A 56316-nucleotide genomic window follows, 5' to 3' on the forward strand; every position below is an offset into this window, starting at 1 on the left:
ATGAAACCACGCTGTGGAAGACGTGCTCCTGAGCTTGGCTGTACCGAGTCAATAGGCTGATCGCGATCAGCAGCAAGATCAGCGCAAGAAATCCGGGAACGGTTTCTCGAAGATCCTCGTTGCGGACGGCATCGACGTCGAGCGGCGTCCGACAACAACGAGAGTGGAAACGATCCCATGAGCAAGCTCTTTCGGAGCACGGTGACGGCGGCGGCCCTGGTGATCGGCGCAGCGAGCGCGTTCGCGCAGGGCGGGCCGGGCGGCGGCGCTGGTGGCGGGGCAGGCGGTGCCGGGGGCGGCGCAGGCGGTGCCGGGGGTGGCGGCGCCGGCATGGGCGCGGGCGGCGGTGCCGGTGGCGCGGGTCCGGGTGCGGGTGGTGCCGGCGGAATGCGCGGTGGCGCCGGTGGCGGTGCGGGCGGTGGCGCCGGCATGCGGGGCGGCGAAGCCGGCGGTGCGGAGACCGGGGCCGGTCCGGCCGGTGGGGCCCAGCGCGGCGAGGCCGGTGGCCGTGGCGCCGAGGGTGGCGCAGGGCGGCAGGACGGTCGTCCGGGTCAGGCGGCCGGAGAGCGCGGCGGCCGCGAAGACGGTGGCGCCGCGGCACGAGACGGCCGGGGCGACCGGGACGGCAAGGGAGATCGCGACGGCAAGGCGGACCGCGACGGCAAGGGCGATCGGGGCGGCAAGGCTGATCGCGACGGCCGCGAGGAGCGCGGTGGACGGGCCGACCGCGATGAGCGCGGCGGTCGCGACGGCCGCGTCGAGCGCGAGGGCCGGGGTGGTCGCGGCGACCGTGGCGATCGCGGCGCCGTCCGCGGCGCCTATGGCCGCCTGGGGGCGCCGCAGCGCACCGAGTTCCGCCAGAGCGTGTTCCGCCGGGGCATCCCACGCCTCGCCGCCGGCGCCTTCGCGCTCACCGTCGGCACGGCTATCGCCCGCAGCTACACCCTCTACGACCTGCCGCCGGACATCGTCCGGATCGCGCCGGAATACGAGGATTACCGCTACGTGCTGGTGGACGACGACATCGTCATCGTCGATCCCGACACCTATGAGATCGTCGACGTGATCCGCGGCTGACCCGAGCGATCGGAACCGCGTCGGGGGCGGGGCTTCAGGCTCCGCCCCTTCGCGTTTTCCGCTCAGCGCTTGCGGTCGAGGAGGCCGGAGACCACCCGTGCGGTGTAGTCGACCATCGGCACGATGCGGGCATAGTTCAGGCGCGTCGGGCCGATGACCCCCACCACGCCGACGATCTTCTGCGACCCGTCGCGGAACGGAGCCGCGATCATCGAGGAGCCTGAGAGCGAGAAGAGCTTGTTCTCCGAGCCGATGAAGATGCGCACGCCCTCGCCGCCCTCGGCCCGGGACAGGAGTTCGATCACGTCCTTCTGGGTCTCGAGGTCGTTGAACAGCAGGCGGATGCGGTCGAGATCCTCGGCGGCCCGCAGGTCGTCCAGGAGATTGGCCTGACCGCGCACGATGAGCTGCCGGGCATCCGAGGGGCCGACGCTGACGGCGAGGCCGGCATCCACGAGGCGCTCGGTGATCACGTCAAGTTCGCGCTTCATCGCTTGCCGGCCCGACTCGATCTCGGCGCGGAGCGTCCCCAGGGTCCGGCCCTGGAGCCGGGCGTTCAGGTAGTTCGAGGCCTCCTGGAGAGCCCCCGCCGGCAGGCCCGCCGGCAGGTCGAGGAGGCGGTTCTCCACCGAGCCGTCGTCGGAGACCAGGACGACCAGCGCCCGGGTCGGATCGAGGCGGACGAACTCGATATGCTTCAGGTGGACGTTGGTCTTGGTGGTGAGCACCACGCCGGCCCCACGGGAGATCCCTGAGAGCAGCATCGAGGCCTCGGCCAGGGCGGAATCGAAGGTATGGCCCGAGGCGGCCGCGCGCATCTGCGCCTCGATCCGCTCCTGCTCTTCACGCCCGACATCGCCGAGCTCCAGCATCGCATCGACGAAGAAGCGCAGGCCCTGCTCCGTGGGCAGACGGCCGGCCGAGGCGTGGGGTGCGAAGATCAGCCCGGAATGCTCGAGATCCGCCATGACGTTCCGGATCGAAGCCGGCGACAGGGCCATGGGCAGGATGCGCGCGAGGTTACGCGAGCCGACCGGCTCGCCGGTCGTCAGATAGCTCTCGACGATCTGCCGGAAGATTTCACGCGAGCGTTCGTTCAGCGCGCTGAGAACCTGCATCTGCTGCGATGTGGAGAAGGGGCGGGCGGGCTCGGTCACATTCCATTCCTGAGGCGGAGAGTGTGACGGTCTCCCGTGCTTTACACAATGCCGTCCACCGTCGCCCCTGGCGGACGCAGGGAGAATACGAGAAACCGCTTGGCCGCGGTAGGCGTTCCGCACCTCGGGCTCACAGGCGGCGCCGGCAATCCGCCCGACCTCGCTTGCCGGGCGGGGGCCGGAACCGTAAAGCCGCACTCCATCGACACCGGTAAGGAGAGCGGCATGCGGCCCTCGAAGCGCGCGAACGACGAACTGCGCACGGTCACCCTGGAGCGCGCCGTCTCCCGCCATGCCGAGGGGTCCTGCCTCGTCAGCTTCGGCGACACCAAGGTGCTCTGCACGGCCTCGCTGGAGGAGCGCGGCCCCGGCTGGCTGCGGGGCTCCGGCAAGGGCTGGGTGACGGCCGAATACGCCATGCTGCCGCGCGCCACCCACGAGCGCACCCGGCGCGAGGTCAATTCGGGCAAGCCCTCCGGCCGGACCCAGGAGATCCAGCGCCTGATCGGCCGGTCGCTCCGCGCCGTCACCAACCTGCCGGCGATCGGCGAGCGCCAGATCACCGTCGATTGCGACGTGATCCAGGCCGACGGCGGCACCCGCACCGCGGCGATCACCGGGGCCTGGATCGCCCTGCACGACTGCTTCACCTGGATGCGCGGCCGCTCGATCATCTCGGTCGACCCCCTGCGCGACCACGTGGCGGCGGTCTCCTGCGGCATCTACAAGGGCAAGCCCGTCCTCGACCTCGACTACGCCGAGGATTCGGGCGCCGAGACCGACGCCAATTTCGTCATCACGGGCACCGGCGGCCTCGTCGAGGTGCAGGGCACCGCCGAGGGCAAGCCGTTCTCCGAGGAGGAACTGTTCGAGCTGATGCGCCTCGCCAAGGGCGGCATCCAGTCCCTCGTCGCCCTCCAGAAGCAGGCCATCGCGCCGGGAGCCGCCGCATGAGCGGGCATCGCATCCTCACGGGCCGCGTCGTCATCGCGACCCACAATGCCGGCAAGCTCGTGGAGATGCGCGAATTGCTGGCGCCCTTCGGGGTCGAGGCGGTCTCGGCCGGCGAACTCGGCCTGCCGGAACCCGACGAGACCGGCACGATGTTCGCCGAGAACGCCGCCATCAAGGCGCTGGCCGCCGCGACGGCCTCGGGGCTGCCGGCCTTCGCCGATGATTCCGGGCTCTGCGTCAACGCGCTCGATGGAGCACCGGGACTGTTCTCGGCGCGCTGGGCCGGTCCGTCGAAGGATTTTTCGGCCGCCATGGCCCGCATCGCAGCCGAACTCGACAAGCGCGGCGCCACCACCCGGCGGGCGCACTTCGTCTCCGCCCTGGTGATCGCCTGGCCGGACGGCCACACCGAGACCTTCGAGGGCCGGGTCTTCGGCGAACTCGTGCCGCCGCGCGGCGCGAGCGGGTTCGGCTACGACCCGATGTTCCAGCCCGACGGCGACCACCGCACCTTCGGGGAGATCTCCTCCGCGGAGAAGCACGGCGTCGACTGGCAGACCGGCAACGCCCTGTCGCATCGCGCCCGCGCCTTCGTGCTCCTGGCCCAGACCTGCCTGCGGCGTCCGTAAACTGCCTGCGGCGCCCTTGAGACCGGCCGCGGGATTGCCAAACGGCGGTCCCGCGCGCACATCCGCGTCATGACCGAACCGACAGGCCCGGACCACCCGACCCGCGATGCGGGGTTCGGGGTCTATGTCCACTGGCCCTTCTGCGCCGCGAAGTGCCCGTATTGCGACTTCAACAGCCACGTGCGCCACGCGCCCGTGGACGAGGGCCGCTTCCTGGATGCCTTCCGGGCCGAGATCGCCCATGTGGCGGCGCGCACGCCCGGACGGACGGTGTCGAGCGTCTTCCTCGGCGGCGGCACGCCCTCCCTGATGCAGCCCGCCACCGTGGCGGGCCTGCTCGACGCCATCGGCGGCGCCTGGACCGTGACGCCCGACGTCGAGATCACCCTGGAAGCCAATCCCACCAGCGTCGAAGCGGAGCGCTTCCGCGGCTACCGCACCGCCGGGGTCAACCGCGTCTCCCTCGGCGTCCAGGCCATGGACGACGCCGCCCTGAAGCAACTCGGCCGCCTGCACAGCGCAGCCGAGGCCATGGCGGCGGTGCGGGTCGCGGCGGCGCATTTCGAGCGCTACTCCTTCGACCTGATCTATGCCCGGCCCGACCAGGGCCCGGCCGCGTGGCGGGCCGAACTCGAAGGTGCCATCGCCCGGGCGGCGGAGCACCTGTCGCTCTACCAGCTCACCATCGAACCGGGCACGCCGTTCTACGGCCTCGCCGCCGCCGGCAAGCTGGTGCCGCCGGACGACGATGCCGCGCGTGCCCTCTACGACGTGACCCAGGAGGTCTGCGACCGGGCCGGCTTGCCGGCCTACGAGATCTCCAACCACGCCCGGCCCGGCGCGGAATCCCGGCACAACCTCCTGTACTGGCGCTACGGCGAATATGCGGGCATCGGCCCCGGCGCCCACGGACGCCTCGTCGAAGCGGCAGGCCGGATCGGCACCGTCACCGAGCGGGCGCCGGAAGCGTGGCTCGCCCGGGTGGAGGGGCAGGGTCACGGCATCGTCGAGACCGAGACGCTGGCCGCCTCGGACCAGGGCGACGAGTTCCTGATGATGGGTCTGCGCCTGCGCGAAGGCATCGACCCCGCGCGCTACGCCGCCCTGAAGGGGAGGGCCCTCGACCCGGGGCGGATCGACGGCCTCGTCGCCGAGGGGCTGATCGCCCGACATGCGGGTGGCCGCATCGCCGCGACGCCCGCCGGCGCGCCGGTGCTCAACGCGCTGGTGGCCGCGCTCGCCGCCTGATCAGGTGCCCGACGGGCCGAGGGTGCGCGGCGCCGGGCTGACGATGGCCGGCGCACCCGAACGGATCTCGTAGACCGCCAGGGCGCGGTCGCTCGGGCCGTCCGGCCGGAACCGGAAGGTCCCGTCGACGCCGGAGAAGCCGGACGGGTTGGTGAGCGTGGTGTCGGCGAAACGCTGCGAGCCGAACTGGCGCGACAGGGCCGCCATCAGCGAGACCGCGTCGTAGGCCAGGGTGGCGACGCGCGGCGGCACCGAGCCGAACCGCGCCTGGTAGCGCTGCGAGAAGCCGGTGAAGCCGGCTGCGTCCGGGGCCGCGAACCAGCCGCCCTGGAGGGCGGGCAGGGCGAAGATCCGGGGATCGTTCCAGACGGCGGTGCCGATCGGCCGGACCCGGCCGGGGGCGAACCCGGCCTTGGTCAGGGCCGGGGCGACGGTGGCGAGGCCATCCGGCGTATCCGGCAGGAACAACGCGTCGGCCTGGGCCGCCGGCCCGGTGATCAGCCCGCCGAGGCGCCCGATGGCGGGGGCCGGATTGCCGACGGGATAGCGCTCGATCGCCACGAGGCGCGCGCCCTTGCGGGCTACCGCCTCGCGGAACTGCGCCTCCACGGCGTTTCCGTAGCTCGAATCCGGGATCATCGCCGCGAAGGATTTGCGGCCGGACGCGACGGATTCGTCGACGACCCGGTCGACCTCGGCCTGGGGCAGGAAGCTCAGGAGGTAGTTGCCGCGGGCCGCGACCCCGGCATCGGTCGAGAAGGCGATGAGGGGCTTGCCCGCCGCGCGTACCACGCCGGCCGCCGCCTGGACGTTGGCGGCGAAGAGCGGGCCGAGGACGACCTCGGCCCCATCCGCCACGGCGGCTTGGGCCGCCTCGCGGGCGCCGTCCGGCGCGCCGCGGTCGTCCTTCACCAGGATCTGCAGGTCGGACTTCTGGAAATCCTCGACGGCGAGTTCGGCCGCGTTGCGCATCGCCGTGCCCACCGCCGAGCCCGGTCCGGTGAGCGGCACCACCAGGGCGACCTTCACCGATCCGGTGCCGATCCGCCCCCCCGCGGCGGCGATCGGCGCGACGGGCCCCGGGCCTTCCGCCTGGGGTGGCGGGACCCGGTTCGAGACGCGGCCGCCGCCGTCCGGCACTCCGACGCAGGCCGCGAGCAGGAGCAGGGTCGAGATCCCGACCAGCCCGAATTTCAGCCTGTTGGCGTGCGTCATCGGTGGCCCCCCTGTCGCCGGCTGACGACCCAGGCTTGCAGCCTAGGGGCCAAAAGTAAATGTGAACCGACGCGCCGCCGAGCATTCCGCAGGGAGCCCCGATCGTGGCAAGGTCGCGGCCATGACCCAGAAGATCGACACGCGGACCCGGCGGCGGCGCGACCCGGCCGCGACGGGGCCCGGCGCCCGCCCACCCGCAACCTTCACGGCCTTCGGGCTCGCCGCCGAGGCCGAGGCGATCGAGCCCGGTCTCCACGTGGTGGCGACCCCGATCGGAAACCTGAAGGACGTCTCGTTCCGCGCCCTGGCGACGCTCGCCGCCGCCGATGCGGTGCTGGCCGAGGACACCCGCGTCACCCGCACGCTGCTGATGCATTACGGGATCACCACGCCCCTGGTGGCCTATCACGAGCATTCCAACGCGGCGGTGCGCGAGCGGATGATCGCCCGGATGCAGGCCGGCGAGGCCCTGGCCCTGGTCTCCGACGCGGGCACGCCCCTCGTGTCGGATCCGGGTTTCAAGCTCGTGCAGGCGGCGATCGAGGCCGGCCTCAGCGTCACGCCCATTCCGGGCCCCTCGGCGGTGATGACCGCCATCGTGGCCGCCGGCCTGCCCACCGACCGGTTCTTCTTCGAGGGCTTCCTGCCCGCCAGGTCCGGCGCGCGGCGCAGCCGCCTGGAGGCGCTCGGGCGCATCCCCGGCACCCTGGTGTTGTTCGAATCGCCCCATCGCCTGCCCGAGATGCTGGTCGACGCCGTGGAGGTCCTCGGGCCTACGCGCCCGGCAGCGGTCGCCCGCGAGCTGACCAAGCTCTACGAAACGATCCGGCGCGGCAGCCTCGGCGATCTCGCCGCGCTCTACGCGGAGGAGGGCGCGCCGAAGGGCGAGGTGGTGGTGATCATCGGCACGCAGGACGAGGTGCCCGACGCCGCCGAGACGGATGCGGGCCTCGATGCGGCCCTGACGGCGGCGCTCGCCCGGCACTCGATCAAGGACGCCGCGACCCTGGTGGCGGAGGAGACCGGCCAGCCCCGCCGGGTCGTCTATGCCCGTGCCCTGGCCCTGGCCCGGCGATGAGACCTGAGGGCTCTGCGGCCGAGCGCCGGCGCGCCACCGAGCTGCGCGGCCGGACGGCCGAGACCCTCGCGCTCCTCGCCCTGATGCTGAAGGGGTACCGTCCGCTCGGGTCGCGCTTTCGCGCGGCGGGGGGCGAGATCGACCTGATCGTCCGGCGCGGGGCGACGATCGCGTTCGTGGAGGTGAAGGCGCGCAGCACGCTGGAGGCGGCGCAAGGCGCCATCGACGCCCGCAAGGTCGCCCGATTCTCGCGGGCTGTCCGGGCCTGGATCAGTCGGCACCCGAACACCGACGCGGCGACGTTTCGGGCGGACGCGGTGTTCGTCTCGCCCTGGGCCTGGCCCCGGCACGTGGCCGACGCCTTTCCGATCCGATGATCTCAGGCGCGCGCGGCCGCCACGGCTGCGATCAGCGTCCGCTTGAGGTCGGCCTGGCTGAACGGCTTCTGCACGACCGGACGATCGCGGAACGGCTCACGGATGCCGGCGCCGCCGTAGCCCGTCGAGAATACGATGGGCAGGTCGCGCTTCACGATGGCTTCGGCCACCGGATAGATCGGCTCGCCCGCCACGTTGACGTCGAGGATGGCGACCTCGAAACTCTCGTTCTCCGCCATCTCGAGGGCGGTCGACAGACGCGCGGCGGGGCCGACGACGGTGCAACCGAAATCGAGCAGCATGTCTTCGAGCAGCATCGAGATCGCGGCTTCGTCCTCGACGACAAGCACGCGAGCCCCATTGAGAAGGTCTTCGTCCACTTGAGCACTCACGCCGGGGCTTCTTCCCTTCGATCGACTTGGAAATCCGGAACGCCTTCCGCGGAAGGTGTTCAGGGGTTCGCTCCCACCGTGTGCAATCAGGCTCGCAACATGCGAATGATGCAGGGCTTAAGCGAGCCGGCAAGGCCCTTTGAACAGCCCGGCACAGAGCGAGCCGTCGCCCGTTCCGTGGGGCGTGTCAAGCACCTGAACCTCGTCAAAGGCCGTCTGCGGGGCAGCAATGTTACGGTCTGAAACATTTCTGCGCCACCGACTCCTACCGGTAGGCAGCCCCCCCTGGAATGCCAACAACCTATGTTAACGGGACGGTCCGGGGTGCGAGACTGGACGCGACGGTCCGCGATGGCCTGGCTCGCGCTCTCCGGCGTGCGGGCTCCCGGCTCGGCCACGGCCGGGTCTCCCCTCGTGGTCGCCTCGAAGAGCGATACCGAGGGCGCGCTGACCGGCGCCATGATCGCCCAGGTTCTGGAAAAACTGAACTTGCCCGTCCTGCGCAAGCTCGGACTCGGGCCGACCCTGATCGTTCGCAACAGCCTCCTGTCCGGCGAGATCTCGATCTATCCTGAATACACCGGCAACGGCGCCTTCTTCACCGGCACGGAGACCGATCCGATCTGGAAGTCGCCGCAGGGCGCGTACGACACGATCCGGCGGCGCGACGCCGAGCGCGGCCTCGCCTGGCTGACCCGGGCACCGGCCAACAACACGTGGCTGATCGCCGTCAACGGGGACCTGGCACGGCGCGAGCGCCTGACCACGATGACCGACTTCGCCGGAGCGGTCCGCCGCGGCCTCATTCGGCTCGCCGCCTCCACCGAGTTCGTGGAGAGTCCGGCGGCCCTGCCGGCCTTCGAGGCGGCCTATGGCTTCGCCCTGCCCTTGAATCGCATCATCAGCCTGCCCGGCGGTGACACGTCCGTCACGGCGCGAGCGGCCGCGCAGGGGATCAGCGGCGTGAATGCCGGGATGGTCTACGGGACCGACGGGGCCCTCGCGGCGCTCGACCTCGTCGTCATGAGCGATCCCCTGGATGCCCAGATCGTCTACGAGGTGGCCCCGGTGATCCGGCAGGCCGACCTCGCCCGCCACCCCGAGATCGCGCCCGCCCTGGCGCGCGTGTTCACCCGCCTCGACGCCGAGACCCTGCGGCGGCTGAACGCGCGCATCACCGTGGACGGCGACGTGGCCGAAGCGGTGGCAGCCCGTTACCTGTCCGAGAACGGGCTGCTGCCGTGACGGCGGGGACATCGGAAAGCGCGCTGCGGACGGTCGGGATCGGGCGCGTCCTCGCGTTGCTCGTCGGCACCGCCTGGCTCGGTGCCCTGGCGCTCGCCCTGACTTGGCTGCCGGTGCTCACCATCGCGCGGAACCGGCTCGCGCTCGGGGATCCACGGACCGGCTCGGAGGCGCTCGGCGCAACCGGTGCCCTGGTTCTCGCAATGAGCGCCCTCGCCATCGCCCTCGTGGTCTCGCGAAAGCGAGCGGCGGCGGCGCTCGCCACGCTTCTGCTTCTCCTGGCCATCCTGGCCTTCGGACAGGGCCTCGGCGCCGGCGCTGCCCGGTCCCTCGCCGGACTCCCGCCGGCCGCGCGGGCCAGTCTCGGATCGGGATCCTGGCTCGGCCTGTTCCTCCTCGCTGGCGCCCTCGGCCTCGCGGTTCGGCGGTCTCGCAAACCGGGTTTCGGCCTCGCCATCGGCCTCGGCTTGGGCCTGGCGCTCGTCGTCCTCGGGTGGTCGGGCGCCTTCGATGCCCTCTCGCTCGCGGTCGAGTACGCGGCGCGGCGCGAGACGGTGAACGCGGCGCTCGCGGAGCATCTCGCCCTCGCGGGCGCGTCCCTCATTCTCGCGGGTCTCCTCGCGGTCGGGCTGTCGCTGCTCCCGCAGGGGCTGGTGGCCCTGGTCCTCGGCGGAATTCAAGTCGTGCCCGCCGTGGCCCTCCTCGGGGGAATGGTCGCCGTGATGTCGGGCCTCCTCCGCGCCGTTCCGATCTTGCGGGACCTTGGTCTCTCGGCGCTGGGCCCCGTCCCCGCCATCGTCGCCATCGCCGCCTATCTGGCCCTGCCCCTCTGGCGCGGGCTGACTCTGGCCCTGCGGGCGCCGGACGACGACACCCTGCAGGCTGCCGAGGCCCTCGGCCTCTCGCGGGGACAGGTGCTGGCGCGGGTCCGTCTGCCGATCGGTGCGCCGATCCTCGTCGGGGCCGTGCGGGTGGCGGCCGTGCAGGGCCTCGGCCTCGCCACCCTCGGCGCCCTTGTCGGGGCCGGCGGCCTCGGCCGCATCGTCTTCGACGGGATGGCGCAGTTCGCGCCCGACCTGATCCTCCTCGGGGCGATCCCGGTCGTGGTGCTCTCGTTGCTGACCGAGCGCGGTCTCAGCCGAGTTGAGGCCGCCGCGCGGCGGCGGTGGCACGCATGAGCCGGTCGCGACGAACCGCGGCCCTCGGCTTCGCCCTCATGGGCCTCGGCCTCGCCGTGGCCAGTCATCCCAGGGTGGCGAGCTGGATCACCGAGGCCCTGGGGGAGCCGGCGCGGCGTCCCCTGTCGGTGGAGCGCCTCCTCGACCTGGCATGGAAGCACCTCGCCCTGGCCGGAACCGGCCTCACCCTCGTGGCCGTCCTGGGGATCGGCCTCGGCATCCTGATCACGCGCCGCTTCGCAGAACCCTGGCGGCCGATGATCGATGGACTCGCGGCGGCCGCGCAGGCGGTGCCCCCGGTGGTCGTGGTCGCGCTCGCCCTGCCGATCCTCGGCTTCGGAGGTCCCCCGACGCTGCTCGCCCTCGTCGCCTACGGAATCATGCCGGTCCTGCGGGGGACGGCGGGCGCCGTCGCGGGGGTGGCACCGGAGGTCCGCGAGGCCGGACGGGCGATCGGCCTGACCCGGCTCCAGATCCTAGTACGGATCGAACTGCCCCTGGCCGCCCCCGATATCGTCGAGACCCTGCGCACCGCACTGGTGCTCGCCATCGCCACCGCCGCCGTCGGCGCCCTGGCGGGGGCCTCGACCCTCGGCACGCCCATCGTGTCGGGCCTGCAGAATCAGAACACCGTGGCGATGCTCCAGGGCACCGCCGCCACGGCCGCCCTGGCGTTCCTGGCCGACGCCGCGCTGCTGGTCGGCGTCGGCGGGTGGCGCGCTATTCGTCCTTGAACACCACCTGCGCGCCGCGGCCGACGCGGTTGGCGAGGTCGCGCGCATCCCAGTTCGTCAGGCGGATGCAGCCGTGGGATTCGGTCTTGCCCACCTTCTCCGGCTCCGGTGTGCCGTGGATGCCGTAGGAGGGGATCGAGAGGTCGATCCAGACCACGCCGACCGGATTGTTGGGGCCGGGCGGGATGGTGAACTTGGTCTTCGCCTTCACGCCGGCGAACTGGTACTTCGGATTGTAGGTGTAGGTCGGCGCGTAGGCGACGCCTTCGACCTTCGCCTCGCCGGACGGGGCCGGCTTCTCCTCGCTGCCGATCGAGGCCGGATAGAACGCGACGAGTTTGCCGTCCCGGTCGAAGGCCCGCACGGCGCGGCTCTCCTTGTCGACCTCGATGCGGGTTACGTCCTTCGCGTCGCGCGCCTCGGGATCGACCGCCTGGGCGTTCGAGCCCTTCGTGTCCGTCGCCTTGCCGGTATCCTTGTTGGACTCCCTCTCGCTGGAATCTCTCTTGCCGGATTCCGTCTTGCCGGATTCCGTCTTGCCGGCCTCCTGCGCCTGCTTCTTCGCGGCCTTCTCCTCCGTCGTCGCCTTGCCGGTCTCCAGCGGCTTCACCGCGGCGACCACGATCACCGTACCGGCCTTGCCGAAATCCGCGTCGGGGTTGAGCGCGCCGAGGAGATCCGGGGCCATGTGGAAGCGCTCGGCCAGCATCTCGCGGGGGCTTGTATAGCCCAGCGCGTCGAGATCGGCCTGCTCCTCCATCTTCGCCGGCATCTTCTCGACGAAGGGCCCCGCCGCATCGGCCTCCGTGACGGTATACTCGGTGAGCACCGGATCACGGCTCGTCGCCTGAAGCGTGTCGGCGAGGTCGGGCGCGATCTCCGTTTGGGCCTTCAGGCCGTTGGCGGAGGCGAAGGCCGCCAAGGCGCCGCGCAGGTTGTCGCCGTCCCGGCCGTCGATGGCGCCGGGCGAGAAATGGGCCCGGTCGAGGAGGATCTGCGCCTTCACGAGCGCCGGCTCCGGGCGCTTCGCCCCGCTGCGCTTGGCCGCCTCGCCCTTCGACTCGGCCCTGTCCGTCCTCTTCGCCGCGCCCGTCTTCGGTTCGCCGCCCTGGGCGTCGGCCTTCGCGGCGTCCCCGGTCGGCGCCAGGGCTGCGGATTCCACCGCCTCGCGCGTCAGCGCCGGTCCCTCCGCCTTGTCCTTCGTCTCGGCCTGCGCGCCGCCCGCCAGGGCGACCAGAGCGAGGGCGGCGAGACCGCCGCCGATGCGTGTCGAAGGATACCTGATCACCGAAGAACTCCCGCGCTATCCGCCTGATGGCGCGGGAGTAAGCGCGCGGGGCCGTCCGGCGTTCCGCCCTTCACTGACAGAGGCGGTGGCCGGCATTCCGCTGCCGCTCGTCGAGATGGAGGTGGTTGGCGTGGGCCGCATCCGAGCCCGGGCCGAGGACCGTGCGGAAGAACGCGCAGGCCCGGCCGCGTACGGCGGACAGGAAGGTCGCCTCCGGCGTTCCCTCCGGCGCGGCCAGCACCGAGAGGGCCGGGCGGTTGGCGAAGGTGAAGCCCATCACGTCGATGCCGTTGGCGAAGCTGTGTTCGCTGAGCTTGGCATCGGGATCGTGGTTCTGGCCCCGGCATTCGTAGGAGGTGCCGATCGTCAGCCCTTTCAGCGGCTGGCCGAGGTCGCGCTCGGCGGCCGCCTGCGCCTCCGTCGCCCAGCGGGCGAGGGATTCGGCGGCTTCGCAGACCAGGGTCACCGGCGGCGCCAGGGCAAGGTCGTCGGCCAGCGCCGTGACCTTCAGGGGCCTGGCTGCCCCGCACTGACCGTTCGTGATGGCCGGCAGAGGCTCGAAGCGTGCGCCGAGGCGCTCCAGGCGACGCCGGCAGGCGCCGTCGTCGACGGGCGCCACGGTGATGGCCAGGGCGGGGGCCGAGAGTTCGGCGGGTCGCGGAGGCGGTGCCGGCACTTCCCCGCCGTCCGCGGGCTTCACCGGTTCGGCCTCGCGCGCCTTTGCCGCCTCTGCCGGCGGCGACAGTTCCGCCGGTCGTTCGGGTGGGCGCGGCGCTTCGACCTGGGCCGGTGGGGCGAGCTCGGTTGGACGCGGCGGGGGCGCCGGCGGCGGCATCGGGATCGCCGTCGCATCCGACGGCACGCCTTTCTCCTGCGCCGAACCGTCGCGCGTGAGGCCGAGTTGGCCGGCGAGGACGAGGATCGCGGCTCCGGCAAGGCGACAGGCGGGTCGGTGACGCATCTCGTTTTCCATCTGGTCCGGGGCCCCGGACCGCCGGTAACGGTCGGGAGGCGCTGCGGGTCCGCGCGGGGCTTTTACCGCGTCAACCCAGAGACGAAACCGACGCCGTGTCGCTTGCGGGCGTAGGCCCGCATTTGCGCTTCGCGCCTGGGTGCTTACCTTGCGGCGCGACGCGCGATGAACCGGACGAAGGACTGCGAATGACCACTGGCACGCCCGACGCTTCCCAGGAGATGGCTCACGAGACGACCGCCGCCACGGCGCGGATCGGCCCCTTCGCCGACCCGGCCTGGTCGACGCCCCACGGCCTGCCGCCGTTCGAGCACATCGTGCCCGCCCATTATCTCCCGGCCTTCGAGGCGGCGCTGGCCAGCCACCGGGCCGAGATCGACGCCATCGCGGCCGACACCGCCCCGGCGACCTTCGCCAACACGGTCGCGGCTCTGGAGCGAGCGGGGCACGACCTCGACCGCGTCGCCTCGGTGTTCTTCAACCTGAGTGGAAGCCACACCAACCCCGAGCTGCAGGCGGTCGAGCGGACCATCACTCCGCGCCTGGCCCGCCACGGCAGTGCGATCTACCTCGATGCCGCCCTCTGGGCCCGCATCTCCGCGGTGGATCCCGGGGCCGAGCAACTCGGACCGGAGGAGCGCCGGGTGCTCGACCGCTACCGGACCCGCTTCCGCCGCTCGGGTGCGGATCTGGCGCCCGAGGCCAAGGATCGGATGGCTGAGATCGCCGCCCGCATGGCCGAGCTCGGCACCAGCTTCAGCCAGAACCTGCTCGCCGACGAGAGCAGTTTCGCCCTGCCCCTGGAGACCGAGGACGATCTTGCCGGGCTGCCGCCCTTCCTACGCGCGGCAGCGGCGGCGGCGGCCCGGGAGCGGGCCAGCGCGCACGGCCACGTCATCACCCTGTCGCGCTCGCTGATCGAGCCGTTCCTCGTCTTCTCCACGCGCCGGGACCTGCGCGAGAAGGCCTACGACGCCTGGACCCGCCGCGGTGAGAGCGGCGGCGCCACCGACAACCGCGGCCTCATTGCCGAGATCGTCGCGCTGCGGGCCGAGCGGGCCCGACTGCTCGGCTACGACAGCTTCGCCCATTTCAAGCTCTCGGACACGATGGCGGGCTCGCCCGACCGGGCGATGGACCTCCTGCGCAACGTCTGGACGCCGGCGCACTACCAGGCCGCCACCGAGCGGGACCGGCTGCAGGCGCTGGTCCAGGCGGAAGGCCACAACTTCGATCTCGCCAAGCACGACTGGCGTCACTACGCCGAGAAGCTGCGCCGGGCCGAGCACGACCTCGACGAGGGCGAGATCAAGCCGTACCTGCCCCTCGACGGCGTCATCGCGGCGGCCTTCGACACGGCCGAGCGCCTCTTCGGCCTGCGCTTCGCGGAATTGCCCGACGTGCCACGGTATCATCCGGACGTGCGCGCCTGGGCCGTGCGCAACGCGGACGGATCCGAGGTCGGCCTGTTCCTCGGCGACTACTTCGCCCGCGCCACGAAGCGCAGCGGCGCCTGGATGAGCGCCTTCCGGTCGCAGGAGCGGCTCAACGGCGACATCAAGCCGATCATCGTCAACGTGATGAATTTCGCCAAGGCGCCGGACGGCGAGGCCACGCTGCTGTCCTTCGACGATGCCCGGACGCTGTTCCACGAGTTCGGCCATGCCCTGCACGGCCTCCTCTCCGACGTGACCTACCCGCTGCTCGCCGGAACCGCGGTGGCGGGCGACTTCGTCGAGTTGCCGTCGCAGCTCTACGAGCATTGGCTCGAACAGCCGGAGGTGCTGCGCAAGCACGCCCGGCACTACCGCACCGGTGAGCCGATGCCCGAGGACCTGCTGAAGCGCCTGCTCGCGGCCCGGACCTTCAACCAGGGCTTCGCCACCATCGAGTACACCGCCTCGGCGATCGTCGACATGACGCTGCACCTGTCGAGCGCCGGCGAGGACGGGCTCGACGTGGCGGCCTTTGAGGCGGACGCCCTCAAGCGCATCGCCATGCCGGCCGAGATCGCGATGCGGCACCGGACGCCGCATTTCGCGCATATCTTCTCGGGCGACGGCTACGCGGCCGGCTACTACAGCTACCTCTGGTCCGAGGTGCTTGATGCCGACGCCTTCGACGCCTTCCGCGAGGCCGGGGACATCTTCCATCCGGAGACCGCGGCGCGGCTGCGCAAGTACGTGTACGGGGCCGGCAACCTGCGTGATCCGAGCGAGGCCTACACCGCCTTCCGGGGGCGGTTGCCGAGCATCGACCCGCTCCTGCGCCAGCGGGGGCTGGCGGCCTGACGACCCGCCACGCGGGAGACAGGGTAACGGTTTCGTAAAGAAACAGCCTTAACCAATGCTTCCTGCCCCATCAGGAAGCATTGGTCATGACGGATAAGGCCCTCGCGGCATCGGCCGACCCCTCGCCCGACACCCTGCTCAAGCAAGCGATCCTCGGCGCCCGCGCCTCGGCCGAGAAGGCCGCTGCGCCGCCCGTCGCCGGCGGCGCCCCCTGGACCGCGAAGCTCCGCCCCGAGCCGCGTCTCCTCGCCATCGCCGCGGCAAGCCTCGGGCTCGGTGCCCTCATGGGGGCCGGCGCGATGAGCCTCGCAGCCCCGCGCGGGGCGGACGGCAGCGAGACCCTGGCGCAGATCCGCCACCAGATGGAGATCGGCCGCACCGAATCCGAGCGGCAGGTCGAGCGCCTGGCCAAGGGCCTCGCGCAACTTCAGGACATTGCGGAAGCCGGCCGCCAGGAGGCCAAGGCGCGCCACACGAATCTCGCCGAGCGCCTCGGCCGCGCGGAGCAGGGCCTCGCCACGAAGCTCGCCGCCACCGGTGACCGCCTCGAGCAGGCGGAGAAGGACCAGAGCGCCCGCCTCGCCGCCCTCACTCTGCAGATCGAGAAGCGCACGGCGGCCCCGGCTCCGCCGCCCGTCGTCGCGCCCCAGGCCGCCAAACCTGCCGCCCCCGAGCCCACCGAGACGGGCGCGCTTCCGGACAAGCCGAAACCGTCACCCGCCGAGGGCTGGGCGGTGCGGGAGGTCTACGATGGGGTGGCGGTCCTGGAGGATCGCAAACGCCGCCTCGTGGAGGTCGGCCCGGGCGACACCGTTCCGGGTGTCGGACGCATCGAGGGCATCGAACGGCGGGGCAAGAGCTGGGTCGTCGTCACCAAGCAGGGCATCATCACCCCGCAAGCGTGGTGAGGCCGGGCCGAGTTCGGCCGGCCTGACGAACCGCGGTCAGGACGCCTGGGCCTCGATCTCGGTCTCGGCGTTCCGCACGGGGAAGCGGGGCTCGATCGTCAGGGGATCCGCGATCATCGACCCCCGCGCGGCGCGGTTGCGCCCGTGGGTCAGTGCCCGCGTCTGCGCTTCCGCCGACGGATGCAGGATGGCGGTCAGGAAGGCAAAGCCTTCGAAGTCGGAATCGAGGTTCTTGGCTTCGAACACTGGCATGGCGGTCACCGGACCCGAGGTCCTGAAGGGCCCCCGGAGGGAGCCTCAGGACCCGTCATTGGCAGATAATGGGGACAGCGGCAATAAGTTCCGAAAGCCCACGATTATTTACCGTTAATTCACCTCTGCGCCGGACCGAAGGTTAACGCGGTGCGGCAGCGCACCTGATTACAGTGTTCGCGCATCCCGGTAGATCGCCGCGGGAAGGCCCCGGATGTCGGTCTCGACGGTGAGGAGGTGGCCGGCCAGCGGGTCGTCGGCCGGGTCGCGCCCGCGCAGGGCGGTGGTGATGAACAGGGTCGTCAGATCCGGGCCGCCGAAGGCGCATTTGGTGACGAGCGTGGTGGGCACCGGCAGCACGCGCTCGATCTGCCCCTCCGGATCGAAGCGGGTGATGCGCGATCCGCCGTAATGGCAAACCCAGAGATACCCGGCGGCATCGACCGTCAGGCCGTCCGGCTTGCCCCAATCGGCTTCGAAGGCCGCGAAGGGCCGGGGCGGTCCGATGCGGTCCTCCGCGATGGGATGGACCCGGATCACCCCTTCGGCGGTATCCGCGGTGTAGATCCGGCTGCCGTCGGCCGTCATCACCGGTCCGTTCGACACGGCGACCCGCCCTCCGAAGGCATCGAGGCGCCCACCGTGCCAGCGGTGGAAGGTGCCGGTGGGCTCCGCCTCGGCGTCGTCCATGGTGCTGAAGTAGAGGGCGCCGTCCGGTCCGACATGGCCGCTGTTGAGCCGGTTGCCCGAGCGATGATCGTCGGGCGCCACCAGCGGATCCCGACGGCCGCTCTCCAAGTGAAGCCGCACGACACCGGATTCGAAGCCGGCAAGCACCGTGCCGGGATCTTCCGTGAGAAGCGCGAATCCGAGCTTCTCGTCCTGCGGATAGCGCTGGGTCGCCCCGCTCGCGGGGTCGTAGCGCCAGATTGTCGGTGTCTCGACGTCGACCCAGCTGAGCGTGCCCGAGCGGGCGTCCCAGGTCGGTTCCTCGCCGAGTGCGCAGCGGCAGGGAACGGCGACGCGGGGCGTGTGCGGATGGACGCGCAGGGTCATCGGGTCGGGCTCCGGGCTCGGCAGGGGCTTGAACGGGGGAGCGGCACTCCGCTCCGGCGACGTCGGTCAGGCGACGTCTTCGCGCAGGAGCTCGGTGTTGACCGCGAAGGCCGCCATGGCCCCCTCGGCGGCGGCGACCACGGCGAATTGCACCCGGCGGGAGGCGTCCCCGGCGACGAACAGGCCGGGCACGTTGGTGGTCTCGTACTCGCCCGTCGGCACCACGCCCTTTCGGGTCAGGTCGCAGCCGAGCTGCGTGATGAGGTCGGACGGCTCGCACGGCATCGTCATCAGAAACACCGCGTGGCAGGGCAGACTGGTGCCGTCCGCGAAGGTGAGGCGCTGCGGTTGGCGGCCGTCGCCGTCGAGGCGCCGGATCGGCGTCTCGACGATGCGGACGCCGTGGTGGGCGAGACGCGCGCGATCGTGGTCGGAGAGAACGGTCGGCTGCGCATCGGTGCAGAGGGTGACGTCGTCGCTCCAGACGGTCAACTCGAGGGCCATGCCCTTGGCCGCTTCGCCATAGGCATAGACGACGAGGGGCCGGTCTCGATTCTCGTAGCCGTCGCAATAGGGGCAGGAATGGACCCCATGGCCCCAGTAGAGGTCGAAGCCCTCCACCGAGGGCAGGGCCTGATGCAGGCCCGTCGCTAACACCAGCTTGCGCGTCGTCTCGTGGCTGCCGTCGGCCAGGGTGACGCAGAAACCTTCGTCGCAGCCCCGGGCCTGGGTGACCTCGACCGCGCGGCGCTCCACCGTGGGATAGCGGTCCAGATCGGCCTCGGCCCGGGCCCGTAGCTCCAAGGGCGGCGTGCCGTCTCGGGTGAAGACCCCCCAGCTCCGCGGTGTGACCGCGTTGCGGGGCTGGCCGGCATCGCAGAGGAGCACGTCGCGGCGGCAGCGCCCGAGGATGAGCGCCGCGTTGAGGCCCGCCGGGCCGCCGCCGACGATGATGACGTCGCGCATATCGCCCGCTCCCCGGCCTGACCTGTCCGAAGATCAACGGTCGGACACGGGGGGAGGTTCGGTGAAAGCCCCCCGGAACAGGAAAAAGGGCGCTCGCGCGCCCTCGTTCCGTTCCCCAGGGCCGACGCACGCCTCAGGCGGCGGTCGGAGCCTTCACGGGGATGCCCTTCTCGGACAGGAACTGCTGCAGCTCGCCCGATTGGAACATCTCGCGGGTGATGTCGCAGCCGCCGACGAACTCGCCCTTCACGTAGATCTGCGGAATGGTCGGCCAGTTGGAGAAGGCCTTGATCCCGTCCCGGACCGCCGCATCGTCGAGGACGTTGACGCCCTTGAACGGCACTTCCAGGTAATTGAGGATCTGCACGACCTGGCCCGAGAAACCGCACATCGGAAACTGCGGCGTGCCCTTCATGAAGACGACCACGTCCTGGGACTTGATCTCGTTCTCGATCGCGGTGTTGACGTCGCTCATGGGAGTCCTCGTTCGTCTCGGGTCGTGGAAGCTCGCGCTTGAGTTCAGGATTCCGGCGCGGATTTCAAGGCCGTCGATCCTGCGATCCGCCGCAGTGCCGCATCCCAATCACACGGAAGCACGAGAAGTTCGTCCGGACCGAGAGGGCATTGCGCCGGTAGGTTCGGAATCAAGGTATCGCCGTAGCGCCTCAGGCTCAACTTCGCCAGGGACTGCGCAGACGACCAGATCTTATCCCAGTCCAGGCGTTGCCGCATGGAGCGCTCGTATCGATTCATCGCCGTGATCTGGAGCGTCCCGGCTTCCTGGTACCAGTGGTCGAGGGCTGCCGCGTCCGGCGCGGACAACCGCTTCAGCAGATGCGCCAAAGTCTGTGCCAGTAGGCTCTCCACGGCCTGGACCTGGGATCGACCCACGCTCTCGATCTCCTCGGCGACGTTCTCCCAATCCAGGATGTTCGACAGATCCGGCCGACGCGCGAGAGCGCGCAGGGTCGAGGCCTGCTGCTCGGCCCAGGTCACGATGTCGTCGTCGTAGAGGCTCGGCTGGTCCATACGGTCCGCCTCCGGGGAGACCTCAATCCTGCGGGACGCCCGTGGTGAGCGCAAGAGCGTGCAGCACGCCCCCCATCCGGCCCTGCAGCGCGCCGTAGACCATCTGGTGCTGCGCGACGCGGGTCTTGCCCTTGAAGGCCGTGGACAGGACCGTGGCGGCGTAGTGGTCTCCGTCGCCGGCCAGATCCTTGATCTCGATCCGGGCGTCGGGCAACGCCTCACGGATCATCGCCTCGATCTCGCGCGCATCCATCGGCATCGGGTTGGCTCCTGACGGTCGGAAAGGGGGGCTTCAGGCCGGGACGCCCGCCGGTTGGCTCGCCATGTAGGCCGGCAGCCAGCCCTCGTGGGTCTCGCGCAAGGTGGCCACCGATATGGTCTCGCCGTGCGGCAGGGTCAAATGGTCGTTGCCCGTCACGCCGATCACGGCCGCCGGGATGCCCTGGGCCGAGGCGCTGTAGAGCAGGTCCGGTGCGGTCTCGGGGTCGACGGCCAGGAGGTATCGGGCCTGGTCCTCGCCGAACAGGTAGGCATGGGTCGCCAGGCCCTGGGGCACCTCGGGGAGGGCGGCGCCGATGCCGCCCGCCATCGCCATCTCGGCCAGCGCCACGGCGAGGCCGCCGTCGGACAGGTCGTGGACGGTGTCGACGAGACCCGACGTGATCAGCCCGCGCACGAAGTCGCCGTTGCGGCGTTCGATGGCGAGGTCGACCGGGGGCGGAGCCCCTTCCTCGCGCCCGGCGATCACCGAGAGGTAGACAGACTGGCCGAGCCAGCCGGCGGTCTCGCCGATCAGCACCAGGGCGTCGCCGGCGCGCTTGAGGTCGAGGGTGGCGTGGCGCGTGACGTCGTCGAGGACGCCGACGCCGCCGATGGTGGGGGTCGGCAGGATGCCGACGCCGTTGGTCTCGTTGTAGAGCGAGACGTTGCCGGAGACGACGGGGAAGTCGAGGGCCCTGCAGGCCTCGCCGATGCCCTTCAGGCAGCCGACGAGTTGGCCCATCACCTCGGGCTTCTCCGGGTTGCCGAAGTTCAGGTTGTCGGTGATGGCCAGCGGCCGTCCGCCGACCGCCGTGATGTTGCGCCAGGCCTCGGCCACGGCCTGCTTGCCGCCCTCCACCGGATCGGCCTCGCAGTAGCGCGGGGTGACGTCGGCGGTCATGGCGAGACCGCGCGGACCGTCCTCGACCCGCACGATGGCCGCGTCGCCGCCCGGCTTCTGCACGGTGTTGCCGCCGATGAAATGGTCGTACTGCTCGTAGACCCAGCGCTTCGACGAGAGGTCGGGCGAGCCCACCAGGCGCTTCAGAGCCTCGGCGCTGCCCACGGTCTCGGGCACGTCGGCGGCGGCGAGCACCGGCTGGTGCGTGTTGGCGATGTGGGGCCGGTCGTAGAGGGGCGCCTCGTCGCCGAGCTCCTTGATCGGCAGGTCGGCCATGACGACGCCGTCATGCTTCACGACGAAGCGCAGCGTGTCGGTGGTGTGCCCGATGATCGCGAAGTCGAGGCCCCACTTCACGAAGATCGCCTCGGCCTCGGCCTCCATGCCGGGCTTGAGCACCATGAGCATCCGCTCCTGGCTCTCGGAGAGCATCATCTCGTAGGCGGTCATGCCGGCCTCGCGGGCCGGCACCTTCTCGATGTGGAGCTCGACGCCGAGGTCGCCCTTGGCGCCCATCTCGACGGCCGAGCAGGTGAGGCCGGCGGCCCCCATGTCCTGGATCGCGATCACGGCGCCCGAGGCCATCAGCTCGAGGCAGGCCTCCAGCAGCAGCTTCTCGGCGAAGGGGTCGCCGACCTGCACCGTGGGACGCTTCGACTCGGAGGCGTCGTCGAACTCCGCCGACGCCATGGTGGCGCCGTGGATGCCGTCGCGGCCGGTCTTCGAGCCGAGATAGACGATCGGATTGCCCACGCCGGTGGCGGCCGCGTAGAAGATGCCGTCGGTGCGGGCGAGGCCCACCGCCATGGCGTTGACGAGGATGTTGCCGTCGTAGCGCGGGTGGAAGCCCATGGCGCCGCCCACCGTGGGCACGCCGAAGGAATTGCCGTAGCCGCCGATGCCCGCGACGACGCCGGAGACGAGGTGGCGGGTGCGCGGATGATCCGGCGAGCCGAAGCGGAGGGCGTTCAGGGCGGCGATCGGGCGCGCGCCCATGGTGAACACGTCGCGCAGGATGCCGCCGACGCCGGTCGTCGCGCCCTGGTAGGGCTCGATGAAGCTCGGGTGGTTGTGGCTCTCCATCTTGAAGACGCAGGCGAGCCCGTCGCCGATGTCGATCACGCCGGCGTTCTCACCCGGGCCCTGGATCACCCAGGGCGCCGAGGTCGGCAGGCCGCGCAGGTGCTTGCGGGACGACTTGTAGGAGCAGTGCTCGTTCCACATCGCCGAGACGATGCCGAGCTCGGTCAGGGTCGGGTCGCGCCCGATCAGGCCGCGGAAGCGCGCGTACTCGTCCGGCGTCAGGCCGTGCTGGCGGACCAGTTCGGGGGTGATCGGAACATCGTTGCGGAACATGCGACCCTCTCGGCACCGCCCCCGTCCGGGTCCGGCCGTGCGTGACGGCTCTAAAGCGGAACGCCGCGCCGTGGCAACACGCGATCGTGGCGCGAGCGCGATCCGCGGCCCTAATCCTCCGGGCTTTCGGCGATGAAACGCCCCTTGGGCTGCTCCTTCACGTCGCGCCAGCGCCGGATCAGCGCATGGACGGGTTCGGGGCCGGCCACGAAGGCGACGTAGTCGAAGGCCTCCGGGTCGCGGCTCGACATGAGCAGCTGGAAGTGCATCCGGAACAGGTTCCACTTGCGCCGGGCGATGATGCGCGTCTCGATCAGATCCTCGATCCGGACGTGAATCTCGACGGGGCGATGGGCCAGGGGCGCCGGAAGCTTCGAGGCGCTGAGCGGATTGCGCTGGTGGACCGAGAGCCAGTCCCACTTGGCCCGGACGTCGAGCCAGCGGATCGCGTCGCTCGCCGCCACCCGGGCGAGGGCGCCGCGGGTCTCGGTGGCGCGGGGATCGAGGGTGATCCACGGGATGACGCTGCCGATGCTCACGAAGGAGACCGGCGTGCCGCGCCGGCCGAATTCGGGATCGGCGACGAGCACCCGGTCGAGCGCCTCGAGCCCGAGGAAGCTCGACGAGGAATGGCCGATGACCACGATCTCGGAGGCCTGGCCCTCCGCGCCCCGGATGATCGACGCGAAGGCGTCGAGCCGGGCGCGCATCCGGGTGTCGGCGCCGCTGGCGTGATCGTGGGTGAAGGCGGTGTCGTCGACGAGGTGCGCCACGTAGAACGGCTTGCCGCGGGTCGCCCGCATGAGCAGCGCGAGGAGCCCGTAGGCCAGCACGGGCACCGCCAGGAGCCCCCAGATCCCGGACAGGCCAGGCACCAGGGCGACGGCAGCCGACGCGAGGCCGAGGCTCAGGACGACGAGGAACAGGTAGATCAGGTGGACGCCGACGATGACCCGGGCGAAGCGCCGGGCCTCACGCCGGAAGGGAGCGACGTAGCCCGACCGGATCAGGCGCCACCACAGGGCCGGCACCTCGAGCAGGCGGCGCCCGTTGGTGCGGGGGAACCGGGCCGCGACGATGTCGTCCCAACGCAGGAGGGTGTAGTGCGTCGTGTGTCCGTCGAGATCCACGCGCCAGTCGACGGCCAGCCCGTCCGCGCTCCGCTCCGGATCGCCCACCGTGATCGCCAGTCCGCGCCGGACGGCCGTGAGCCGGGCTTCCCGCCGGAACAGACCCCAATAGGTCTCGGGTTCGCGGGGATCGAAGCCCGGCATGTAGAAGACCTGACGGGCAGCCGGTGCGGGCGGTTCTGAAGGCGTGATGATGGGGACCCGTCCGATTCGAAGCTGGCGACCGCTGGCCGCGCCCGTCCCTACACGATGGCGATCCGGATAGACGAGTGCGAAAGCGCATCCGGGCGCCGTCGGGGCGCCCCGACCGCACGTCCTACCGGGTGGCCGGCGCGTGGGACAGGAAATCCGCTACCGCCGCGACGAAGCGCTCGCCGTAGGCCTCGCGCTTGCGCTCGCCGACGCCGTGGACCGTGCGCAGGGCGTAGAGGTCGACGGGCTTGGTGCGCGCCATCTCGATCAGGGTCCGGTCGGGGAAGACCATGAAGGCGGCGATGCCCTCGGCCCGGGCGATGGTGGCGCGCAGGCCGCGCAGGTGCTGGAACAGGGCCTCGGTGGCGGGATCGAGATCCAGGCTCGCGTCCTCGCGGGCCGCCCCGCGCTTGCGGTCGCGCGGCTCGGCCACCTTCGGCTCGGGGTCGGGCCGCATCTGGATGGCCTCGCGGCCGAACAGGATCGCCTCGCCCTTGTCGGTGAGCGAGAGCCCGCCGAACCCGTCGCCGTTCTCGGTCACGGCCCCGGCGGCGAAGAGCTGGCGCAGCATCGCGCGCCAGGCGGCGATGGGCTTGTCGGCACCGACCCCGAAGGTCTTCAACGCCGCGTGGCCGTTACGCCGGATCGTGTCGGATTCCTTCCCGTGCACCACGTCGCAGACATAGGCGGCGCCGAAGCGCTGGCCGGTGCGCACGATGGCCGAGAGCAGCTTCTGGGCCGGCACCGTCGCGTCGATCAACGAGACGCCGCTGCGGCAGAGGTCGCAGCGCCCGCAGGGTTCGCTCGCCTCGCCGAAATAGCCGAGCAGCGACTGGCGCCGGCAGGTGGCCCCTTCGCAGAGCGCGATCATGGCTTCCAGCTTGCGCCGCTCCACGCGCCGGCGCTCGTCCGGCACGTCCTTCTCGTCGATCTGGCGGCGGCGCAGGGCCATGTCGTCCAGGCCGTAGATGGTCAGGGTGTCGGCGGGCAGGCCGTCGCGGCCGGCGCGGCCGATCTCCTGGTAGTAGCCCTCGACGTTGGAGGGCATGTCGGCATGGCAGACGAAGCGCACGTCGGGCTTGTTGATGCCCATGCCGAAGGCCACCGTGGCGGTCATCACCACGCCGTCCTCCTGCAGGAAGGTGTCCTGGTTCCGCATGCGCGTGCCCTGGTCGAGGCCGGCATGGTAGGGCAGGGCGTTGAAGCCGTCCTTGGCCAGGGTCTCGGCCAGTTGCTCGGTCCGCTTGCGGGACGAGCAGTAGATGATTCCGCTCTCGGCGCGCCGGTGGCGCAGGAAGCGCTCGATCTGGCGGGTGGGGTTGTCCTTCGGCGTGAAGGTCAAGCGGATGTTCGGCCGGTCGAAGGAATGGACGAAGGCCTTGAGTTCGCGACCCGCCGGGAACAGCCGCTCGGTGATGTCGGCCCGGGTCGCCTTGTCGGCAGTGGCGGTGAGCGCCACGGTCTGGACGTTGCCCAGCGCCTCGCGGGCCCGGGCGAGGTCCCGGTATTCCGGACGGAAGTCGTGACCCCATTGCGAGACGCAGTGCGCCTCGTCCACGGCGAGCCGGCGCACGCCGGCGCCCCGCAGGGCGTCCATGAGCCCCTCCATCATCAGCCGCTCGGGCGAGACGAAGAGCAAGCGCAGGTCGCCGGAGCGGATCTGCCGCCAGGTCTCGCGGGAGGTCGCCTCGGCGACGGACGAGTTCAGGGTCGCGGCCGCCACGCCGAAGCCGAGCATCTGCTGCACCTGGTCGTGCATCAGGGCGATCAGCGGCGAGACCACGACGGTCAGCGACGATTCGACGAGCGCCGGCAACTGGTAGGTCATCGACTTGCCGGAGCCCGTGGGCATCACGGCGAACACGTCGGTCCCGTCGAGGACGGCGCCGATCACCTCGTCCTGGCCGGGCCGGAAATCGTCGTAGCCGAAGGTGTTCTTCAACGCGGCGCGAGCCTCGTCGAGGCGGCTTGTCATGGGCATCCTGGCCTGATGGTGAGCGGGCGGGCCGCTTGCGGCGCCGATGTGTCGGCAAGACGCTCGACGCGTCTACACGGGTGACGCGTCGATCCGGGGATCGGCATAATGCCTCTGACCATCCGAAGCGAGGAGGTCAATCGCCTCGCCGAGAAGGTGGCCACCTGGCCAAGACGAGCCAGACCGAAGCGGTGCGCCGGGCCCTCGCACAGGAGTTCATCGGCAACGACTTTTCGCAGACCGACATCGCATCGGCCCTCGCCGGATGTCAGCGCAGGGCAATGGCGGCCGCCGCGCCGGCCATGACGGTCGCGGAGCCCTGGTTGATCCGGCGGCGGGCGCGCCGTGAGGTGAAGGCCCGGCGGGCGAGGTCGGCCGCGAGAACGTAGAGTCCCAGCACCGTCCCGAGCACCGAAACCAGGGTCGCCGCCATCGTCATGAGGCCAAGCGTCGAAAGGTGCGGAAGGTCGACGACGCTGGGGAGGAGGGCGAGGAAGAATAGGATCACCTTCGGATTGCCGAGGGTCATCGTGAGGCCGCCCAGGAAAGCGCGCACGGCGTCCTGGCGCGGCGAAGCAGCCGGAGCGGTTGTGTCCACCGGAGCGTTCCAGGTCTTCCAGGCCAAGTAGACGAGGTAGAGGACGCCGCCTGCCTTCAGGGCCACGAAGACGGGTGCGAAGGCCTGGGCCAGGAGCGCAAAACCGCAGGCGGCGATGGTGAACCACGTGAGGTCGCCGACGATCATCCCGAGGACGAATCCGAGAATGCCGCGGGTGCCCGAGGTCATCACGCGAGCAACGAGTGCGGCGATTCCAGGCCCCGGCGAGGCTACGGCGCCGGCGTAGATCAGCGCGAAGAGGAGAAGGCTGGAAAGAGGCATGGTCCCGCCACGGATCAATCCCGGGCGATCCGCCCGTCCGCGACCTTGACCATATCGGCCCGTCCGTCCAGCTCGCCGAACAGGGCCGGGTCGGCCCCCGTCATCCAGACCTGCCCCTGCAGGGCTTCGAGGGCATCGAAGAGCCCGGCGCGCCGGCGCGGATCGAGATGGGCCGCGACCTCGTCGAGCAGGATCACGGGCGCCAGGCCGCTCATGGCCTGGACCAGGCGGGCATGGGCGAGGACGAGGCCGATGAGGAGTGCCTTCTGCTCGCCGGTGGAGGCAGTGGCGGCGGGCACGTCCTTCGGGCCGTGGCGGACCACGAGGTCGCTGGTCTGCGGTCCGCTCAGGGTCCGGCCGGCGGCGCGGTCGCGGCTGCGGCCCTGGCGAAGGGCCATGCGGAAGCGGTCCTCGGCTTCGATCGCGGGCCAGACCGCCACGAGGTCGTCGAGGTCGCCTTCCAGGCGCAGGCCGGCCCAGGGAAAGGGCTGGGCATCGTCACGGGTCTCGGCGATGAGCCGATCCAGACGCTCAGCAGTCTCGCGCCGGGCCAGCGCCACGGCGACGCCGAGCTCGGCCACCTCGCGCTCGATCGCGTCGAGCCATTGGCCATCGTTGGGCCGCTCGTCGAGCAGGCGGTTGCGCGAGCGCAGGGCGCGCTCCATCGCGTTGACGCGGGCGCCGTGGCTCGCATCCACCGCGAGGACGAGGCGGTCGAGAAAGCGGCGCCGGTCACCGGCCGGGCCGCGAAACAGGCCATCGAGATCCGGGGTCAGCCAGACCACCCGGAGGAACTCCGAGAAGGCCACGGGCGAGGGCGCGGTGGCCCCGTCGATCCGGCACAGGCGGGCGGCGCGGCCGTCGAGGCCGGGCGGTTCGTAGCCGGTGCCGATCCGATGCTCGGTCTCATCCCCCGCCAGGGTCATGGACACGGCGAAGCCGCCCGGCCCGCCGGTCCGCGGCATCGCCGAAAGGTCGGCGCGGCGCAGGCCGCGTCCCGGCGAGAACAGCGAGATTGCTTCCAAAAGGTTGGTCTTGCCGGCCCCGTTCTCGCCCACCAGGGCGACGAAGCGACGGTCGACCGCGAGGTCGAGGTCGGCGTGGTTCCGGAAGTCGCGGCAGATCAGACGGGTGAGACGCACCCGCCTGCCCTTAGCCGATCACCCGCGGCCTGTCTCGCACCGCGACGCCACGAGCGGCGATCACACCCGCATCGGCATCAGCACGTAGAGGGCGGCGGCGCCCTCGCGGTCCTGGATCAGGGTCGGGGAGCCCGGATCGGCCAGCTTGAAGAGGGCGGTGTCGCCCTCGAGCTGACTCGTGATGTCGAGGAGGTAGCGGGCGTTGAAGCCGATATCGAGGGCGGGGGCGTCGTAATCGACGTCGAGTTCCTCGGTGGCGCTGCCGGAATCGGGGTTGTTCACCGAGAGGGCGAGGCGGCCCTCCTGCACGGCGAGCTTCACCGCCCGGCCGCGCTCCGAAGAGATCGTCGAGACGCGATCGACGGCCTTGGCGAAGACGTCGCGCTCGACAGTGAGGAACTTGTCGTTGCCTGACGGGATCACGCGCTGGTAATCCGGGAAGGTCCCGTCGATCAGCTTCGAGATCAGCACCACACCGCTGGCGAACTTGAAGCGGATCTTGGCCGGCGACAGGTCGATCTCGACGCTCTCGCCGCCATCCTCCACCAGCTTGATGATCTCGGCCACCGCCTTGCGGGGCACGATGATCCCCGGCATGTCGCGGCTGCCCTCGGGCGCCTCGATCTCGACGCGGGCGAGGCGGTGCCCGTCGGTGGCGACGCCGCGCATGCGCAGGGTCCCTTCGACCTCGATGGTGTGGAGATAGATGCCGTTGAGATAGTAGCGCGTCTCTTCCGTCGAAATCGCGAACTGCGTCTTCTCGATCAGGCGCTTCAGATCGGAGGCCGCGATCACGAAGCGGGTCGGCAGCTCGCCGGCCGCGAGATCGGGGAAATCCCCCTCGGGCAGGGCGCCGAGCGAGAAGCGCGAACGCCCCGAACGGATGGTCATCTGCCCGGTCTCGCCGCTGGTCTCGAGTGAGACCTGGGCGCCGTCCGGCAGCTTGCGCACGATGTCGTAGATGACGTGGGCGGGCACCGTGGTGGCGCCGGCATCCACCACGTCGGCCGGAATGGTCTCCGTCACCTCGATGTCGAGGTCGGTCGCCCGCAGCTCCAGGCTGCCCGCATCGCAGCGGAGGAGGACGTTGGACAGGATCGGGATGGTATTGCGGCGCTCCACCACGCGGTGCACGTGGCCGAGCGACCGAAGAAGGGCCGCACGCTCGACAGTGACTCTCATGGTCTGAACTCGTGGTCTCTCGTCGGACGTCGCCGGAACGGGCGCGATCGAAGCGCTCCGGTTCCACGTGCGCCCTGGCACCGTGGCCGTCGAACTTGGCGAAGCCTCCGGGCGAACGCAAGTGCGAGAGGCCGGCTATCCGCGGATGTTTCGGGGCGTCGCATGACGGCGCGACACCCCGGCGCGCTCAATCCTGCAGCATGCGCTTCAGGAGCTCGACCTCGTCGTTCAGGACGTTGTCCTCGCCGATCAGCTTGTCGATCTTGCGCACGGCGTGCAGCACGGTGGTGTGGTCGCGCCCGCCGAAGCGGCGGCCGATCTCGGGCAGCGAGCGCAGGGTGAGCACCTTCGACAGGTACATCGCGATCTGGCGCGGCTTGACCACGGCGGCGGTGCGCCGCTCGGACAAGATGTCGGAGCGCGAGACGTTGTAGCGCGAGGCCACCAGCTTCTGGATGTCCTCGATCTTGATGCGCTTGGGCTCGCGGTTCTTCACGAGATCGCGGATCGCCGTCTCGGCGGTCTCCATGGTCACGGCCGTGCCCGTGAGGGTGGCGTGGGCCAGGAGCCGGTTCACGGCGCCTTCGAGATCGCGACCATTGGCCGTGATCGCCCGGGCGACGTAGGTGGCCACCGTCGGAGACACCTCGAAGTTCGGATGCGAGACCTGCACCGCGGCCAGGCGCGCCGAGAGGATCGAGGCGCGCAGCTGCTCGTCGAGGCTGCCGATCTCCACCACGAGTCCACCGGCCAGGCGCGAGCGCACGCGCTCCTCCAGGGCTTCGAGCTCGGTGGGCGGACGGTCCGAGGCGACGACCACCTGGCGGCCGGCATCGATCAACGCGTTGATGGTGTGGCCGAACTCGGCCTGGATCGACTTGCCCTGGATGAACTGGACGTCGTCGAGGATGAGGAGGTCGATGGCGCGCAGGCGCTCCTTGAAGGCCAGCGCGTTCTGGGTCTTCAGCGCGTTGACGAAGCCGTACATGAAGCGGTCGGCGGTGAGGTAGATCACCCGGCGGCCGGATTCCCGGGCGGCATGGCCGATGCCGTGGAGGAGGTGGGTCTTGCCCAGGCCGACGCCGGCATGGAAGTAGAGCGGGTTGTAGAGAGCACCCTGGCCGTCGTGGCGGGCGACGCGCTCGGCGGCGGCGTGGGCCAGGGCGTTCGAACGGCCGACGACGAAGCTCGCGAAGGTCAGGCGGTTGTCGAGGGGGGCGCCGTTGAGGTCGCCGCCGGCCTCGCCGCGCGGGGCCTGGGCCGACTCGCCCTCGGAGACGTTCAGGCCGTCCCCGTGCGACGGCATCGCCGAGCCGGCGGCCTGGAGTCGGGCGAGGGGGCTCGCGGCGCTGCTCGCCGTCTTCGGGACGCTGGGAACGGGGCGGGCCGCGGCGGAGGGACCCCGTACCGAGACGTCGAGGCGCGACACGGTCTCGACCTCGCTGCGGAAGGTGTTCAGCACCCGGTCGAGGTAGTGGGATTCGATCCAGCTCTTGAGGAATCGGGTGGGCACCGTGAGGCGGGCGGTTCCGTCCAGGACCTCCACCAGTTCGAGGCGGGCGAACCAGCTCGCGAACACATCCTCGCCCAATTCCGCCCGCAGGCGCCGCTTCACCCGGGCCCAGGCAGCCACCGTATCGGGACCGCTCACGCCGCTCATGCCCATCTCGGCATTGCCGGACACGCTACCGTCGACATGCATCATCGCTCTCCTCGTCCCGAGAGCGGAGGGCCGCCACCGGTACGTACGCACACTTGACTGACGTTGCGCCCCGCGAGGCATTCGCGAGACCCATATTGCCGGACCAGAGTCAACTGCCTCCGGGAAGGCTTTTGTCGATGAAGCAAGCCTATCAACAATAAGCTACGGTTCTCCTAACAACGGGACTTACGGGGATAGCTAAAATTGCAGCAATTCCGACGCGGGGTTCGGGTGCCGAGTCCAGGCGAGGCTCCCACCTTGTGTACGATTCGCCTTGGACTCGCCGTAACCGGGTATTTGTTGGTTCATCGTGACACATCGTTAAGCTACACTCGCCCTCGACGGGTCGCAACAAGACAGATTCCAGTTAGCGTTAACGCCGTGTCACCGGATCTGTCCCGATTCGGGCGTGTAAGGGGCGTCGTCTCGCATGGTCTCGGTCGCGGCGGGCGCGTGCTCCGCGCAAGGGCCGCAGAAGCCGAAACGAAAAAAGCCCGGCATCGCTGCCGGGCTTTTTCGCGTCTCTGCTGGAAGGATGGCTCAGGCGGCGAGCGCCTTCACCCGCGCGGCGAGGCGCGAGACCTTCCGGGAGGCGTTGTTCTTGTGCACGATGCCGTGCTGGGCGGCCCGCATGATCTCGGGCTCGGCGGCGCGGAGGGCGGTCAGCGCGTTGGACTGATCACCGGCGGCGATGGCCTCCTCGACCTTGCGGACGAAGGTGCGCATACGGCTGCGACGCGAGCGGTTGACCGCGGTGCGCTTCGCAATCTTGCGGGTCATTTTCTTGGCCGACACGGTGTTGGCCATGGGGCATCCTCGTCACGTTTGAGGCGATCGCGACGGGCCCGCGGGCTTGAGTGTCGGTGGATCGCGTGCAGGTTGTTCGGGCAATGGCGAAGCCGACGATCGCGGAGTGCGCGTCCGTCGGCGATGTGGGCTCTATAGCCACGCGTTGCCGATCCGTCAACGGAACGTCATCGTGCCGTCGTCGGTTCGGCGCCCAGGGGGGCTGTCGACGCGCCACCCGAGCGCGAGAGGAGAGCGGATGCGGAGCGAGGCGGATCGGGCGCGGATCGCGCGGCATCGACCCCAATCGGGCATGGCGACCCCGCGATTCTCGGGGCTCGCCAGTTTCATGCGCCTGCCCGTGATCGACCCGTCCGAAGCTCCGTGGCGAATCGATATCGGCCTCATCGGCATTCCCTTCGACGGCGCGACCACCAACCGGCCCGGCGCGCGGCTCGGTCCGCGCGGCGTGCGCGAGGCCTCCACCGGCACCCGCGCCCGGAACGCGGCCACCGGCGTGGCACCCTACGACCTCGCGGCCTGCGCCGATCTCGGCGACGTTCCCGTCAATCCCGTCGACGTGGCCGCCACGGCCCGGGCCATCGAGGCCTTCTACCGGCCCCTGGCGGATGCCCGGATCGTTCCGCTCTCGGTCGGGGGCGACCACTTCGTCACCTACCCGGTGCTCCGGGCCCTCGGAGGAGCGCGTCCCGTCGGCCTGATCCACATCGATGCCCACGGCGACACCGATGACGCGCAGTACGACGGCACGCGCCTGACCCACGGCACCCCGTTCCGCCGCGCCATCGAGGACGGCGTCCTCGATCCCCGCCGGATGGTGCAGATCGGCCTGCGCGGCAGTACTGATTCGGCGGACGAGCTCGACTGGGCCCTGGCCCAGGGCGTACGCATCCTGCCGATGGAGGCGGTGATCGATCGCGGCCTGCCAGCGGTCCTGGCCGAGGCCCGCGCCGTGATCGGCCCCTTGCCGGCCTACCTGAGCTTCGACATCGACGCCCTCGATCCCGCCTATGCCCCCGGCACCGGCACGCCTGAGATGGGCGGGTTCACGGCCCGCGAGGCACTGCAGATCGTGCGCGGGTTGCGCGGCCTGGATCTCGTGGGTGCCGATGTGGTCGAGGTCGCACCGCCCCTTGATCCCTCCGGTGTGACGGCGCTCGCGGGGGCGACTCTTGCCTTCGAGATCCTCTGTCTCCTCGCCGAGGCGGTCGAGGCACGCAGATCGGGTTGAGCGAGCGGCCGACACACGGATGTCCGGCGGACCGGTCGAGAACCCTCTCGCGCTGAATCGCCGGGAACGAACCGAATCGGTGCTCACCGACGAGAATGGGACGCGGGCAAGCCTGGATATTAGTCTGACAGCGGGCGTGCGCGACCTCAGGCGAGCGCAGACCCGCACCCTCCCGGGCCCGGCGCCGCATCGGACACTGGTTCGAACGGTTGACCTGAGCGGTCCCGGCGCAGAGCCTGCGCCGACCGATTCACCCGGAAGGTCTGCCGCTTGGAACCCGATCTCACGCTCTACCACGCCCCCCAGACGCGATCCTCCGGCGTGCGCATCCTGCTCGAGGAACTCGCCGCGCCGCACACGCTGGACGTTCTGGACCTGCCGTCGGGACGGGGGCGGGAGCCCGAGTACCTGCGGATCAATCCCCTGGGGAAGGTGCCGGCCCTGCGCCACGGCGAGGCGCTGATCACCGAGCAGGCGGCGATCTACCTCTACCTGGCCGACCTGTTTCCCGAGCGGGGCCTCGCTCCGCCCATCGGCGACCCGCTGCGCGGGCCGTACCTGCGCTGGATGGTCTTCTATGGCTCGACCTTCGAGCTGGCAGTGGTCGACCGGGCACTTCAGCGCGAGCCCGGTCCCAGGGCGATGTCGCCCTACGGCGACTTCGACGCGGTGCTGGGGACGGTAGTCGAGGCCCTGACGCCGGGCCCCTATCTCCTCGGTGACCGGCACTCCGCCGCCGATGTGCTGTGGGGCGCCGCGCTCAGCTGGACCACGAGCTTCAAGCTGGTGCCGGAAGAGCCCGCGATCATGGCCTACCTCGCCCGCATCAACGCCCGTCCGGCGGTCCGCAAGATCATGGCGGCCGAGGCCGCTCTCTCGGCGGAGCTGGAAGCGGCGCGGGCCTGAGCGAGGGGCCGCCCCCGTGCAGGAGAAGGGATACGGCCGGACGCTCAGCCCGGCGGCAGTGCCGCTCCGCTGCCCCGGGCCACCATCTCCTGCGGGGGAACGTCCGCCGCGAAGGCGGCGATCAGGTGAACGCCGATCACCGGGCCGAACACCAGTGTCATCATCACGGCCATGATCAGCGCGACGCTGGCGTCGCCCGGCGTGGAACGCCGTGTCCTGGGCCGGCGCGCCTTGACGCGCACGAGCTTGGAGCCATCCGCGCGGCGGAAGCTGAGGGTCCGCACGGGCGCCACGGCGACGCGCAGGCGTGGAAAGGCATTCGAGAAGGTCATGGGCTCACCTCGTTCGACCGGGCCATCGGGGCCGGTCGCGGGCGAGCCGGATCAAGCGATCAGGCGCGGGTCTCGCGGAGGGCCATCGGCGGCGCGGTCCATCGACTACTGTCGCTGGGCATTGGGGTCGGGAGTTCCTGTGGAGTTGCGCGGGCGAGCGGATCTGCTGCACGTGCGAACGACGCCGAAATGATGCGGCGAGAGGCGTTAGTCAAGCCTTAACGCGCCAGCCCGCGATCGGCTCCGCGCGCTTGTCCCGCGCCTGTGGATCAGACGTCGAGGAGGTGGGCGAAACGCTGGATCAGGCGGCGGCCGACCTCGTCCTTGTCGAGGATCGGCCAGGTCTCGACGGTGCCGTCGCGCCCGACCAGATGGACGGTGTTGGCGGTGCCGCCCATCACTCCGCCGGCCGGCGACACGTCGTTGGCGACGATGAGGTCGCAACCCTTGCGGGCGATCTTGGCGCGGGCGTTCTCGAGAACCCGGTCGGTCTCCGCCGCAAAGCCGACGACGAGGCGGGGGCGCCCGGCCGAGCGTCCCGCGATGGTGGCGAGGATGTCGGGGTTCTCGACCAGGGCGAGGGGCGCCGGCGCGGAGCCGTCCTTCTTGATCTTGGACGCGCGCGTCTCGGCCGGTCGCCAGTCGCCGACGGCGGCGGCGAAGATGGCGAGGTCGGCGGGGAGGGCGGCCTCCACCGCCGCCAGCATCGCGCGGGCGGTTTCGACCGGGACCACCTGCACACCGGGCGGGTGGGGAATCGCCACCGGCCCGGAGACCAGGATGACCGTCGCGCCGGCCGCCGCCGCGGCGGCCGCGATGGCATGGCCCTGGCGCCCGGAGGAGCGGTTGGCGAGGTAGCGCACGGGGTCGATCGGCTCGTGGGTCGGCCCGGAGGTGACGAGCACGCGCCGGCCGGCCAAGGGGCCGGACGCCGCCTCGGCGGTCGCGCCGCGCCCCGCCAGGAAGCCGAAGCCCGAGGCTGGACGGGCCTCCGCCAGCATCGTCTCCACCGCGTCGGCGATCTCGGCGGGCTCGGCGAGGCGGCCGGGCCCGAACTCCGCTTCGGCCATGGCGCCTTCATTGGGACCGACGACGCGGACGCCGTCGCCGCGCAGGGTCGCGAGATTGCGCTGCGTGGCCGGGTGCTGCCACATCCGCACGTTCATCGCGGGCGCGATCAGGATCGGCAGGGTCGTGGCCAACAGCACCGTGGCGGCGAGGTCGGACGAATCGCCCGTGGCCATGCGGGCCATCAGGCTGGCGGTGGCCGGCGCGACCACGATGGCGTCCGCGTCCCGGGCAAGCTTGATGTGACCGATGTCGGCTTCCTCGGCCCGGTCGAACAGGTCCGTATGGGCGCGTTCACCGGCGAGGGCCGCCGCCGCCAGGGGCGTCACGAATTCCTGGGCCCCCTTGGTCAGGAGCGGGCGCACCTGTGCCCCGCGCTCGCGCAGGCGCCGGATCAGGTCCAGCGCCTTGTAGGCGGCGATGCCGCCCCCGATGACGAGGAGGATGCGGCGGTTCTGGAGCGGGCGGGTCATGGTCGAACCCCTCGGGAGGCGAGCCTGACGGAGCGTTGCAAGGCAGGCTACCGGAACGCCATCACCAGCGCACCGATGGCGATGCCCCACAGGGCCACCGTCGACCAGATCGCGCGCTTGCGCTCGGCCCGGGCGAAGGCGTCGAGGCGACCGGCGTCGCTGGAACCCCGCTCGTCGAGGCGCACCAGGATGCGGCGCAGGCGCTGGGCGAGGTCGGGGAGGTCCGAGACCACGTCGGTGATGGTCAGAGCGGCGCGGCCGAGGCTCTCGACACGGCCCACCGGCCCGAGGTTGCGGGCGATCCAGGAGCGCACCACGGGCTCCGCGCCGGTCCACATGTCGAGTTGCGGATCGAGCGAGCGGGCGACGCCCTCGACCACCACCATGGTCTTCTGCAGCATCACCAGTTCGGTGCGGGTGCTCATGTCGAACAGGGCGGTGATGTCGAACAGCAGGGTGAGCACCTTGGCCATCGAGATCTCGTCGGCCTTGCGCTGATGGATCGGCTCGCCGATCGCTCGGATCGCCTGGGCGAAATCCTCGACCGAATGGTGCGCCGGCACGTAGCCGGCCTCGAAATGCACCTGGGCCACGCGCTTGTAGTCGCGCAGGATGAAGCCGAGCAGGATCTCGGCGAGGAAGCGCCGCTCCATGTGCCCGAGCCGGCCCATGATGCCGAAATCGACGGCCACGAGCGTTCCGGTCGGATCGACGAACAGGTTCCCCGGATGCATGTCGGCGTGGAAGAAGCCGTCCCGGATGGCGTGGCGCAGGAACGACTGGATCACGGCCCGGCCGAGGGCCTTCGGGTCGTGTCCGGCCGCCACGATGGCGGCGCGGTCGTTGAGGCGGATGCCCTCGATCCACTCGCTGGCGAGCACGTCGCGGGCGGTCAGCTCCCAGTCGGGCTTCGGCACGCGGAAATCCGCGTCGTCCCGGGTGTTCTGCGCCAGCTCGGACATCGCGGCCGCTTCGAGCCGGAAGTCCATCTCCATCATCACGGAGCGGGCGAGGATCTCCACCACCTCGCGGGGGCGCAGGCGCTCGGCCTTGGGCGAGAGCACATGGACCACGCGGGCCATGAAGCGCATGACCTGGAGGTCGCGCTGGAAGCGCTCGCGCACGCCCGGGCGCATGATCTTGATCGCCAGCACGCGCTCGTTGCCGTCGAGGTCCAGGCAATGGGCCTTGTGGACCTGCGCGATCGAAGCCGCCGCGATGGGCGGGCTGAACGAGACGAAGAGATGCGCCACCGGCTTGCCGAGCGCCGCCTCGACCAGGCGGATCGCGGTCTCCTGCGGGAACGGGGGGACACGGTCCTGCAGGGTCTCGAGGTCGCGGGCCGCCGCCATGCCGACGATGTCGGGGCGGGTGGCGAGGAACTGGCCGAACTTGACGTAGCTCGGCCCGAGGCGCGTCAGGGCGCGCTGGAGCGGGCCGGCGCCGACCCCCAGGCCGCGACGCTCCAGCATCCGGCCGATCCGCAGGACGAAACGCAGGTGCGGCGGAAGCTCGGCAGAATCCACCAGCGCGAGCGCGCCTTCGCGGGCGAGCACGAAGCCGACATGCGCGCCCCGGACCAGGTGAACGACGGCGCCGAGCATCAGGCGGCCCGCGTCGTCACGAAACCCGCCGTCACGAGACCTTCCAGCCCGAATGGATCGCCACGATGCCGCCCGTCAGGGGCCGATGGCTGACGTGCCGGAACCCGGCCGCCTCGATCATGCCGGCGAAACGCCCGGGGGAGGGGAACTTGCGGATCGATTCCACGAGGTAGCGGTAGGAATCCGCGTCGCCGGCCACGCGCGCGCCGAGGCGCGGGATCACGTGGAACGAGTAGGCGTCGTAGATCCGGTCGAGCACCGGGAGGTCGACCTTCGAGAATTCGAGGCAGAGGAACCGGCCGCCGGGCTTCAGGACCCGGTGCGCCTCGGCGAGCGCCTTGTCGATCCGGGGTACGTTCCGAATGCCGAAGGCGATGGTGTAGGCATCGAACCGCTCCGCCGGGAGCGGCAGCGCCTCGGCATTGGCCGTGACGAAGTCGATGCGCCCGGTGAAGCGGTCCCCGGCCCGCTCGGCGCCGACGCGCAGCATGGCCTCGTTGATGTCGAGCACGGTGGTGTGCGTCGCGGGGCCGCCGGCCTCCAGGGCGCGGAACGCGATGTCGGCCGTGCCGCCGGCGACGTCGAGGTGCCGGAAGGGCCGGTTGCGCGGCGGCCGCAGCATCGAGATGAGGTGCGACTTCCAGGCGCGGTGCAGTCCACCCGACATCAGGTCGTTCATGAGGTCGTAGCGCTTGGCGACGGAGCGGAAGACGTCGTCGACGCGCCCCTGCTTCTCGTCGAGGGACACGCTTTCGAAGCCGAAATGCGTGCTCGCCTCGTCCGCGGATTGATCGACCGACCGTTTCACCGAACTCATGGACCACCCTCTCGCGGACGCTCATAGCGAAACGTGGCCGAAATCGCCATCTGCCATCCGAGCCCAGTCCCCATCGGCGACGCCGCACGTGCCCCATCGGCGATGCCGCACCGAAGACACCGATCGAACGCATGCCCGAACTCCCGGAAGTCGAAACCGTACGGCTCGGCCTCGCCCCGGCCCTGGTGGGGTCCCGCTTCAGCCGCGTGATCCTGCGGCGTCCGAACCTGCGCTTCCCGTTCCCCGACCGCTTCGCCGAGCGCCTGGAGGGCCGCACGGTCACGGACCTCGCCCGTCGGGCGAAGTACCTCGTGGCCGGTCTCGATTCGGGAGAGTCGCTGATCATGCATCTCGGCATGAGCGGGCGCTTCGACGTGGCCCTGCCGGACGGGCGCAATCTCTCACCCGGCGATTTCTACCTCGAGGGCGCACAGGGCAACGCCAAGCACGACCATGTCGTCATGGCGATGTCGAACGGCGCCACCGTGACCTACAACGACGTCCGGCGCTTCGGTTTCATGGATCTCGTTCCGACCCCCGCCCTGGGCGAGAGCCGGCACTTCACCGGCATGGGGATCGAACCCCTGAGCGAGGCCCTGACCGCGGACGCCGTCGCGCGCCTGTTCCGCAACAGGATGACGCCGCTGAAGGCCGCCCTCCTGGACCAGCGACTGATCGCCGGTCTCGGCAACATCTACGTCTGCGAAGCCCTTCATCGGGCGGGGCTGCACCCCGAGATGCGGGCGGGACAACTCGCCAGACCGGACGGGACGCCGACACCGAAGGCCCGGCGGCTCGCTAAGGTCATCGGCGAGGTTCTGACCGAGGCCGTGGCGGCCGGAGGATCGACCCTGCGCGATTACGCCCATACCGATGGCGGCAGCGGCGCGTTCCAACACGCGTTCCGGGTCTACGACCGGGTCGGTCACCGTTGTGGAGCGCGGGAATGTACTGGCACGATCGAGCGGATCGTCCAATCCGGGCGATCGACATTCTTTTGCGCGACTTGCCAGATCCGTCCGACAAAATAACGGGGGATGATGACGTGCCGCACCTTCGTTCGGGAAATGCTCAGACCTGGCTCGTTAAAGCTCATTTCGTAAATGGATGCGAACATGATGTCCGGCGAATGGGCATCCGGTTCTTCGGAAGACTGTCCGTCCAACTACACGATGAGCGCTTTCAGCCCGATGCAATCGGCTGGGCCCGGCACCCCGGAGGTGCCGGGCCCAGCCGGTCGGGTTCGCCGGTCCGCTGGAATTCAGGGCACGCATGTACCCCAAAGCGAGCAACGAAGCCGAGCGCCTGAGGGCGCTGCAGGATCTCGACATCCTGCAAGCGGAACCCGAACCGCATTTCGACGCCATCTGCCGCACGGCGGCGGTCCTGTTCGGCATGCCGATCTCCTACGTCTCGCTGATCGCGGCAGACCACCAGCACTTCCTGGCCAAGTGTGGCCTCGACCTCGACGAGACGGCGCGCGAGGGCGCATTCTGCAACTACGCCATCCTGTCGGACGACGTGTTCGTGGTGGAGGATGCCTGGGCGGATCCGCGCTTTCGCGAGAGCCCCCTGGTGATCAATCCGCCGCATGTCCGGTTCTACGCGGGCGCCCCGCTCGTCGCCGAGGCCGGGTTGCGCGTCGGCATCCTCTGCGTCGTCGATCAGGTCCCGCGCCGGTTCGCACCGGAGGATCGCGCGCGGTTGCAAGATCTGGCCTCGGTCGTGGCGGCACAGCTCAGCCTGCATCGGGCGAAGGCCAAGCTGCGGGAGCGCGAGGCCCATTACCGGCTTCTCGCCGAGAACAGCTCCGACATGGTGATCTGGGCCACCCTCGACACCGTGCGCCGCTACGTCTCGCCGGCCTCACGCACCCTCCTGGGCTACGAGGCCGAGGAACTGATCGGCACCCGGCCCCTGGACCAGGTCCATCCCGCCGATGCGGAGGCGTATGGACGGCTCCTGTCCGATCTCGGCGCGGAGCGCGTCACCCGGGCGGTGTCGACCCAGCGCTACCGCCGGAAGGACGGCAACTGGATCTGGGTCGAGGTCAATTTCAACCTGACCTACGATGCCGACGGCGGGCGTGCGACCGGCTACGTGGCCGCGGCGCGCGACATCAGTGCGCGCAAGGAGGCGGAATTCCAGATCGCCCACATGGCACGGCACGACGCCCTGACGGATCTCGCGAACCGGACGCTGTTCCGCGAGCGCCTCGTCCAGGAACTCGCCGTGAGCCAGCGTCGCGGGGCCACCTTCGCCGTTCTCTGTCTCGATCTCGACCGCTTCAAGTTCGTGAACGACACCCTCGGCCACCATGCCGGCGATATCCTGCTGCGGACGGTCGCGAACCGCCTGCGCGCCCTGGTCCGGTCCGAGGACACCGTCGCGCGGATCGGAGGCGACGAGTTCATGATCATCCAGACCGGACCCGTGGTGAGCAGCAGCATCCGGACCCTGGCCCAGCGCCTGATCGAGGTCGTGTCTCAGCCGATCGACGTCGACGGCACCAGCGTCACCGTCGGCGTGAGCGTCGGCGTCGCGATGGCGCCCCAGGACGGGACCGAGCCCGACCTGTTGTGCCGGAATGCCGACCTCGCCCTGTTCCAGGCCAAGGATTCCGGGCGCAACACCTTCCGGCTCTACGAGCCCGGCATGCGCTTCGGTTCGCCCTGACGGGCGGTCACCAGCCCCGGATATCCTCCCCTGTGGGTCGGCGGCCCTGCGGCGTCAGCCCGTTGATGACCTGGGGCAGGGCCTGGGCGAGCTGCGACAGCAGGTTGTCCCGGTCCAGGCCGGTGCGCTGTTGAAGGGCGTTCACCGTGTCGGAACCGAGGGCGTCGGCAAGACGATCGGGCGCCACGGGACGATTCTCGCCGGAGCCGATCCAGGATTCCATGACGTCGCCGAGGCCCCCGCGCTGGAAGCGGTCGATCAGCCCGTCGAGCCCGCTGCGGCCGTCCTGCGCCTCGTGATCGAGATGCGCGTAGGGCCCCGCACCGGCGCTGCGATCCTGAGGGGCCGAGGCACGGTCGCCAGGGCCGTCGAGCATCCCGGACAGGTCGCTGAAATCGCCTTCGCGTCCGGGCAGGGGCGAGGCGTCTTCGCCCCGATCGCGGCCGTAGCCCGGCTCCGGGCCGCGGTCCTGGCCGAAGCCGCCGATGTCACCCCCGTCATCGCCGCGGGGCGGGCGGCCCTCGTCGTGACGGCCGCCGCCCAGGAGATCCCCGAGGCCGCCGGCACCCTTCGACATCAGCAGCATCAAGAGGGCCTGAACGATCGGCGACATCGCCCCGCCGAGCATGCCGCCACTTGAGCCGCCACTCGGGCCGCCGCTCCGCTCGGGCTCGCGCCCGCCGCCGAGCACCTGTCCGAGAACGCCGCCGATGACTTGATCGAGCAGGCCCATATGCGCTTCTCCCCTGTGTCGATGAATGGTGGCGGCCCCGCGCCGACGCCTCAGTCGCGGCGCGTTCCACCCGTGGCCGCGCGATCCTTCGCCGGAAGGTGGTCCAGCGGGTTCGTACGCGCACCCGGCTTTGCGTCCGATGCGGTGACGGCGGTCGGGGCGGAGATCGCCTTCGGCGGCGCGACCTGGCCAGTCGGCCGCTCGGCGGCGCCGGCCGCGGTGTCGCGGCCGGGCAGGGTGCCGGGCGTCGGCTGATCGTTGGGATTGGCCACCGACTGTGCCGAGGCCGGCCGCAGGCTCGCGGGCCCGACGAGCAGGCCGACGGCGCCCGAGAGGGCGAGGCCCGACAGGAACAGGGCGGTGATCGCACCGCCGGCGCGGGGCCGGAAGGCCGGGCGGCCTGCCCGGGAGCGGGGCGAGAATGGGTGGGTCACGGGACAGGCTCCGAACGGGAGGGGGCGTCTGTTGCCGAACCAAGCCCCGCCGCCGCCGATGGGTTCCGGCCCGCGGCGGGCAAACCGCCGGGGTCCCGTGCGGTCAGCCGCGCTTGCGTCCGCCCCCGCCCTTGTATTTCGGCTTCTGTCCCCCGAGCCCCTGAGTCGAGCGGGCCTTCGGGCGCTCCTGCCAGACCGGAGCGCCGACCGGCAGCTCGCGGTCGGTCCCCGGCCCCATATTGTCGAGGGTCGGCTTGGAAATGCGGCTCTGCTTGGCGCCGAAGCGCCCCGCCTCCCGCTCCACGTCGCCCTGGCGGGCCATGGGATCGTCCGAGACCAGCAGCTCCGTGGCCTGCAGGCGTTTCAGTTCGTCGCGCAGGCGCGCGGCCTCCTCGAAGTCGAGATCGGCGGCCGCCGTGCGCATCCGCTTCTCCAGGTCGGCCATGACCGCCTTGAGGTTGTGGCCGATGGTGACGGCGTTCTTGGCGAACCCCGTATCGACCTGGACGTGGTCGCGCTCGAAGACGCTGTCGAGGATGTCGGCGATGCCGCGCTTCACGCTCTGGGGCGTGATGCCGTGCTCCGCATTGTAGGCGAGCTGCTTGGTCCGGCGGCGCTCGGTCTCGGCCATCGCCCGCTCCATCGAGCCGGTGATGTTGTCCGCATAGAGAATGCAGCGCGCGTCGGCGTTGCGGGCCGCGCGGCCGATGGTCTGAACCAGCGAGGTTTCCGAACGCAGGAAGCCCTCCTTGTCGGCATCCAGGATGGCCACCAGGGCGCATTCCGGAATGTCGAGGCCCTCGCGCAGGAGGTTGATGCCGATCAGCACGTCGAAGGCCCCGAGCCGCAGGTCGCGGATGATCTCGATGCGCTCCAGGGTATCGATGTCGGAGTGCATGTAGCGCACGCGCACGCTGTTCTCGTGCAGGTACTCGGTCAGGTCCTCGGCCATGCGCTTGGTCAGCGTCGTCACCAGGGTGCGGTATCCGGCCTGCGCCACCTCGCGGACTTCGCCCAGGAGATCGTCGACCTGGGAGCGGGCGGGTCGGATCTCGATCACCGGGTCGACGAGGCCGGTGGGGCGGATGACCTGCTCGGCGAAGACGCCGCCGGTCTGCTCCATCTCCCACTTGGCCGGCGTGGCCGAGACGTGGATCGATTGCGGTCGCATCGCGTCCCATTCCTCGAACCGCAGCGGGCGGTTGTCGAGGCAGGAGGGCAGGCGGAAGCCGTACTCGGCCAGGGTCGCCTTGCGGCGGAAGTCGCCCTTGTACATGCCGCCGATCTGCGGAACCGTGACGTGGCTCTCGTCGGTGAAGACCAGGGCGTTGTCCGGCAGGTACTCGAACAGGGTCGGCGGTGGTTCGCCGGGCTTGCGCCCCGTGAGGTAGCGCGAATAATTCTCAATGCCGTTGCAGGCGCCGGTGGCCTCGATCATCTCGATGTCGAAGGTGCAGCGCTGCTCGATGCGCTGCGCCTCGATCAGGCGGCCCATCTTCGTCAGCTCGTCGACCCGCAGCTTGAGCTCGGTCTTTATGCCCTTGATCGCCTGCTGGAGCGTCGGGCGCGGCGTCACGTAGTGCGAGTTGGCGTAGACCTTCACGAACTTGAGGTCGTTGATCTTCTTGCCCGTGAGGGGATCGAACTCGGTGATGGATTCGATCTCGTCGCCAAACAGGCCGATGCGCCAGCCGCGGTCTTCCAGGTGGGCGGGCCAGAGTTCGATCACGTCGCCGCGCACCCGGAAGGTGCCGCGGGCGAAGTCCGACTGGATGCGCTTGTACTGGAGCGCCACGAGGTCGGCGATGAGCTGGCGCTGCTCGATCTTCTCCTCAAGCGACACCGTGAACGACATCGCCGTGTAGGTCTCGACCGAGCCGATGCCGTAGATGCACGAGACCGAGGCGACAATGATGACGTCGTCGCGTTCCAGCAGGGCGCGGGTGGCGGCGTGGCGCATCCGGTCGATCTGTTCGTTGATCGACGATTCCTTCTCGATGAAGGTGTCCGAGCGCGGCACGTAGGCCTCGGGCTGGTAGTAATCGTAGTACGAGACGAAATACTCCACCGCGTTGTCGGGGAAGAAGCTCTTGAACTCGCCATAGAGCTGCGCCGCCAGGGTCTTATTCGGCGCGAGGATCAGGGCCGGGCGCTGGGTCGCTTCGATGATCTTCGCCATCGTGAAGGTCTTGCCCGAGCCGGTGACACCGAGCAGCACCTGATCGCGCTCGGCTTTCTTCACGCCGTCCACCAGCTCGGCGATGGCACGGGGCTGATCGCCGGCCGGCTCGAACTCCGATTTGAGCGTGAAGGCGAGACCGCCCTCGGACTTCTTCGGCCGATCCGGCCGGTGCGGCACCCAGGTCTGGCCATCCCGGAACAGCGGGTTGCCTTCGGTGAGCAGGCGCGACAGCGCGTCCACGGTGGCCGAGACGCCGTCCGCGGCCAGCGAGGTCCCCTCATCATCCGCCGGCTCCACCGCCCCCAGGCCCTCCGGGACCGGTCCGTCCTCCGGCGCGCGCAGGCCCAGGGCCTGGGCGAGGCGCGGATCGACGTCGGCTGCTTCGCCATGGGCGAAGGTCGCCTGCGCGGCCTCGCCGAAGCCCATGCCGGAGGCCTTGTCCGGGACGATCGCCGGGGCCTTGCTGGAAGCCGAGAGCGCCTGGTTGGAAGCCGCGGGCGCCTTGGCACGTCCGCGCGGCGGCTTCGGCTGGCCCGGACGGGCCGGGGCCGGCGGCGCGACCGGCGGCAGGCGGTTCCGGTTCAGGGCCGGGCTGAGGAGGGCCGCCAGGTGCTCGTCGAGGGGCTGGAGCTCGGGCTTCGACGCCTTGGAATTCGGCGTCCTCGGTGCGGACGCCTTCGTTCCGGAAGCCTTTGCCCCCGCGGCCTTGGGGCCAGCGCCCTCGGCGCCCGCACGCTTGCCGTCCGAGCCCTTGCTGTCCGAGCCCTTGGAATTCCCGACATTCGTGGTCAGAACCTCCGCGTCGGGAGCTGGGTCGGACGCAGCGCGTGGCTTCTTCGGAGTCGGCATGGTGCAAGTATGGTTTCTACCGGCCGCTTGGAAAAGGGTCCGCAGCGGCCGGATGCTGCGCGCCCGTCGCTCCGCCGAGGCCGGAAACACCGCACGGGGCGATTTATCGCGCCTCGCCCTCGTGCCCGCCATCCTCGCCATGGCAACGCGGCCGAGCGCGATCCTGATCCTCTGCGATGAACTCGTTCCCGGACTCGAACCGTTCGGACGCCGCTTCATCCAGGCGCCGATCTGTCTCGTCACCGCCAATCCCGATCTCGCGACCCGGGCTCCGGGCGATGTCACCGTGGCATGCGGCCGCCTGGACGATCGGCGCTGGCTGCGCGGGCTGGCACGCTTTCACGGCCCGAGCCTGATCGTCGACCAGCGTCGCTGTTCCGAGGCCGAGCGGGCTTTCGCCTTCGCCGTCCTCTATCCCGTGCTGGCCCGGGGCGGCGTCTACGCGGTGCCGGAGCGCACGGGCTTCCGGGCGCGCCTGCCCGCCTTGAACCCGTCGGCGCGCCTCCTCGACCAGCGGCTCGCGGCCGTGGGCGGAGGGGACCGACGCCACGGCGGGTACCGGATGGTGGGCAAGCCGGATGCCGCTCCCGCTTCGATCCGCCTCCGGCCCGCGGCCGAGATCCCGGCCCCCTCGGCGATCTCCATCGATGCGCCGCCGTATCGGCGGGCCCTCGCCGAACTGGTCGGGGCGCCGCCGCGGATCGCCGACTTCGCGGCGCGGTTCTCCGGCTCCGAGGCCGTGCCCCCCGGGGCACGCGTCTACCGATTCCGGGATGCCCGCGTCTTCGGGTTCGCACTGGTTCAGGTGGGCGATGCCCTGGTCGAGGAGAGCCTCATCAACCGCGATCGCGGCGATTATCTCGGCGCCCTGACGCTGGCGCCCGACGGAACGGGTTCGGTTCACCACACCCTCCCCCATCCGCGCCGGGTGTCCGGCCGCACGGTGCATCTCTGGCAGCTCTGGGCCGAGAATTACGGGCACTGGCTCATCGAGTGCCTGCCCCGTCTCCACGTCGCCGCCCGCGCCGGTCTGCTCGACGGCGCCAAGGTCACCGTTCACGCCATTCCGGCGATGGAAACGGTCTATCGGGACTCCCTGGCGGCCCTGGGCATCGGCGCGGATCGGATCGTCTGGCTCACGCAGCGCGAGGTCGTGTTCGCGGAACTGGTCTATCCGACCCCGATCACCCGGCAGCCGATCACCAAGTCGCCCCTCGTCATCGACTCCGCGCGGGAGATCCGCCAGCGGATCGGCCCCCCGCCCGAGCCGCTGGCGGAGCGGATCTACGTCAGCCGCAACCGCAACGCGCGGCGGCGCCTCGTCAACGAGGCGGAGGTGATCGCCGTGCTGGCGGAGCGCGGCTACCGAACCGTTCATCCGGAGACAGAGTGTTTCGCGCGCCAGGTCCAGATCTTCGCCGCCGCACGCTTCGTGATCGGCGGGATGGGGGCCGCCCTCAGCAACCTCGCCTTCGCCGAGCCCGGCGTGCGCTGCCTGATGCTGACCAACCAGGACATGCTCGACGACTTCTTCCTCGATCTCGTCGGCCTCGTGCGCGGCACCTACGTTTGCATCCACGGCAGCAGCGCCGCACCGGATCTCGGGATGCAGTCCGACTACGCGATTCCGATCGACATCCTGCGAGAGACCCTCGACCGCCACGGGTTCTGACGGCGGCCGCAAAGAATCCGCCCCTCCGTTCCTCGACACCTGCGCCCGCGGAGCTAGGTTGCGCGCAGGACCGCCGCCGCATCGCGCCCCAGACCGGACAGACCGATGGATCCCGAGACTTCTTCGACAGGCGAGACGTCGCCGAAACCCGAGCTCGACGCCGACACCCTGGCCTTCGCCGCCCGGGTCTTCCAGTACGCCCGCATGGGGCACGCGGAGGATCTCGCGACACTGTTCGGGCAGGGCCTGCCGGCGAACCTGCGCAACGACAAGGGCGACAGCCTGCTGATGCTCGCCGCCTATAACGGGCAGGCCGAGGCGACGCGGGTGATCCTGGAGGCGGGCGGCGACCCCGAACTCGCCAACGACCGGGGCCAGACGCCGCTGGCCGGCGCCGCCTTCAAGGGTGACATGGCCATCGCCGGCCTGCTCCTCGCCCACGGCGCCCAGGTCGACGGCACGGGGACGGGGAGCCGGACCGCCCTGATGACCGCGGCGATGTTCAACCGCACCGAGATGGTCGCGTTGCTCCTCGCCCACGGCGCCGATCCGGATGCCCGGGACGGCTCGGGGCTCACCGCCGCCGCCCTGGCGGGCTCCATGGGCGCCGCCGACACGCCCGCGCAGCTCGCCGGGGCCGGACGCCCGGGCGCGCCGGGCTGATCGGAACCGTTCCCGTCCCAGAATCCGCTGCGGATCGCCCGGCTACGGGGCGACCGAGGTGAGGAATGCTCATGCCGAACACGTTTCGCCGCGGACTCACCGCCCTCATTCTCGCGAGCCTGCCGGGGGCGGCCCTGGCGGCCGACGACTGGCCGATGTTCGGTCGCGACCACACCAACCAGCACTTCTCGCCGCTCACCGGGATCGACCGGGGCAACGTGAAGGCCCTGCGCCCGGCCTGGATCTTCCAGACCGGCATCACCGGCTACTTCCAGGCGGAACCCGTGATGGTGGACGGGACGCTCTACGTCTCGACCACCCAGAACCACGTCGCCGCCCTCGATGCGCGCAGCGGACGGGTGCTGTGGACCTACACCCACAAGGCGCGCACGGAGAAGATCTTCGGGCCGCCCTCGAACCGGGGCGTGGCCGTCTCCGGCGGCAAGGTCTTCGAGGCGACCATGGACGGGCGGATCATCGCCCTCGACGCGGCCACCGGAAAGGTCCTGTGGGACCACGAGGCGGTACGCCCGGAGGAGGGGGAATCGGAGACCGCCTCGGCCCTGGCGCACACGCTCGGGGCCGGCACGGTCCAGGGGTCGAGCCGGCTCGGCTTCAAGATGCCGCCCCTGGTGGCCGACGGCCTCGTCATCGTCGGCGTCGCCGGCGCCGGCTACGGCCTGCACGTGGAAGACGCCAAGGGCGGCCTCGACGGCGGCGCGGTGGTGGGCATCGAAGGCGGCTACGGCCGCCGCGGCTGGCTCGCGGCCTACGACGCCGCCACGGGGGCCGAGCGCTGGCGCTGGTACGTGACCAAGTCGGACGGCTGGGAGGGCGCCTTCTCGGCGACCACGCCCGACGGGGTGCCGCTGCACCGGGACATCGCCGCCGAGAAGGCCGCCGCCCCGGCCCACCCGGAAGCCTGGCGGGTCGGGGGCGGCTCGCTCTGGATGACGCCGGCCTACGACCGGGATCTCGGGCTGATCTACGTCGGCACCGGCAATCCGGCGCCGCAGAATTTCGGCCTCTCGCGCCCGGGCGACAACCTCTACACCATGAGCCTCGTCGCCCTCGACGTCCGTACGGGGCAGTTGCGCTGGTACTATCAGCAGGTCCCGCACGACGAGTGGGGCTACGACGTGGCGAGCCCGCCCTTCCTCCTCGACCAGCCGACGCCGCAGGGCCCGGTCAAGGCCGTGGCGCAGGGCTCGAAGACCGGCTGGCTCTACGTCCACGACCGCATGACGGGGAAACTTCTGGCGAAGTCCGAGCCGCTGATCGCCCAGAAGAACCTCTACGCGCCCCCGACCGAAACCGGAACGGTGGTCAGTCCCGGACCGCTCGGGGCGATCTCCTGGCACCCGGTGGCCTACGATGCGCAGCGGGGGACCGCCTTCGCCCAGGTCCGGCACGGAGCGACCACCTACGTGGTCCGAACGGTCCCCGCCTCGGGCGACCGGCCGGCGATCCGCTACACCGAGACCACCGAGGCCAAGGGCGAACCGAGCTTCAGCACCCTGACGGCGGTGGACCTCGCCCGGGGCGGCGCCATCAAGTGGACGGTGAAGGGCGGCAGCCGGCTCTCCGGCGGCACGCTGGCCACCGCCTCGGGCCTCGTCTTCTCCGGTGAGGAGGACGGCCATCTCGACGCCCACGATGCCGAGACCGGTGCGATCCTGTGGCGCTTCCAGTGCGGCGCCGGCATCGGCGGCCCGCCCATCACCTACGCCCTCGACGGCCGGCAGTACGTCGCGGTGGCGGCCGGCGGCGCCTCCTTCACCAAGGGGTCCGGCTTCGGCACCGGCGACGCCCTCGTGGTCTTCGCACTGCCGGATTGAGAACCTGGCCGCTCCACGGCCGATGTGAGATGACGGCGCGGGCGGCGCAGGGCTTGCGTGCGCCGGTCCAGCGCAACCAGAGACCCTCTCCTCCATGACGACCGACGCCTCCGCATCGCGCCAGCCCGACGACCGCGGCCCGCCCGTGGTGCGCACCATCGCGATGCCCGCCGACACCAACCCGGCCGGGGACATCTTCGGCGGCTGGCTGATGGGCCAGATGGATCTCGCGGCCGGCAACATCGCCGCCCGGCGCTCCCGGGGCCGCTGCGCCACGATCTCGGTGGAGGCCATGACCTTCCACCGACCGGTCATCGTCGGCGACGAGGTGAGCATCTACGCCTGGATCGTGCGGGTCGGCCGCACCTCCATGGGCATCCAGGTGGAGGTCTGGCGCCGGGAGCGCGAGGGCGAGGAGACCATGAAGGTCACCGAGGGACTCTTCACCTTCGTGGCGATCGGCCTGGACCGCCGGCCCCGGGTGATCCCGCCGGAGCCCGAGACCGCCGGGGCGTGAGCCGTCCCGGCCCCTCCCGCCGGGCCGTCCTCGGCGGCGGCCTCGGCCTCGCCGGGAGCTCCGCCCTGGCTGCGACGCACGGGCTCGCCGCGGGGCCGTCCTGGGCGGCCGACAGCCTCCAGGCCGCCGCCGCGCGCACGGGCGTCGCCTACGGCTCGGCGGTGAACGGCGTCACCCTGCGGCAGGACCCGGCCTACGGGCGCGCCCTGGCTCGGGAGGCCGGCATCCTCGTGTCCGAGAACGCGATGAAGCTGACCTATGCCTGGCGGGCACCGGACAGCCTCGATTTCACCTACGCGGACGAGGTTGCGGCCTTCGCGGAGGCCAACCGCCAGCGCCTGCGCGGCCACACCCTGGTCTGGCACGAGGGCCTGCCGGCCTGGGTCGGCGAACGGCTCTCGGCGGGGGAGGGCGAAGCCTTTTTGCGCCGCTGGATCGGCGCCATGGCCGGTCGCTATCGGGGGCGGATCGAGGCCTGGGACGTGGTCAACGAGATCTGCGGCCCCCAGGACGGGCGCCCGGACGGGCTGCGGCGCACCCCGTGGCTCGCGGCGCTGGGGCCTGCTTACGTCGATCTCGCCTTCCGCATCCAGCACGCGGTCGCACCGGACGCCGCCGGGGTCTGGAACGAGAACGATCTCGAACTCGACGCGGACTGGATCGACCAGCGCCGCGCGATGGTGCTGCGGACCCTGGAGGGGATGCGCCGCCGCGGCGTGCCGATCCGCCGGCTCGGCCTGCAGGGGCACCTCTACGCGAAACACCCGCTGAACCAGGACAAGCTGCGCACCTTCCTACGCGAGGTGGCCGGCCTCGGGCTCGCCATCGAGGTCACGGAACTCGACGTCAACGATCGGACCTACCCCGCCGACCTGAATGCCCGCGACCGGGCGGTGTCCGACCTGGTCCGCCGCTTCCTCGACGTGGTCCTGGACGAGGCGGCGGTGCTCAACGTCCTCACCTGGGACATCACCAACCGGAACACCTGGCTCAACGCCAACCCCGAGCGCCGGCGCCCCGACGGGCTGCTCCAGCGTGCCCTGCCGCTGGATGAGCACCTCGCGCGCACGCCGCTCTGGTCGGCGATGCGCCGGGCCTTCGCCGATGCGCCGGACCACCGGCAGACGCGGGACGCCTTGCGCGGCGCCTGAGCCCCTGGAATCTGTCTTGTCGTCTGTCGTTTCGGCATAATCGGTTTTAGCTGAGCCCCGACAGATCCTAGCGGGGCACCATCCGCGCCTGCTGCGGTCGCTCACCGGCGTGCTGGCGCAGGAAGGCCGCCATCTCGGCGAGCTCGGGGGCCTTCGACCGGAAGGTCACGGAGAGCGCCAGTAGGGTGTCGGCATGGTCGAGCCCCGCATAGATCCGCTCCTGCACCGGTACGCGGGCAGCGCGCAGCCGCGCGGCGAGGCTGCGCGTGTTGGAAGGGCGCACGGTGGTGTCGCCGTCGCCGGAGGCGAGGAAGGCCGGCGGCGAGTGCGGGCCCGCGAAGGTGATGGGCTGGGTCGCCGCCGTGTCGGGCGCCTCGCCGAACAAGTCCGTGGCGGTGCCGGCATCCAGCGGCAGGAAGTCGTAGGGACCGGACAGGCCCGCCACCGCCCGGATCACCCGCGGATCGACGCCGGCCCGGCGCAGGTAGGACGGGTTGAGCGCGAGCATCACTGCATTGTAGGCGCCGGCCGAATGCCCGGCGAGGACCACCCGGCTCGGGTCGCCCCCATAGGCGGCGATGTTCCGCTCGACCCACGCCAGGGCCTGGGCCCCGTCGTCGAGGAAGTCCGGGAACCGGACCTCCGGATAGAGCCGGTAATCCGGCAGGACGGTCACGAAACCCTGCGCCGCGAGGGCCTGTCCGACGAAGGCATAGTCCTCCTTCGCGCCGTTCTTCCAAGAGCCACCGTAGAAGAACACCAGCACGGGGGCGCCGGTGGGGCCGGCCACGGGGGTGAAGACGTCGAGGCGCTGGCGCGGGTGGGCGCCGAACGCGGCGTCCTTCAGGCTGATCCGTCCGCCCTGGTCCCGGGGACCGATCGCGTCGAAGAAGGCGAGGGGGGAGCAGGCCGTGATGCCGAGCGCGACGAGCGCGAGTCCGGCGAGGCTGGCAAGGACGGCAAGAACCCGGGTCATGCATCTCTCTGTTGGGGGGCGAGCCCCCTGTGACAGGGCCGGCGCGGCGGATTCATGGCGCGAATGCAATTCATGGCGCGAGGTCGATTTGTGGCGACCTGTCGCGTCGCGGTGCGATGCGGGTCCTCAGGTTCTTGGCGTCCCGATCAGGTTCTGAGGACGAGGCAGGCGCCGCCCACCTGCCGGATGCGCCCGCACAGGCCGTCGGCGGCCTCCCGGCTCTGGGCCGGGATGCGGATGCGGTAGAAGGCGCGGGTGCCCCGGCTGCGCAGGCGGGTGCCGATGATCATCGGACGAACGTCGCCGATCACGCTTGTGTAGAGCTTCCGTGTTCGCGCGAAGCTCTGCAGCGCCAGCGATTTCGAGAAGTTTCCGGCGAGCTGGATGCCCCAGGGCGCCGCCGGCCCCTCGTTTCCGCCGAGGGCGAACCGGTCGCCGCGCGACGGAATGCGCAGCGCCGCCGTCACCTTGAGGCAGCTGGTCTCGGAATTGGCCCCGAGCTCAGAAGCCGCGGCCTCGGGTTTCTTCGGTCCGAGATCCTTGGTCTCCGGCGTCTTGGTCTCCGGCGTCTTGGTCTCCGGCATCTTGGTCTCTTGCGTCTTGGTCGAACCGTCCTTCGCTTTCGGCGCGTCCTCCTCGGGCATCTCGATCGCCGCGCCCGGGCGCCAAGCCTCCGCGGGCGAGCCCGTGATCGCCAAGACGTAGTTCCGGGTCTCGGTGGGCAGGCCGCCGCTGCCCGCGAGCCAGGCCGAGACCCGGCCCGGCCCGCCGTTGTAAGCCGCCGCCGCCAGCCCGAGATTGCCGAATTGCCGGTTGAGGTCGGCGAGCAGATGAGCCGCGTGCGGGATCGCCTGCTCGGGATCGAACGGATCGGTCAGGCCGCGCTCCCGGGCCGTACCCGGCATGAACTGGGCGACGCCCTGCGCGCCCACGGGGCTCACGGCGGTGACCCGGAAGGCGCTCTCGCGCCAGATCAGGCGCGTCAGGAACGGCACCGGCAGGCCGCGGGCCTTGGCCGAGCCCTCGATGAGGCGGCACAGGGCCTGTTCGACCGTCTCCGTCGCGCCCTCGGCGGCGGCGCGAGCCGACCCTGGGGCTAGGACACCGAGGAGGAGGGACAGCAGGGCGGCGGAGAGGCGGCTAAGGGGCAAGGTCACGGTCGGGTTGTAGAGCGTGCGCGCCGACGATCAATTACAAACGCCCCCGACCGCGTCGCATCCGCGTTCGCCGATCCCGTCCGCCCACGCTATAACCCGCGTGCTGGCGAATTCCGCCCCGCTGCAGAACAGGCCTCGATGCCCGAAACGCTCCTCGACGTTCAGGACCTGTCGGTCGCCTTCCGGGCGCGGGAGCGCGAGACCCGCGCCGTGGATCGCGTGAGCTTCACCATCACGGCCGGAGAGACGCTGGCCCTCGTGGGGGAATCCGGCTCGGGCAAGTCGGTGACGGCCCTCTCGATCCTGCGCCTCCTCGACGGCAGCGCTTACCATCCGGGCGGCCGCATCCTGTTCAAGGGCGAAGACCTGCTGACCCTGCCGGAGAAGCGCCTGCGCGGCATCCGCGGCGCCGACATCACCATGGTGTTCCAGGAGCCGATGACCTCCCTGAACCCGCTGCACACGATCCAGCGGCAGATCGGCGAGGTGCTGGAGGTGCATCGCGGACTGTCCGGTCGCAAGGCGCGGGCCCGCATCCTCGAACTGCTCGAACTGGTCGGGCTGCGCGACGCCGAGCGCCGCCTCAACGCCTATCCGCACGAGCTCTCGGGCGGACAGCGCCAGCGCGTGATGATCGCCATGGCGCTCGCCTGCGAGCCCGACCTGCTGGTGGCCGACGAACCGACCACCGCCCTCGACGTGACCGTCCAGGCGCAGATTCTCACCCTGCTGGCCGACCTGCAGAAGCGCCTCGGCATGGCGATGCTGTTCATCACCCACGACCTCGGCATCGTGCAGCGTATCGCCGACAACGTCTGCGTCATGCTCGCCGGGCGCGTCGTCGAGGCCGGCCCGGTGGCGGAGATCTTCGCCCGGCCGCAGCACGACTACACCCGCCGCCTCCTCGCCTCGGAGCCGAAGGGCCGGGCCAACCCGGTTCCCCCCGATGCCGGGCGCCTCCTGGAGGCCGGCCCGCTCAAGGTCTGGTTCCCGATCCGCGAGGGTTGGCTGCGCCGGACCACCAGCCACGTGAAGGCGGTGGACGGGGTGTCCCTGCGGGTCCGGGCCGGCGAGACCGTCGGGGTCGTCGGCGAATCCGGTTCGGGCAAGACCACCCTCGGCCTGGCGCTCCTGCGCCTCACCGGCTGCGAGGGCCCCATCGTGTTCCTCGGCCGCTCCATCGCGGGCCTGCCGCCCGCCGCCATGCGCCCGATCCGACGCGACATGCAGGTGGTCTTTCAGGACCCCTACGGCTCGCTCTCGCCGCGCATGACGGTGGCGGACATCGTCGCCGAGGGGCTGGTGGTCCAGGGCGCGGTGAAGACGCGGGCCGAGCGGCAGGCGGTCGTCGCCAAGGCCCTCGACGATGTCGGCCTCGATCCGGCGACCATGAACCGCTACCCGCACGAGTTCTCCGGCGGCCAGCGGCAGCGCATCGCCATCGCGCGGGCCATCGTGCTCAAGCCCAAATTCGTCGTCCTGGACGAGCCGACCTCGGCCCTCGACCGCTCGGTCCAGGCCCAGATCGTCACCCTCCTGCGCGACCTGCAACGCGAGCGCGGGCTCGCCTACCTGTTCATCAGCCACGACCTCAAGGTGGTGCGGGCGCTGGCGAACTACGTGCTGGTGATGCAGAACGGCCGCGTCGTCGAGGAGGGCCCGGCCGAGGACATCTTCGCCTCGCCGAAGACCGCCTACACCCAGGCGCTGTTCGCTGCCGCCTTCGATCTCCAGAGCGACGCCGTCGCCGATCCGATCCCGGCCTGAGGGGAACGGGCATGCCGCGCGCCTTCCTCATCGTGCTCGATTCCGTCGGCATCGGCGGCGCGCCGGATGCCGCTCGCTACGGCGATGCCGGGTCCGATACGGTCGGACACATCGCCCGCGCCTGCGCCGAGGGGCGGGGCGACCGGGCTGGCCTGCGGCAGGGCCCCCTGGCACTCCCGAACCTGGCCCGCCTCGGCCTCGGGCTGGCGGCGATGGGCGCGACCGGCGCGGTGCCGCCCGGTCTCGCGATCCCCGGCGCCCCGACGGGCGCCTACGGCCACGCGGTCGAGGTCGCCGCCGGCAAGGACACACCCTCGGGTCACTGGGAGATCGCCGGCGTGCCGGTCCGCGAGCCCTGGGGCTACTTCCCCGTCGCGGTCCCGACCTTCCCGGCCGCGCTGACGGAGGCGCTGATCGCGCGAGCCGGCCTGCCGGGCATCCTCGGCGACTGCCACGCCGCCGGCGTCGCGATCATCGACAGCCTGGGCGCCGAGCATGTCCGGACCGGCCGGCCGATCTGCTACACCTCCGCCGACAGCGTTTTCCAGATCGCGGCGCACGAGGACAGCTTCGGGCTGGAGCGACTCTACGACACCTGCCGGATCGCCCGCGAGCTCTGCGACGCCTACCGGGTCGGCCGGGTCATCGCCCGGCCCTTCGTCGGCAGCGCGCAGGACGGGTTCCGGCGCACCGCCAACCGCAAGGACTATGCGGTCGAACCGCCCGGCCGGACCCTCCTGGACGTGCTCCGAGCCTCCGGGCGGAGCGTCGTTAGCGTGGGCAAGATCGGCGACATCTTCGCCCACCGGGCGACCGGGCAGGAGATCAAGGTTGGCGGCAACACCGCGTGTCTCGATGCCGCGCTGACGGCATTCGCGGCGCTGCCGGAGGGCGGCCTCGTCTTCCTCAACCTCGTCGACTTCGACACCGAGCATGGCCATCGCCGGGACGTGCCCGGCTACGCCGCCGAACTCGAACGCTTCGACGCCCGGCTGCCCGAGATCCACGACGTGCTGCGTCCCGGAGACCTCTGCATCATCACTGCGGACCACGGCAACGATCCGACCTGGGGCGGAACCGAACACACCCGGGAACAGGTTCCCGTGCTGGCCTTCGGCCCCGGCGTCTCGCCGGGGTCCCTGGGCCGACGCGAAACCTTCGCGGATATCGGCGCGACCCTCGCGCAGCATCTCGGGGTCGCGCGCCTCGATGCGGGGACGGGCTGGCACTGACGGACGAGAGGGGAGCACCATGCGCGACGAGGACGACCGAGCCATCCGGCAGACCATCGCTCACCGGGTCGGCGAACCGTTGGACACGCTGTCGGTCGAGGATCTCGAGGAGCGGATCCGACTGTTGCGGTCCGAGGTGGAGCGGCTGGAGGCGGCGCGGCACGCCAAGAAGGCGGCCCTTGAGCGGGCGGGCTCCCTCTTTCGGCTCTAGGGCCTCCCCCGAAGGAATCGCTTTAAAGTTACATTTCCTGCGAAGGAATTCCCGCTTTCCCCCAAATGGGGGATGAAGGCCGCCCAACCCCACGCTTGAATACTCTTCAAACCACGGGCGAGGGCGGTCATGCTGGAGAGATGGACGATGGCGCCATGGATGCGCCGGCGGGTTGCGCGACACGTGCGGCGGGGCACGAGCGATCGGATGATCGCCTGCCTGATCAATCCGGCCCCGGCGCCCTTACCCGAC

The 56316-nt window shown here is 70.8% G+C and carries 52 protein-coding genes (1 of these 52 cut by a window edge); 24 read left to right on the top strand and 28 right to left on the bottom strand.

Annotated elements, in window-relative coordinates; genetic code table 11:
* Positions 1-177: 177 nt before the first annotated feature.
* On the top strand, positions 178-1077 hold the full coding sequence (locus AC6EUL_RS11125; RefSeq protein ID WP_499870081.1) for a DUF1236 domain-containing protein: 900 nt from the start codon (positions 178-180) through the stop codon (positions 1075-1077).
* Between the two features lie 62 nt (positions 1078-1139).
* Here the strand turns inward: AC6EUL_RS11125 and hrcA are convergent, their stop codons facing one another.
* Positions 1140-2195 (bottom strand): heat-inducible transcriptional repressor HrcA, encoded by a 1056-nt coding sequence (gene hrcA, locus AC6EUL_RS11130; protein WP_200917560.1) that lies wholly within the window; start codon positions 2193-2195, stop codon positions 1140-1142.
* A 264-nt stretch (positions 2196-2459) separates the two neighbouring features.
* Between hrcA and rph the strand changes: the two genes are divergently transcribed.
* The 3 genes from rph to hemW all read left to right on the top strand — a co-directional run bounded on the left by rph (position 2460) and on the right by hemW (position 5065).
* Complete coding sequence (gene rph, locus AC6EUL_RS11135) at positions 2460-3188, top strand: ribonuclease PH (protein WP_499870082.1); 729 nt, start codon at positions 2460-2462, stop codon at positions 3186-3188.
* Entirely contained in the window at positions 3185-3817 is a 633-nt protein-coding gene (gene rdgB / locus AC6EUL_RS11140) for an RdgB/HAM1 family non-canonical purine NTP pyrophosphatase (RefSeq protein ID WP_499870083.1), read from the top strand. The genes rph and rdgB overlap by 4 nt, the downstream gene beginning before the upstream one ends.
* 69 nt (positions 3818-3886) lie before the next feature.
* A complete protein-coding gene (gene hemW, locus AC6EUL_RS11145; protein WP_056274794.1) occupies positions 3887-5065 on the top strand; it encodes a radical SAM family heme chaperone HemW in 1179 nt (392 codons plus the stop codon).
* Here hemW and AC6EUL_RS11150 read toward each other — a convergent pair whose 3' ends face one another.
* Entirely contained in the window at positions 5066-6280 is a 1215-nt protein-coding gene (locus AC6EUL_RS11150) for a penicillin-binding protein activator (RefSeq protein WP_499870084.1), read from the bottom strand.
* Between the two features lie 121 nt (positions 6281-6401).
* Here AC6EUL_RS11150 and rsmI point away from each other — a divergent pair, with 121 nt between their 5' ends.
* Entirely contained in the window at positions 6402-7358 is a 957-nt protein-coding gene (gene rsmI / locus AC6EUL_RS11155) for a 16S rRNA (cytidine(1402)-2'-O)-methyltransferase (RefSeq protein ID WP_499870085.1), read from the top strand.
* On the top strand, positions 7355-7735 hold the full coding sequence (locus tag AC6EUL_RS11160; RefSeq protein ID WP_499870086.1) for a YraN family protein: 381 nt from the start codon (positions 7355-7357) through the stop codon (positions 7733-7735). Before rsmI ends, AC6EUL_RS11160 begins: the two co-directional genes overlap by 4 nt.
* A gap of 2 nt (positions 7736-7737) precedes the next feature.
* Here AC6EUL_RS11160 and AC6EUL_RS11165 read toward each other — a convergent pair whose 3' ends face one another.
* Positions 7738-8127 carry a response regulator gene (locus AC6EUL_RS11165; protein ID WP_056222745.1) on the bottom strand — a complete coding sequence of 130 codons (390 nt, stop codon included), beginning with the start codon at positions 8125-8127 and terminating at the stop codon, positions 7738-7740.
* A 351-nt stretch (positions 8128-8478) separates the two neighbouring features.
* Between AC6EUL_RS11165 and AC6EUL_RS11170 the strand changes: the two genes are divergently transcribed.
* The 3 genes from AC6EUL_RS11170 to AC6EUL_RS11180 are packed head-to-tail and all read left to right on the top strand — an operon-like array spanning position 8479 to position 11284.
* The gene (locus AC6EUL_RS11170) at positions 8479-9372 is read left to right on the top strand and encodes a glycine betaine ABC transporter substrate-binding protein (RefSeq protein WP_499870087.1); all 894 of its coding nucleotides are present in this window, start codon (positions 8479-8481) and stop codon (positions 9370-9372) included.
* Positions 9369-10550: an ABC transporter permease subunit gene (locus AC6EUL_RS11175; RefSeq protein WP_499870088.1), complete on the top strand. Its 1182-nt coding sequence runs from the start codon at positions 9369-9371 to the stop codon at positions 10548-10550. Before AC6EUL_RS11170 ends, AC6EUL_RS11175 begins: the two co-directional genes overlap by 4 nt.
* Positions 10547-11284: an ABC transporter permease gene (locus AC6EUL_RS11180; RefSeq protein WP_499870089.1), complete on the top strand. Its 738-nt coding sequence runs from the start codon at positions 10547-10549 to the stop codon at positions 11282-11284. The genes AC6EUL_RS11175 and AC6EUL_RS11180 overlap by 4 nt, the downstream gene beginning before the upstream one ends.
* Here AC6EUL_RS11180 and AC6EUL_RS11185 read toward each other — a convergent pair.
* Positions 11271-12572, bottom strand: coding sequence for a L,D-transpeptidase family protein (locus AC6EUL_RS11185; RefSeq protein WP_499870090.1), 1302 nt, complete (start codon positions 12570-12572; stop codon positions 11271-11273). The two genes, AC6EUL_RS11180 and AC6EUL_RS11185, sit on opposite strands and share 14 nt — an antisense overlap.
* Before the next feature lie 70 nt (positions 12573-12642).
* Positions 12643-13533 carry an extensin-like domain-containing protein gene (locus tag AC6EUL_RS11190; RefSeq protein ID WP_499870091.1) on the bottom strand — a complete coding sequence of 297 codons (891 nt, stop codon included), beginning with the start codon at positions 13531-13533 and terminating at the stop codon, positions 12643-12645.
* A 233-nt stretch (positions 13534-13766) separates the two neighbouring features.
* Between AC6EUL_RS11190 and AC6EUL_RS11195 the strand changes: the two genes are divergently transcribed.
* Complete coding sequence (locus AC6EUL_RS11195) at positions 13767-15836, top strand: M3 family metallopeptidase (RefSeq protein ID WP_499870157.1); 2070 nt, start codon at positions 13767-13769, stop codon at positions 15834-15836.
* An 86-nt stretch (positions 15837-15922) separates the two neighbouring features.
* A complete protein-coding gene (locus AC6EUL_RS11200; RefSeq protein ID WP_499870092.1) occupies positions 15923-16744 on the top strand; it encodes a hypothetical protein in 822 nt (273 codons plus the stop codon).
* Between the two features lie 36 nt (positions 16745-16780).
* Here AC6EUL_RS11200 and AC6EUL_RS11205 read toward each other — a convergent pair whose 3' ends face one another.
* From AC6EUL_RS11205 to rpsT, 14 genes are all read right to left on the bottom strand, one after another.
* Complete coding sequence (locus tag AC6EUL_RS11205) at positions 16781-16996, bottom strand: hypothetical protein (protein ID WP_056351245.1); 216 nt, start codon at positions 16994-16996, stop codon at positions 16781-16783.
* Positions 16997-17164: 168 nt separating this feature from the next.
* Positions 17165-18052 (bottom strand): SMP-30/gluconolactonase/LRE family protein, encoded by an 888-nt coding sequence (locus AC6EUL_RS11210; protein ID WP_499870093.1) that lies wholly within the window; start codon positions 18050-18052, stop codon positions 17165-17167.
* Positions 18053-18118: 66 nt separating this feature from the next.
* A complete protein-coding gene (locus tag AC6EUL_RS11215) occupies positions 18119-19018 on the bottom strand; it encodes an NAD(P)/FAD-dependent oxidoreductase (RefSeq protein ID WP_499870094.1) in 900 nt (299 codons plus the stop codon).
* A 133-nt stretch (positions 19019-19151) separates the two neighbouring features.
* Positions 19152-19493, bottom strand: coding sequence for a Grx4 family monothiol glutaredoxin (grxD, locus tag AC6EUL_RS11220; RefSeq protein ID WP_056222726.1), 342 nt, complete (start codon positions 19491-19493; stop codon positions 19152-19154).
* A gap of 44 nt (positions 19494-19537) precedes the next feature.
* Positions 19538-20047 (bottom strand): DUF29 domain-containing protein, encoded by a 510-nt coding sequence (locus tag AC6EUL_RS11225; RefSeq protein WP_499870095.1) that lies wholly within the window; start codon positions 20045-20047, stop codon positions 19538-19540.
* Between the two features lie 22 nt (positions 20048-20069).
* The gene (locus AC6EUL_RS11230; RefSeq protein ID WP_056222722.1) at positions 20070-20306 is read right to left on the bottom strand and encodes a BolA/IbaG family iron-sulfur metabolism protein; all 237 of its coding nucleotides are present in this window, start codon (positions 20304-20306) and stop codon (positions 20070-20072) included.
* A gap of 33 nt (positions 20307-20339) precedes the next feature.
* Positions 20340-22565: a phosphoribosylformylglycinamidine synthase subunit PurL gene (gene purL / locus AC6EUL_RS11235; RefSeq protein WP_499870098.1), complete on the bottom strand. Its 2226-nt coding sequence runs from the start codon at positions 22563-22565 to the stop codon at positions 20340-20342.
* A 110-nt stretch (positions 22566-22675) separates the two neighbouring features.
* A complete protein-coding gene (locus tag AC6EUL_RS11240; RefSeq protein WP_056222716.1) occupies positions 22676-23839 on the bottom strand; it encodes a hypothetical protein in 1164 nt (387 codons plus the stop codon).
* Positions 23840-24011: 172 nt separating this feature from the next.
* Complete coding sequence (recQ, locus tag AC6EUL_RS11245; protein ID WP_499870100.1) at positions 24012-25862, bottom strand: DNA helicase RecQ; 1851 nt, start codon at positions 25860-25862, stop codon at positions 24012-24014.
* A gap of 268 nt (positions 25863-26130) precedes the next feature.
* Positions 26131-26742, bottom strand: coding sequence for a LysE family translocator (locus AC6EUL_RS11250; RefSeq protein ID WP_499870102.1), 612 nt, complete (start codon positions 26740-26742; stop codon positions 26131-26133).
* A gap of 14 nt (positions 26743-26756) precedes the next feature.
* Positions 26757-27884, bottom strand: coding sequence for a DNA replication/repair protein RecF (gene recF / locus AC6EUL_RS11255; RefSeq protein ID WP_056492889.1), 1128 nt, complete (start codon positions 27882-27884; stop codon positions 26757-26759).
* Between the two features lie 60 nt (positions 27885-27944).
* On the bottom strand, positions 27945-29066 hold the full coding sequence (gene dnaN / locus AC6EUL_RS11260) for a DNA polymerase III subunit beta (protein WP_056492886.1): 1122 nt from the start codon (positions 29064-29066) through the stop codon (positions 27945-27947).
* 187 nt (positions 29067-29253) lie between these two features.
* Complete coding sequence (dnaA, locus tag AC6EUL_RS11265) at positions 29254-30768, bottom strand: chromosomal replication initiator protein DnaA (protein ID WP_056223003.1); 1515 nt, start codon at positions 30766-30768, stop codon at positions 29254-29256.
* Positions 30769-31308: 540 nt separating this feature from the next.
* Entirely contained in the window at positions 31309-31575 is a 267-nt protein-coding gene (gene rpsT / locus AC6EUL_RS11270) for a 30S ribosomal protein S20 (RefSeq protein ID WP_055951936.1), read from the bottom strand.
* Between the two features lie 238 nt (positions 31576-31813).
* On the opposite strand from rpsT, the gene speB reads away from it, so the two are divergent.
* A complete protein-coding gene (speB, locus tag AC6EUL_RS11275; protein WP_499870106.1) occupies positions 31814-32806 on the top strand; it encodes an agmatinase in 993 nt (330 codons plus the stop codon).
* A 270-nt stretch (positions 32807-33076) separates the two neighbouring features.
* Entirely contained in the window at positions 33077-33712 is a 636-nt protein-coding gene (locus tag AC6EUL_RS11280) for a glutathione S-transferase family protein (RefSeq protein WP_499870108.1), read from the top strand.
* Between the two features lie 44 nt (positions 33713-33756).
* Here AC6EUL_RS11280 and AC6EUL_RS11285 read toward each other — a convergent pair whose 3' ends face one another.
* The 4 genes from AC6EUL_RS11285 to ubiE form a co-directional block, all read right to left on the bottom strand.
* Positions 33757-34044: a hypothetical protein gene (locus AC6EUL_RS11285; protein WP_244480013.1), complete on the bottom strand. Its 288-nt coding sequence runs from the start codon at positions 34042-34044 to the stop codon at positions 33757-33759.
* Positions 34045-34313: 269 nt separating this feature from the next.
* Positions 34314-35585: a bifunctional phosphopantothenoylcysteine decarboxylase/phosphopantothenate--cysteine ligase CoaBC gene (gene coaBC, locus AC6EUL_RS11290; protein ID WP_499870110.1), complete on the bottom strand. Its 1272-nt coding sequence runs from the start codon at positions 35583-35585 to the stop codon at positions 34314-34316.
* Positions 35586-35632: 47 nt separating this feature from the next.
* Positions 35633-37189 (bottom strand): 2-polyprenylphenol 6-hydroxylase, encoded by a 1557-nt coding sequence (gene ubiB / locus AC6EUL_RS11295; protein ID WP_056351134.1) that lies wholly within the window; start codon positions 37187-37189, stop codon positions 35633-35635.
* 31 nt (positions 37190-37220) lie between these two features.
* Positions 37221-38006, bottom strand: a complete 786-nt coding sequence (gene ubiE / locus AC6EUL_RS11300; protein ID WP_056222692.1) for a bifunctional demethylmenaquinone methyltransferase/2-methoxy-6-polyprenyl-1,4-benzoquinol methylase UbiE — start codon at positions 38004-38006, stop codon at positions 37221-37223.
* A 131-nt stretch (positions 38007-38137) separates the two neighbouring features.
* Between ubiE and mutM the strand changes: the two genes are divergently transcribed.
* The gene (gene mutM / locus AC6EUL_RS11305) at positions 38138-39037 is read left to right on the top strand and encodes a bifunctional DNA-formamidopyrimidine glycosylase/DNA-(apurinic or apyrimidinic site) lyase (RefSeq protein ID WP_499870113.1); all 900 of its coding nucleotides are present in this window, start codon (positions 38138-38140) and stop codon (positions 39035-39037) included.
* 241 nt (positions 39038-39278) lie between these two features.
* The gene (locus AC6EUL_RS11310; RefSeq protein WP_244472647.1) at positions 39279-40682 is read left to right on the top strand and encodes a sensor domain-containing diguanylate cyclase; all 1404 of its coding nucleotides are present in this window, start codon (positions 39279-39281) and stop codon (positions 40680-40682) included.
* A 7-nt stretch (positions 40683-40689) separates the two neighbouring features.
* Here AC6EUL_RS11310 and AC6EUL_RS11315 read toward each other — a convergent pair whose 3' ends face one another.
* The 3 genes from AC6EUL_RS11315 to uvrB form a co-directional block, all read right to left on the bottom strand.
* Positions 40690-41415: a YidB family protein gene (locus AC6EUL_RS11315; protein WP_056380711.1), complete on the bottom strand. Its 726-nt coding sequence runs from the start codon at positions 41413-41415 to the stop codon at positions 40690-40692.
* 50 nt (positions 41416-41465) lie between these two features.
* Positions 41466-41849, bottom strand: a complete 384-nt coding sequence (locus tag AC6EUL_RS11320) for a hypothetical protein (protein WP_338011826.1) — start codon at positions 41847-41849, stop codon at positions 41466-41468.
* A gap of 103 nt (positions 41850-41952) precedes the next feature.
* On the bottom strand, positions 41953-44880 hold the full coding sequence (gene uvrB / locus AC6EUL_RS11325) for an excinuclease ABC subunit UvrB (RefSeq protein ID WP_499870116.1): 2928 nt from the start codon (positions 44878-44880) through the stop codon (positions 41953-41955).
* Between the two features lie 52 nt (positions 44881-44932).
* Between uvrB and AC6EUL_RS11330 the strand changes: the two genes are divergently transcribed.
* The 5 genes from AC6EUL_RS11330 (at position 44933) to AC6EUL_RS11350 (ending at position 50721) form a co-directional block, all read left to right on the top strand.
* Entirely contained in the window at positions 44933-46552 is a 1620-nt protein-coding gene (locus tag AC6EUL_RS11330; protein WP_499870118.1) for a glycosyltransferase family 61 protein, read from the top strand.
* A 105-nt stretch (positions 46553-46657) separates the two neighbouring features.
* A complete protein-coding gene (locus AC6EUL_RS11335) occupies positions 46658-47215 on the top strand; it encodes an ankyrin repeat domain-containing protein (RefSeq protein WP_056222680.1) in 558 nt (185 codons plus the stop codon).
* Between the two features lie 65 nt (positions 47216-47280).
* A complete protein-coding gene (locus tag AC6EUL_RS11340; protein ID WP_499870120.1) occupies positions 47281-49053 on the top strand; it encodes a pyrroloquinoline quinone-dependent dehydrogenase in 1773 nt (590 codons plus the stop codon).
* Between the two features lie 94 nt (positions 49054-49147).
* Complete coding sequence (locus tag AC6EUL_RS11345; protein WP_499870122.1) at positions 49148-49570, top strand: acyl-CoA thioesterase; 423 nt, start codon at positions 49148-49150, stop codon at positions 49568-49570.
* A complete protein-coding gene (locus AC6EUL_RS11350; RefSeq protein WP_499870124.1) occupies positions 49567-50721 on the top strand; it encodes an endo-1,4-beta-xylanase in 1155 nt (384 codons plus the stop codon). Before AC6EUL_RS11345 ends, AC6EUL_RS11350 begins: the two co-directional genes overlap by 4 nt.
* A 67-nt stretch (positions 50722-50788) precedes the next feature.
* Here the strand turns inward: AC6EUL_RS11350 and AC6EUL_RS11355 are convergent, their stop codons facing one another.
* Together AC6EUL_RS11355 and AC6EUL_RS11360 are read right to left on the bottom strand one after the other, a co-directional pair.
* Positions 50789-51697: an alpha/beta hydrolase gene (locus AC6EUL_RS11355; protein ID WP_056274759.1), complete on the bottom strand. Its 909-nt coding sequence runs from the start codon at positions 51695-51697 to the stop codon at positions 50789-50791.
* A 146-nt stretch (positions 51698-51843) separates the two neighbouring features.
* Complete coding sequence (locus AC6EUL_RS11360) at positions 51844-52854, bottom strand: lytic transglycosylase domain-containing protein (protein WP_499870126.1); 1011 nt, start codon at positions 52852-52854, stop codon at positions 51844-51846.
* Positions 52855-52992: 138 nt separating this feature from the next.
* Between AC6EUL_RS11360 and AC6EUL_RS11365 the strand changes: the two genes are divergently transcribed.
* The 4 genes from AC6EUL_RS11365 to AC6EUL_RS11380 all read left to right on the top strand — a co-directional run.
* Positions 52993-54621 (top strand): ABC transporter ATP-binding protein, encoded by a 1629-nt coding sequence (locus tag AC6EUL_RS11365; RefSeq protein ID WP_499870128.1) that lies wholly within the window; start codon positions 52993-52995, stop codon positions 54619-54621.
* Between the two features lie 11 nt (positions 54622-54632).
* Positions 54633-55853 (top strand): phosphopentomutase, encoded by a 1221-nt coding sequence (locus AC6EUL_RS11370; RefSeq protein WP_499870130.1) that lies wholly within the window; start codon positions 54633-54635, stop codon positions 55851-55853.
* Positions 55854-55872: 19 nt separating this feature from the next.
* Positions 55873-56064 (top strand): DUF1192 domain-containing protein, encoded by a 192-nt coding sequence (locus tag AC6EUL_RS11375; protein WP_056222663.1) that lies wholly within the window; start codon positions 55873-55875, stop codon positions 56062-56064.
* 207 nt (positions 56065-56271) lie between these two features.
* Positions 56272-56316, top strand: partial view of a hypothetical protein gene (locus tag AC6EUL_RS11380; RefSeq protein WP_499870133.1) — the start only. It continues 117 nt past the right edge of the window; 45 of the gene's 162 nt are visible here — the first part of the coding sequence; the start codon lies at positions 56272-56274; the stop codon falls past the right edge of the window.

This window comes from Methylobacterium sp. 001424705 (genome assembly GCF_059816145.1).

Coding starts and splice junctions, on each gene's coding strand:
- AC6EUL_RS11170 (WP_499870087.1), top strand. CDS start 8,479: ATGGCCTGGCTCGCGCTCTCCGGCGTGCGGGCTCCCGGCTCGGCCACG.
- AC6EUL_RS11310 (WP_244472647.1), top strand. CDS start 39,279: ATGTACCCCAAAGCGAGCAACGAAGCCGAGCGCCTGAGGGCGCTGCAG.
- rph (WP_499870082.1), top strand. CDS start 2,460: ATGCGGCCCTCGAAGCGCGCGAACGACGAACTGCGCACGGTCACCCTG.
- AC6EUL_RS11355 (WP_056274759.1), bottom strand. CDS start 51,697: ATGACCCGGGTTCTTGCCGTCCTTGCCAGCCTCGCCGGACTCGCGCTC.
- AC6EUL_RS11205 (WP_056351245.1), bottom strand. CDS start 16,996: ATGCCAGTGTTCGAAGCCAAGAACCTCGATTCCGACTTCGAAGGCTTT.
- AC6EUL_RS11195 (WP_499870157.1), top strand. CDS start 13,767: ATGGCTCACGAGACGACCGCCGCCACGGCGCGGATCGGCCCCTTCGCC.
- mutM (WP_499870113.1), top strand. CDS start 38,138: ATGCCCGAACTCCCGGAAGTCGAAACCGTACGGCTCGGCCTCGCCCCG.
- AC6EUL_RS11345 (WP_499870122.1), top strand. CDS start 49,148: ATGACGACCGACGCCTCCGCATCGCGCCAGCCCGACGACCGCGGCCCG.
- AC6EUL_RS11340 (WP_499870120.1), top strand. CDS start 47,281: ATGCTCATGCCGAACACGTTTCGCCGCGGACTCACCGCCCTCATTCTC.
- AC6EUL_RS11180 (WP_499870089.1), top strand. CDS start 10,547: ATGAGCCGGTCGCGACGAACCGCGGCCCTCGGCTTCGCCCTCATGGGC.
- AC6EUL_RS11335 (WP_056222680.1), top strand. CDS start 46,658: ATGGATCCCGAGACTTCTTCGACAGGCGAGACGTCGCCGAAACCCGAG.
- rsmI (WP_499870085.1), top strand. CDS start 6,402: ATGACCCAGAAGATCGACACGCGGACCCGGCGGCGGCGCGACCCGGCC.
- AC6EUL_RS11250 (WP_499870102.1), bottom strand. CDS start 26,742: ATGCCTCTTTCCAGCCTTCTCCTCTTCGCGCTGATCTACGCCGGCGCC.
- speB (WP_499870106.1), top strand. CDS start 31,814: ATGCGGAGCGAGGCGGATCGGGCGCGGATCGCGCGGCATCGACCCCAA.
- AC6EUL_RS11225 (WP_499870095.1), bottom strand. CDS start 20,047: ATGGACCAGCCGAGCCTCTACGACGACGACATCGTGACCTGGGCCGAG.
- uvrB (WP_499870116.1), bottom strand. CDS start 44,880: ATGCCGACTCCGAAGAAGCCACGCGCTGCGTCCGACCCAGCTCCCGAC.
- hrcA (WP_200917560.1), bottom strand. CDS start 2,195: ATGCAGGTTCTCAGCGCGCTGAACGAACGCTCGCGTGAAATCTTCCGG.
- hemW (WP_056274794.1), top strand. CDS start 3,887: ATGACCGAACCGACAGGCCCGGACCACCCGACCCGCGATGCGGGGTTC.
- AC6EUL_RS11330 (WP_499870118.1), top strand. CDS start 44,933: ATGCTGCGCGCCCGTCGCTCCGCCGAGGCCGGAAACACCGCACGGGGC.
- AC6EUL_RS11215 (WP_499870094.1), bottom strand. CDS start 19,018: ATGCGCGACGTCATCATCGTCGGCGGCGGCCCGGCGGGCCTCAACGCG.
- AC6EUL_RS11285 (WP_244480013.1), bottom strand. CDS start 34,044: ATGACCTTCTCGAATGCCTTTCCACGCCTGCGCGTCGCCGTGGCGCCC.
- ubiB (WP_056351134.1), bottom strand. CDS start 37,189: ATGCTCGGCGCCGTCGTTCACCTGGTCCGGGGCGCGCATGTCGGCTTC.
- rdgB (WP_499870083.1), top strand. CDS start 3,185: ATGAGCGGGCATCGCATCCTCACGGGCCGCGTCGTCATCGCGACCCAC.
- AC6EUL_RS11190 (WP_499870091.1), bottom strand. CDS start 13,533: ATGCGTCACCGACCCGCCTGTCGCCTTGCCGGAGCCGCGATCCTCGTC.
- rpsT (WP_055951936.1), bottom strand. CDS start 31,575: ATGGCCAACACCGTGTCGGCCAAGAAAATGACCCGCAAGATTGCGAAG.
- AC6EUL_RS11200 (WP_499870092.1), top strand. CDS start 15,923: ATGACGGATAAGGCCCTCGCGGCATCGGCCGACCCCTCGCCCGACACC.
- AC6EUL_RS11370 (WP_499870130.1), top strand. CDS start 54,633: ATGCCGCGCGCCTTCCTCATCGTGCTCGATTCCGTCGGCATCGGCGGC.
- grxD (WP_056222726.1), bottom strand. CDS start 19,493: ATGAGCGACGTCAACACCGCGATCGAGAACGAGATCAAGTCCCAGGAC.
- AC6EUL_RS11230 (WP_056222722.1), bottom strand. CDS start 20,306: ATGCCGATGGATGCGCGCGAGATCGAGGCGATGATCCGTGAGGCGTTG.
- AC6EUL_RS11150 (WP_499870084.1), bottom strand. CDS start 6,280: ATGACGCACGCCAACAGGCTGAAATTCGGGCTGGTCGGGATCTCGACC.
- AC6EUL_RS11365 (WP_499870128.1), top strand. CDS start 52,993: ATGCCCGAAACGCTCCTCGACGTTCAGGACCTGTCGGTCGCCTTCCGG.
- purL (WP_499870098.1), bottom strand. CDS start 22,565: ATGTTCCGCAACGATGTTCCGATCACCCCCGAACTGGTCCGCCAGCAC.
- AC6EUL_RS11375 (WP_056222663.1), top strand. CDS start 55,873: ATGCGCGACGAGGACGACCGAGCCATCCGGCAGACCATCGCTCACCGG.
- recQ (WP_499870100.1), bottom strand. CDS start 25,862: ATGACAAGCCGCCTCGACGAGGCTCGCGCCGCGTTGAAGAACACCTTC.
- AC6EUL_RS11210 (WP_499870093.1), bottom strand. CDS start 18,052: ATGACCCTGCGCGTCCATCCGCACACGCCCCGCGTCGCCGTTCCCTGC.
- AC6EUL_RS11160 (WP_499870086.1), top strand. CDS start 7,355: ATGAGACCTGAGGGCTCTGCGGCCGAGCGCCGGCGCGCCACCGAGCTG.
- dnaA (WP_056223003.1), bottom strand. CDS start 30,768: ATGCATGTCGACGGTAGCGTGTCCGGCAATGCCGAGATGGGCATGAGC.
- ubiE (WP_056222692.1), bottom strand. CDS start 38,006: ATGAGTTCGGTGAAACGGTCGGTCGATCAATCCGCGGACGAGGCGAGC.
- AC6EUL_RS11125 (WP_499870081.1), top strand. CDS start 178: ATGAGCAAGCTCTTTCGGAGCACGGTGACGGCGGCGGCCCTGGTGATC.
- AC6EUL_RS11240 (WP_056222716.1), bottom strand. CDS start 23,839: ATGCCGGGCTTCGATCCCCGCGAACCCGAGACCTATTGGGGTCTGTTC.
- dnaN (WP_056492886.1), bottom strand. CDS start 29,066: ATGAGAGTCACTGTCGAGCGTGCGGCCCTTCTTCGGTCGCTCGGCCAC.
- coaBC (WP_499870110.1), bottom strand. CDS start 35,585: ATGACCCGCCCGCTCCAGAACCGCCGCATCCTCCTCGTCATCGGGGGC.
- AC6EUL_RS11315 (WP_056380711.1), bottom strand. CDS start 41,415: ATGGGCCTGCTCGATCAAGTCATCGGCGGCGTTCTCGGACAGGTGCTC.